Consider the following 57671-nt stretch of genomic DNA (forward strand, 5'->3'; position numbering starts at 1 on the left):
CGCGACTTGTGGGAGCGCGCTCGCGCGCGAAGGCGTTCGACCAAGGTCGTTCCCACAGGGCACGAACGACTCGCGACTTGTGGGAGCGCGCTCGCGCGCGAAGGCGTTCGACCAAGGTCGTTCCCACAGGGCACGAACGACTCGCGACTTGTGGGAGCGCGCTCGCGCGCGAAGGCATTCGCGACCAAGGTCGTTCCCACAGGGCGCGGACGACTCGCGACTTGTGGGAGCGCGCTCGCGCGAAGGCGTTCGCGACCAAGGTCGCTCCCACAGGGCGCGGACGACTTGCGACTTGTGGGAGCGCGCTCGCGCGCGAAAGCATTTGCGACCAAAGTCGTTCCCACAGGCGGAGCGTTGAAGCCCCCGATCCGCGAGCGCGCTCGCAACCAACGCCCGTCGATGGACGCGCGCATGGCGCCGTGATCTGCCTTCCAGACAGGCCCTGCGTCGGCTTGTGACCCGGCCGCCAGCCCACAGGTCGCGGCTTTGCTACTCTTCGGCCCTGCGCCCTCCATCGCCGCCCGTGCCCGCCGTCCAACCGCTCCCTCCCGATCCGCCCACCCCGTCCCTCCGCGCGATCCACGTCATGGCCGGGGTGATCACCGACGCACGCGGGCGCGTCCTCCTCGCGCGGCGCAGCGCGGGGAGGGAACTGGCCGGCCTGTGGGAGTTCCCCGGTGGCAAGGTCGAACCCGGCGAGGCGCCGGAAGCGGCCCTGGCGCGTGAGCTGGGCGAAGAGCTCGGCATCGAGGTCGACGTCGGCGACGCCCTGATGGTCGTGCCGCACCAGACGCCCAGCCGCCTGCTGCGGCTGGACGTACGCCGCATCCGCGCCTGGCGCGGCAAGCCGCGGGGCTGCGAGGGGCAGGGGCTGGCCTGGGTGCAGCCGGACAAGCTGCATCGCTACGACATGCCCGCCCCAGATCGCCCGGTGGTCGCGGCACTGCTGCAGCCCGACCACTGCCTGGTGACGCCCGTCCCCGAAGACGACGCGGCATGGCTGGCGGCGCTCGAGGCGGCGCTCGCGCGCAGGGTGCAGCGGGTGCAGTTCCGCATGCCGGGCGTTGCGCCCGAGCGCCAGCACCGGCTGCTGGCCCAGGCCGTCGCGCGGTGCCGGAGCTTCGGTGCGCAACTGCTCGTGAACGGCTCGCCCGAACTGGCGCAGGAACACGGAATCGGCCTGCACCTGCCATCGGCAATGCTGCGCGGACTCCAGGCCCGGCCGCTGCCGGCAGGACAACTGCTGTCCGCCTCCTGCCACGACGCCGCGGAGCTGGCCCAGGCCGAAGCGCTGGGCTGCGACTTCGCCATCGTCGGTCCGGTGCTGGCCACGCCCAGCCACCCCGGGCAGCCCGGCATCGGCTGGGCAAAGTTCGAAGCCTTGCGGCAGACCGTCTCGCTGCCGATCTACGCCATCGGTGGCCTGGCCGCGGACGATCTCGCCATCGCGCGCGGCCACGGCGCGCAGGGGATCGCGGCGATACGCGGACTGTGGTCGACGTCGCCGGCTGGCTGAGCAGGCAGGACTGCGTCGGGAGCAGCTTCGCGCGCAGGAATCGGCAGGGGAATGCCACCGTTGACGGTGGACTCGGGTCGTTTCGCGCTTCCTTGGTGCAGGGAGTTCCGCCACGCGCGACAGGCGCAGTCGCGACGGCAGGAGATGGCGATAACAGCCGAGCGCGACAGACCGCATGTCGGCCGCGGGCGACCGATTGTCCTGTCCAATGGCGCCGTGGAAGTGATGCCGCTCGATATCGCCGCCGCCGGCGCGGCGTGGGAATGTTTCTTTCGCGTTCGTTCGCGCTGGCGCTCGCGTTCGTTCGCGACCCTCGGCGCAGCCGAAGTGCGTGGATTCAGCCTGCGGCTTCGGCGGCCAGCAGCCGGTAGCGGGCGTCCAGTGCGGCGACGTGCGCGGGCAGGGCATCGATCGGGCCGTCGTTGACGATCACGTCATCGGCGATCGCGAGCCGCTGCTGCCGCGTGGCCTGGGCCGCGATCATGCGGTCGGCCAGGGCTTCGTCGATGCCGTCGCGCGCCAGCAGCCGCGTGCGCTGCACCGCGACGGGCACGTCCACCACCAGCACGCGCTGCAGCCAGGGGTAGACGGCGCGGCCACCGGCACCGCCGTCCGTGCCGGGCAGGGCCTCGGCCAGCAGCGGAATCGCTGCGATCGCATACGGGCCGGACGCCGCCTCGCACTGCGTCCGCAGCAGCGCACGCACCCGCGGATGCACGATCGCCTCCATTTGGAGGCGTGCGGCATCGTCGGCGAACACGCGCCGGCGCATTGCAGGGCGATCCAGCGATCCATCCGCCGCCAGTACCTCCGGCCCGAACGTCGTCACCACTTCGGCCAGGCCTTCGCTGCCCACGGCCACGGCATCGCGCGCGGCGAGGTCGGCGTCGGCCACGGTCACGCCGAGCGCCTCGAACAGACGGGTCACCTCGCTCTTGCCGGAAGCGACGCCGCCGGTGAGTCCTACGATGTAGTTGGCCATGCGCGGATTGTGCACGGGGCCTTGGGGAAAAGCGCGCGAAGCGCGCGTGCCGCTACAGCCCCGCGTAGTCCCGATAGGCGCCGATCAACTGGTCGCCCCACATGAACACGATCCAGCCGGCCACTGCCAGGTACGGTCCGAACGGGATGGGCGTTGCCCGGTCCCGTCCCTTCGCCGCGAGCCATACGGAGCCGACCACCGCGCCCACCACCGACGACAGCAGGATGATCGGCAGCACACCGGCCAGGCCGACCCACGCGCCGAGCGCGGCCAGCAGCTTGAAGTCGCCGTGGCCCATGCCCTCCTTGCCCGTGACCTGCTTGAACAGCCACCACACCGACCACAGGCTCACGTAGCCGGCAATCGCGCCCAGCAATGCGGGCTTGGCCGGCATGTAGAGGTTGTCGAGCGAGGCGACCAGGCCCAGCCACATCAGCGGCAGCGTCAGGGAATCGGGCAACAGCTGCGTGCGCAGGTCGATGCCCGACAGCGCCACCAGGAAGCAGGTCAGCAGGCAGGCGCCGAAGCCCTGCCAGCCGAACCCGAACTGCCACACGCAGGCCACGCACAGCAGCGCCGTGACCAGTTCCACCAGCGGATACTGCACCGAGATCGGCGCCTTGCAGCTGCGACACTTGCCGCGCAGCGCAAGCCAGCTGAACACCGGGATGTTCTCGTACCACGACAGCTGGTGGCCGCAGTGCGGGCAGTGCGAGCGCTCGACCACGATTCCCGGTGGGGGCGGGTCATACAGTTCGGGTTCGCCCAGCGCCTCGCGCGCGTCGCGTTTCCACTCCCACTCCATGCGCCGCGGCAGGCGCAGGATCACCACGTTGAGGAAGCTGCCCACGAGGAGCCCGAGCCCGGCCACGAGCGGGTAGCCGAGCTCCGGATTCTGGTCAAGGAACGCCATTCAATCTGCCTGCAGGGAAAATCAATCCGGATCCTGGATCCGGCGGTCGCCGTATCTTGCCAGACCTGCCGGCCGATGCCGCGCTGCGCCAGCGGAGATGGAGTCGATGCTTCAGCCCATCACGGTCATGGCGATCTTGAAGATTGGCAGGTACATCGCGATCACGATAGACCCCACCATGCCGCCGATGATGACCATGATGAAGGGCTCGATCAGGCTGCTGATCGCGTCGACGGCGTTGTTGACCTCTTCCTCGTAGAACTCGGCGACCTTGTACAGCATCGTATCGAGCGCGCCGGCTTCTTCGCCGATGGCGGTCATCTGCACCACCATGTGCGGGAAGACGCCTACCTGCTTCATCGCCACGTTGAGCGGGTAACCGACCGCCACGTCGTCGCGCATCTGGTACACGGCGTCGGTATAGACGCGGCTGCCGGTTGCCCCTGCCACGCTGTCCATCGCCTCGACCAGCGGGACACCTGCCTTGAAAGTCACTGCCAATGTGCGTGCGAAGCGCGCAATTGCCGAGTTGTGCAGTACCTGACCAATGATCGGTATCTTCAACATCAAACGGTCGACCGTGTGCTGAAGCTTTGGCGAGCGCTTGTACATGTACATGAAAGCGGCAAAGGCGGCCAACGCAACAATCAGGGCCAGCCACCACCATGTGACCAGAATGTCCGAGAAACCGAAGACGAGGGCGGTGAACGCAGGCAGGTCTGCGCCGAAACTCGCGAACTGCTCCTTGAAGATCGGCACCACGTAGACCATCAGGATGCCGCAGACCAGGATGGCAACGCCAATGATGGCGGCGGGGTAGAACAGGGCCTTCTTGATCTTCCCCTTGATGCTCTCGATGTTTTCCTTGTAGGTGGCGATCGTGTCCAGCACCGTTTCCAGCGCACCGGACGATTCGCCCGCCCGCACCAGATTGCGGTACAGCTCGTCGAACTGCACGGGATGCTTGCTCATCGCCTCGTAGATCGACGAACCGCTTTCCAACTCGAGACGCAGGTCGTCGACCAGCTTCTTCATCTTCGGGTTCTTCTGCCCGTTGGCGATGATTTCCAGCGCCATCACGATGGGCACGCCCGACTTCATCATGGTCGCGAGCTGCCGGCTGAAGACGGCGATATCCTTCGCCGTAATGGTCTTGCCGGCGCCGCCGAACAGCGGCTTGGGCTTGGGCTTGACCACGCCGGGCTGGATCCCCTGCTTGCGCAGCTCGGCGCGCAACTGGTTGGCGTTGCGCGCCTGCTGCTCGCCCTTCATCTTCTTGCCGCGCTTGTCCGTCCCTTCCCAGACGAACATCGGCATGGTCACCCCCTCGCGGACCGGCTTGGCGGTCTTCGAGCTGGGCTTGGCGGCGGAACGTGTCACGGCCATCGGCTTGTCCCCTGAAGCGGCAAACCCGGCCTCCCCAGCCGGGAAATCCCTTGCATGGTAACCCTTTACAAGGGGAAGTGAAATTTGTCTCTGTGACGGCGAGCAGGGTTTTGGACTGCGGTGGCAGGGCCGCTCGGGAGCGGCTTGCCCGGATGGTCGATGGCGCCGTCAGGGTGTGAACGACAAGCTGGAGGTTCCCGTCATGCCGTCCCACTTGCTGGCCCACAATGGACCCTTCGTGCCGGACAGACGGCCTCCGTGCGGGATGGGGCCTCGTGGCGGGCTAGTCTTTCGTCACCCGGTTGATCTCCGCGAGGCTGGTCATGCCCTTCTTCACCTTCAGCAGGGCCGACTGGCGCAGGTCGCGGACGCCCGAGCGCTGCGCGGCTTCCGCGATCTGGAGGGCGTTGCCGCCAGCCAGGATGATGGTCGAGATCTCGTCGGTCATCGGCATCACCTGGTACAGGCCGGTGCGCCCCTTGTAGCCGTTGGTGCATTCGTCGCAGCCCGCGGCCTCGTAGACGGTGAATCCCTCGTTGATCTCGTCCTCGGTGAAGCCTTCCGCCAGGAGCGCATTGTCGGGCAGCTGCACCGGCCGCTTGCACTTCTCGCACAGCCGGCGCGCGAGGCGCTGGGCGATCACCAGGGTTACCGAACTGGTGATGTTGTAGGGCGCGATGCCCATGTTCATCAGGCGCGAGATGGTCTGCGGCGCGTCGTTGGTATGCAGGGTGGACAGCACCATGTGGCCGGTCTGGGCGGCCTTGATGGCGATTTCGGCGGTTTCCAGGTCGCGGATCTCGCCGACCATGATGATGTCCGGATCCTGTCGCAGGAAGCTGCGCAGCGCGGCGGCGAAGGTCATGCCGCGACGCTCGTTCTGCTGCACCTGGTTCACGCCGGGCAGGCGGATTTCCACGGGATCCTCGACCGTGGAGATGTTGCGCTGCTCGTCATTGAGGATGCCCAGCGCGGTGTAGAGCGACACCGTCTTGCCCGAACCGGTCGGGCCGGTGACCAGCACCATTCCGTAGGGCTTCTCGATTGCGTCCTCGAACAGCTTCTGCTGGTCGGGCTCGTAGCCGAGCTTGTCGATACCCAGCCTGGCTGCGCTGGCATCCAGGATACGCAGCACCACCTTCTCGCCGAACAGGGTGGGCAGGGTGCTGACGCGGAAGTCGATCTGCTTGGTCTTGCTGAGGTTGAGCTTGATGCGACCATCCTGGGGGATGCGCTTCTCTGCGATATCCAGCTGCGCCATCACCTTCAGGCGCGCGGTGATGCGGGAGTTGAGCTTGACCGGCATCTTCGCGCTCTGCTTGAGGATGCCGTCCACGCGCAGGCGCACGCGGTAGTCGTTCTCGTAGGGTTCGAAATGGATATCCGAGGCGCCGCGCTTGATCGCGTCGATCAGCACCTTGTTCACGAACTTGACGATCGGCGCGTCGTCCTTGCCGTCGGTGCCGGTGTCCCGGGTATCCTCTTCGGTGCCTGCTTCGACGTCCAGGTTTTCCAGGCTGTCGGCATCGTCGAGCGCGTCGCCGAACCCGTCCGCGGCCTGCAGCCACAGTTCGAGGGTGCGCCGGATGCTGTCCTCGTCGACCAGGATCGGCTCCACCACCAGGTTGGTATGGAACTTGAGCTCGTCCAGGGCGTGGCTGTTGGTCGGATCAGAGGTGCCGACGAACAGCTTGGCGCCGCGCTTGTACAGCGGCAGCACCAGGTGCTTGTCCAGCAGCTCTTCGCTGACCAGCTTCACCGCGCTCATCGATCCGTCCATGGTGGCCGGGTCGAACACCGGCATGCCGAACTCGATGGAGTTGGCAGCCGCCATCTGGGCGGCGGTGACCAGCTTGTGCTCGCGCAACCAGGCGGCGACGGGCTTGCGCTCGGCCGTGGCCTTGTCCAGCGCCTCGCGGGCGAGCCCCTCCTCGAGGGCGCCATCCATGACCAGGCGTCGGGCGATGCCGGTGATGCCGACGAGGTTGGCTGTGGCGACTGCGTTCATCTGGATTCTTCCCTCGGACCCCTCGGACTTTACCGAAAGCATGGCACATGCCAAGTGCGGCCTGTCGCGGTTCCGGCTCTTTCCGTGCCGACTGGTGCAGGATCCGGCTATCCTTGCACGTCAAAGGGGAATCCGATGCGCCTTTCCGTCATCCTGCCTGCCAAGAACGAGGCCGAGGGCCTGCGCCTGACGCTGCCGCGGCTGCGGGCCGCGCAGTCGGATGCCGAGCTGATCGTTGTGGATGACGGGTCTACCGATGACACCGCCCGGGTAGCTGCCGAGTACGGGGCGAGGGTGCTGTCGAGTCCCTACTCCATGGGCAACGGCGCGGCCATCAAGCGTGGGGCACGGGCGGCGAGCGGGGACGTGATCGTGTTCATGGACGCCGACGGGCAGCACGACCCCGACTGCATCCGGCCACTGTTGGACAAGCTCGCGGAAGGCTACGACATGGTCGTGGGGGCACGGGACTGGACAGGGCAGGCGGGCGTCCATCGGGGCGCCGCCAACGCGTTTTATAACTGGCTGGCCAGTCGGATGACAGGGTTCGAAGTAAAGGACCTGACCTCGGGGTTCCGGGCCGTCCGTGCCGACAAGTTCCGTGAGTTCATCCATCTGCTGCCCAACGGGTTCAGCTACCCGACGACCAGCACCATGGCGTTCTTCCGCAGTGCCTACCCAGTGGCATACGTTCCGATCCCAGTAGCCAAGCGTCTCGGGCGCAGCCACCTCCGCCTATTGCGTGACGGGGTGAGATTCCTACTGATCATCTTCAAGATTGCTACGCTTTACGCTCCGCTCAAACTCTTTGCGCCAACGGCCCTCCTCTTCTTTCTTCTGGGGCTAGGCTGGTACGGCTGGACACTGTCTACCGAAAGTCGCTTCACCAATATGAGTGCCTTGCTGTTCAGTGCGGCGGTCATCGTTTTCCTGATCGGCCTGATCTCGGAGCAGATCACCAGCCTTACCTATAAAAGAGATGAGTAGGCCGGGCGCGTCTCTGCGCAATCGATTGCGCGAATTGCTCAACTGGACTGCGCGGACTCCTCTCCATCCCCAATGGCTGGTCACACTGCTGCATCGGGGTCGCGCGGAATGGATCGCGACGCGTGCGCGCGGGGACACCTTGGATGTTGGCTGCGCCGATGCTTCCATCCGTGCGGCGTGCCGGCTCGTCACCCGTTACGTCGGTCTGGATTACCCGGCGACTGCCACCGACTACTATCGCACCAAACCCTGCATTTATGGCGATGCGAGGCGGCTGCCTATTGCGGACGAGCGTTTCGATACGATGATGCTCCTCGACGTCGCCGAGCACGTCGATGGCATCACGTCCGCCCTTCTGGAGGCAGGGCGGATTCTGCGGCGCGGGGGTGTCCTGCTAATCACGATTCCTTTCGCTTATCCATTGCACGACCAGCCGCACGATTATCAGCGAATGACAGAATACGGCCTTCGGTCCAATCTGGCTTCGACAGGCTTTGATGACGTGCAGATCACCGAGGTAGGTGACGCGATATCCGCCGGTGCATCGACGCTGGCAATGGCGATGGCTCAAGGAATGATCGGCACCATCGAACGTCGTAGTCCCGCAATGGTGCTTGCGCCTTTGGTAATCGCAGCCATCACGATCGTCAATCTTGTCGGGTGGCTCGGTTACCGAATCATGCCGGCAACTGGCTTCATGCCGGCGGCCTACTACGTGCAGGCGAGACGCAGCGGATGATTCTACGTCGTCGTCCCCGGTTGCTGGTTGTCGCGTCCACATACCCCAGATGGAAATCGGACCCTGAACCAGGCTTTGTCCATGAGCTGGCAAAGAGGCTCACACCCTGGTTCGATGTGACGGTGCTCTGCCCCCACGCTCCGGGGGCACTTCGGCACGAAAGACTGGATGGCGTGGATGTATGGCGTTTCCGCTATGCGCCGACGCGATTGCAGGTGCTGGTCAACAACGGCGGGATTGTCACCAACCTCAGGCGATCGATCTGGAAGTTCATGCTTGTCCCAGGGTTTCTAGTTGGCCTCGTCTTGGCGACGCGTCGCCTAGTGAACGCACTCCAGCCCCATGTCGCGCATGCGCATTGGCTCGTTCCCCAAGGCCTGGTTCTAGCGGTACTCCGACTTTTAGACGAGAGAACCCCACCTTTCGTGGTCACTTCACATGGCGCCGACCTGTACGCACTACGGGCCGCGCCTTGGGCCGTGCTCAAAGGTTTTGTCGCGCGGCGGGCTGAGGCGTTGACCGTCGTGAGCGAAGCAATGGCAGTTGAGGTGGCAAGGATGACGTCAGGTGCGGTCCGCGCATCGGTCCAGCCTATGGGGGCGGACCTGCTGCATCGATTCACTCCCGACCTGGCAGTGAAGCGTTCCCACGACGAGATCCTGTTTGTCGGCAGACTGGTCGAGAAGAAGGGGCTGGGCCGACTGATCGACGCAATGCCTGCCATTCTGAAGACCAAACCATCCGCTTTCCTGAGTGTCGTCGGCTTCGGGCCTGAGGAGGCGGAAAGAAGGGAGCAGGTCCGATGCCTTGGTTTGCAGGACAAGGTGAGGTTCTTGGGGCCGCTGCCGCAAGAACACTTGCCAGCGATTTACCGCAGAGCAGCGCTCCTAGTTGCCCCTTTCGTGAAGGCCCAATCGGGCGATCAGGAGGGGTTGGGTCTGGTGGTGGTTGAAGCACTTGGCTGTGGTTGTCCCTTGATCGTAGGGAACGTTCCCGCGGTGGCCGATCTGTTGCCAGAGCAGTCGCCAAATGTGGTAGATGCAAGCCACCCCGAATCGATCGCAAGCGCGGTCGCTCGAGTGCTGTCCGATCCAGAATCTGCCAGGGAGCAGGCGGCTCGCCTTCGTGCCGCGACAGTGGAGCGCTTCGACTGGATGAATGTGGCGAAGCGATACGCGGAGCTCCTAGAAAGCGTTGCCGGTCTGCGCACCGTATGAGACCGTGGATAAGGCGATCGATACTCTGGCTTGGGCTGGCGCTATGCCTGTACGCAGTTTGGCAAGCGCATGCGCACATTGGAGACGAGGTCAGGCGAATCGATGCTCAAACCTGGATTCTGCTCAGTGTGCTGCTTGGATTGAGTTGGTTTCTGGCAGTGGCGGCGTGGCGGCAGTATTTGGCGGCCTATACCGGTGACCGCGCAGCTTGGCGCCTCGCGGTGCGGCAGATTGGCATCCTCTTGGTTGGCAAGTACGTACCAACCGGTGTGTTTGGTTTCGTGGCTCGCCTTTATGACGAGCCCGGCGCACGGCGAGGGCCGCTGCTGTGGGCGGGTATCGCGGAACAGAGCATCGGTGTCGCAATGCCAGTGTGCTTTGGGGGGCTCCTCCTTCTCCTGGCACATACCGGCCATCCGGCCTGGATCGCTCTGGTCCCTGTCCTGCCTGCGTTCGCTTTGGGAGGCTTGCTGATCCTGCATCGCGTTGCGGGTCGGATCCCTTTGTTGCGGCGGTATCCGAATGGCCCTGAGCCCGGTCGGTTGAGAGCGCTTCAGGCCGCAGCCTTGCAGCTTGGTGTCCAAGTTGCGTGGGCCGGGGCGATCCTCGTTCTGGTCAGTGCGTTGTTTGGGGTGGATCCCTACGCCGCTTGTGGGGTTGCGGGTGCGTTCGGCCTGGCGATCGCCGCTGGAATGCTAGTCGTATTCGTTCCCGGCGGGATCGGTGTGCGTGAAGCAGTGCTAATCGGCCTAGCCGCTCCGTGGCTCGGTACGTCACAGGCATTGTTCGTTGCTGGTTTGTTGCGCATATTCAGCACGGTGGTCGATCTGGTTGGCGGGGCGGCGGCAGCACTGCTGGGAAGCGGCGAGGACAGCGCGCCGAGAACTTCTGGGGATCGCGGATGACTTGGATCGGAAAGTGGTTGCCGCTTTTTCGGTTTGCGGGGTCGGCAGACTACTGGCGTAAACGGTATCGCTGGGGCGGTAACTCGGGCGCCGGATCCACCGGCCCTGCGGCTGCTTACAAAGCGCAAGTCCTGAACGGGTTCGTTCGCCGCTACGGTGTTCGGAATGTGGTCGAGTTCGGATGTGGCGATGGCCGCCAACTGCAGTTGGCGGAGTATCCGCAGTATCTCGGTCTGGATATCAGCCCGGAAGCCATTGCGCTGTGTCGCAGCCGTTTCAGTGATGATTCCAGCAAGCGCTTTGAACTGGTGGGTGACTATCGCGGCGATGTCTTCGATCTGGCGCTGTCCCTGGACGTGCTGTTCCATCTGGTCGAGGACAACGTCTACGACGACTATCTGCGTCGGCTGTTTAGCGTGGCCCAGCGGTATGTCGTCGTGTACGCAACCTCAAGCGCCGTGGTCAAGGGCACGCTGAGCCACGTGCGCCATCGCCCGGTCGAGCACGACATTCGCGAGCGGTTTCCCGGGTTCATGCGAATGCTGGAAGCCGAAGCGAACCTGCCTGGTCCCGTCGAGCATGGGGAAGGCGGCTTTACCCGATTCTTCCTCTATCGGCGCGAGGGGGGGATGAACGAATCAGATTCGCATTAATCTGGTCCGGGTGTTAGACGCAGGTATGGGTGCCAGCTGGAGAAACTGAGCCGTCCTTGGCGTGCCTACTGTGGTCGGGCGGTGGCTGTTTCCAGGTCGCCGGCCAGATCTGTGTAGCCCAATGCACGCAGGTCGGCGAGCAATCGAGCGACCACCGCGGGATCGACAGTTGCGTTCACTGCATGGGCAAAGTAAGGATAAGCCCTGTCGGGCTGCTGTGTGTGCCCCAGAATGAAGTAGCCGATAGCCGACGACTCGGTTGTCTTGAACGGAATGCGGCGATGGAATCGGTCGATGGCTTCCAGCAACTGGGCCTCGTCCATCTGCACACCCTGACGCACCATGCTGATGAGGACCCAGATGCGGCTGGAGTTTTCGGGGGTCATAGTGGTCCGATCGATCCGCTGGAGGTAGCGGTCCCAGTCGGACTGGGTGAGCGATCCCTGGATCGCCTTGAATGCCATGACGTTGGTCAGGTTGGCAACCGAGTCCTCCGCAACCGCTGCTCCGCGGTTACAGGCGTCGATCGCCTGTTCCAGGTAAGGATTGTCCGCGCTGGTTCCGCCACCTCCCAGCTTGTAGTAAGCCACGCACAGCGTCTGCCACGCACGAGCGGATGCTGGCGCAAGTCGAGTGGCAGTCTCGCCAACGGCGAGCTCACTGTTCCAGGACCGGGCACGAAGCGCAGTCGCAGACGACAACGCGATCAGGACCACGCAGGCCACGACCATGGAGGCCCCGGGTCGGCGAAACCGTGCCGCCCCCAGCGCCAATAGGTCACCGACTGCCAGCAGCAGGCCAATGAGCGGGAAGTGGTTCCGATGCTCGAACACGAGTTCCAGGTTGACGACGTTGCTACTGACGAAATGCCCTGCGAAGAACAGAAGGATTCCGAGGGCCAGCAGTGGTCGCCGGTGGCGCAATCGCCACGCCGCAGCTAGCAGACCCACGATGGCCAGCCATGCGATGAGCGTGGTCCACGGCGCGAGCAGTCCGCGGGACGGAGCTAGCCAGTCATAGAAGAATGGCATGCTCGAGGGGAGGGGCAGCAGGATTTGCCCGATGTAGAGCCATAGCACCCGGCCTTGGGTCAACAACCGCTCGTAGCTCGAGAAATCCCGGTAGGGGTAGTGCTCCCATGACCAGAAGTATGGAACGACTACCAGCAGGTAGAGTCCCACACCTAGCAATGCGGCAGCCTGATAACCACGGCGCAGCTTTCGCGCCAAGTCGGGATCGGCAGCTTGGAAACGAAGGACCGTGAGTTCGAGGGCTAGCAGATAGAGAGGCAGCAGTACGGCGTCTTCTTTGCAGCCAAGCGCGACCGCCCACAGCATTGCAGCCAGCATCCAGCCAGTCCGTCCGGATTTCCCTGCAATCTGGGCGCGTCGCGCACGGATGTAGGTCCACATCGAAAGCACGACGAAGAGTGTCGCCAGTGTCTGCATGCGCTGTACTACGTACAGCACGGATGACACCTGCAATGGGTGGACGGCCCAAATCAGCGCAACCACCAGGGCCATCCATTGGGCCCGAGCGGCAGGAGCCCCCGTAACGAGCATGAGATCGCGGAGAAACCACGCCAGGACGAAGGTGGTCAGCGCATGAATAACGATATTGGTGGTCTTGAATGTCGCCGGATCAAGGCCGCCGCGATAGTGGTCTAGTGCGAAGGTCAGCGTCGGGAGCGTGCGCGTGATGCCGCCGGTCTGCATGCTGAAGGCCGCATCGAGTACCGCAGCGGGATGAAGCGATTGCAGGCGGATCCCCGGGTTGTCAACGATGTTGCTCCCGTCGTCGACGATGAAGTCCCCCGGCAGGCCCGGCAGCAAGACCAGAGAGGCCACCAAGGCACAGAACAACGACAGGAAAACAAACCAGCGGCGGGACAACGTCATCGGTCAAGTGTTCGCTTGAGCTGGGATGGAGTATGCGGCATCACGGCGAGGTCGTATGCCTGCTCATAGGATGCGCGCTATGGCATGGAGCAGTTGCCTGTCTCCATGTCGCACGTCGTGATGCGTGTTCCCGGCGCCCGGGGCGTTCCGGTGATATCGGTACCGATCGCCACCGCGGTCTCGGCAAGACGGCATGCCTGCATCGGAGGCGTCGAGGGCGCCTCATTCATCTGAAGCGTGGCTAGAGCGAAGTTCGCGTAGCTTTTCATTTCGGCCTGGCAGGCTCCTTCGGCCGTACGGACTCGGTATGCGTTGTACGCCGGCAGCGCGATTGCCGCGAGAATGGCGATAATCGCAACGACGATCATCAGTTCGATTAACGTGAATCCCCGGTGGTTGCGTAGCATCGGTCGTCCCCCGCGACGTGCGGCAGTTAATAGAAAGCAAAACTTGGACCAACTTTCCCCACCGGAAGTCCGATATAACTTCCTGCGATCAACAAAGTCCTAAACAGTGGTGATGCGACTACCTGCAAAGATTGATCTGAGAAAACAACGAAGGCCCCCTTTCGGGGGCCTCCGAGCACTTCATGGTTCTGCACCAGTTAGATCGACGGGGCCAGCGCGCAAGTGGCGGAATCGTTCTGGCAGGTCGTTGCGCCACTGCCGCCGCCGCCGGTGCCGCCCGGCGCCCGCGGGGTGAAGGCGGTCGAGCCGGTCAGGGCGCCAAGCACGATTGTCTCGTTGCAGGCGACGCCCGGCGAGGTGTTTACCGTCATCTGCGACTGCAGCGCAGCGACGGCCGAGTTCATGTAGGCCTTCGCTTCGGCCTGGCAGGCGCCTTCGGCCGAACGAATGCGGTAGTTGTTGTACGCCGGCAGCGCGATGGCGGCCAGGATGGCGATGATCGCCACGACGATCATCAGTTCGATGAGCGTGAAGCCCTTCTGCATCTTCTTCATGTGTATCCCCTAGGGTTTTGGTAAGTCGACTTTCACATGTCCCGCTGTTGCGGTCGCGCCGGGTCCAGTGGTTTGCCGTGCAGCGGTGCACGTGCCGGAACAATATCGCAGGATGCGTGCCAGCGTAGATCTTTAGAGTTGGCTTGCTCGAAGGGTGGAGGCGGTCACAGTACGCGACGCGAATGCCAAGCGGGTCACACGACCCAAACTGGGCGCAAAGTGACGCATTGGGTCAATCGCTGGATGCGGGAGCGGATGGGGGACTTTGACTGGTGATGCACGTCGCGTTTTCTGGTCGGTCGACCGCCGTGCGATGGCGCCGAGTCCATCTGCAAAAGAACTGGCCGCGCCTTGTCTGCTGGGCGTGCGCCAATGCGGTGGCGGAGACGGAATGCCGGATGCCGGCGCAGGGGAGCGAAGAGTCGGCTGATGGATTGGCCGCGATGCGCGCTGTGCCTGAGCCAGCGTCGTGCTTGTGGATCCGGGTGTGGCTGTATCGATGACGGCTGCGCCATCCGCATGAGGCCCGCATGCGGGTCCACTGCAACGGAGCGCACGTCAGTGCCCGTTCCGGCGTCCTGCGAATTGCGTGGTACGCAATGGCCGCGACACGGTCGCAGTGTGCCCCGTCGCCCTCAATCGATCCCGAGCTTCTTCAGCTTGTACCGCAGCGCCCGGAAGGTGATGCCCAGTGCGGCCGCGGTCTTGGTCTTGTTGTAGCGGTTTTCCTGCAGGGCCTGCTGGATGGCGGTGCGCTCGATCTCCTCGATGTAGGAGGGCAGGGCGCTGCTGGAGGTGTCGAAGGGGTTGAGGCTGCGCGGGTCGGGCGCCGCGGCGCCCGCGGCTGAGGCGCCGGTGGGCGGGTTCGACTGCGGTGCGGGGTGTGATGCGAATGGTGCGCCGGCCTGCGTGCCGGGGAAGCTGTTGCCGGTGGGCAGCTGCAGGTCGTCGGCATGGATGGTGTCGCCGTCGGCCATGGCCAGGGCGCGTTCGAGGACGTTCTCCAGTTCGCGCACGTTGCCGGGGAAGGGGTAGCTCTCGAGGGCGGCGATGGCATCGGCGGCGAGGGTGGGCGGCTGGCGCTTCATCGCGCGCGAGAGGCGGTCGAGCACGGCGGCCGAGAGCAGGGTGAGGTCGCCTTCGCGCTCGCGCAGCGGCGGTACCAGCAGGCCGATGACGTTGATGCGGTAGTACAGGTCGTGGCGGAAGCGGCCTTCGGTGACCAGGTGCGACAGGTCCTTGTGGGTGGCCGAGAGGATGCGCACGTCCACCGCCACTTCGCCCTGGGCACCGACCGGGCGCACGCTCTTTTCCTGGATGGCGCGCAGCAGCTTGACCTGCATCGGCAGGGGCAGCTCGGCGACCTCGTCGAGGAACAGGGTGCCGCCGTCGGCAGCCTGGAACAGGCCGGGCTTGTCGCTGGTGGCGCCGGTGAAGCTGCCCTTCTTGTGGCCGAAGAACTCGCTCTCCATCAGCTCCGAGGGGATCGCACCGCAGTTGACCGGGACGAACGGACCGCCGGCGCGCGAACCCTGGGCGTGGATGGTGCGGGCGACCAGCTCCTTGCCGGTGCCGGACTCGCCCAGGATGTGCACCGGCGCCTGGCTGCGCGCGACCTTGGCGATGGTCTGGCGCAACGACACCATCGGCGGCGAGGTGCCGAGCAGGCGGCCGGTGTCTTCCGGCTGGGCCAGGCGCTTGGCGTTGAGTTCGAGTGCCTGGCGGACCAGGCCGCGCAGCACGTTGATGTCGACCGGCTTGCTGACGAAGTCGAAGGCGCCGGCCTTGAGCGCCTCGACCGCGGCCTCGACGTTGCCGTAGGCGGTGATGACCGCGACCGGGGTGGAGGGGAAGCGGGTGGAGATCTCGCTGACCAGCTCCAGGCCAGAACCGTCGGGCAGGCGCATGTCGGTCAGGCACAGGTCGTAGGAGACGGTGGCCAGCATCTGCCGGGCCGCGTGCAGGTTGGGCGCGGTGTCCGTGCGCAGGCCCATCCTCCCCAGGGTCAGCACCAGCAGTTCGCGGATGTCTTGTTCGTCATCGACGATCAGGGCGCTGCGGGCTTCATTCATGGGAACTGCGGCGGAAGTCTCAAGGTGACCAATATTGACAGTTTTTGACGTGGGTGACGAGGGTGCGTGCGGTGGGGTACGGGGCGGGCGGGGGAGGGAGCTATGGCGCAGTGACGCCGCTCAGCCGCTCCGCAGGGCGTGCTGCGCCGGCAGGGTGATGCGGAAGCAGGCGCCGCCGCCCGGGACGGCGATGTATTCGAGCGTCGCCTCGTTGGCCCGGCACAGTTCGTGGGCGATGTAGAGGCCCAGGCCGGTGCCGTTCTCGGAGGTGGTGAAGAACGGACGGAACAGCTGGCTGGCCACGCTCTCGGGGATGCCGGGGCCGCGGTCGAGCACGCTGATCACCGGCGCGCGCTGGTCGCCCTCGACATGGATGGCGATGCGCGGCATCTCGCCGGGCATGTGGCCGTAGCGCACGGCGTTGTTCACCAGCGAGGTCATGATCTGCTGCAGGTGGCGCGGGTCGAACATCACCGGCAGGCGCGGTGGCCCGTCGGTGATGCGCAGCTGCGCGTTCTCCTCCGGCACGATCATGCGGTAGTCGTCGATGAAGTTGCGCATGAACCCGACCAGCTCGATGTGCTCGGGCTTGGCGCGTTCGCGGCGGGCCAGGCCCAGCACGCTTTCGACGATGCCGTTGGTGCGCATGCACTGCTGGTGGATGATCTGCAGCAGGCGGCGGTCGCTGCTGGTGAGGTCGTGCGATTCCTCCAGCAGCTGGGTGGCGTAGCTGATCGCCGCCAGCGGGTTGCGGATCTCGTGGGCGAGGCTGGCCGAGAACCGGCCCATCGCGGCCAGGGTGATGGACTCGGCCCGGCGCGAGACCAGCGAGGTGTCGTCCAGGAAGATCAGGGTGGAGTCGCTGGTGGCCAGCAGGCGGGCGAAGCGCGGCAGCACGTCGGTCCTGTCCGGCCCGCAGGCCATCGGCGTGTCGTCCTGGCGCCCGTCTTGCAGCCAGGCAGCCAGGCGCATCGCCAGCTCGGGCACGACCTCGGCCAGCACCCGGCCGTGCATGCCGGGGCGGTCGCCGTCGCCGTCGTCGCGCAGCAGCAGCTGCGCGGCCTCGTTGGTCATGCGGACCCGGCCGGTGCCGTCCACCAGGATCACGCCGATGCGCATGCGGCGGATCACCAGTTCGTTGATCTCGGCCAGGTTGGCCGCCTCGGCGCCGCGCTGGTCGGCCAGGCGGCGGGCGTCCTGCATCTGCCGGCCCAGGTGGCGCATCAGGGCGGCCACGGCGAAGTAGGCGACCGAGAACATCAGCACTTCGGCCAGCGGCCGGTAGGCGTGGACCTGCTCGATCCGGTCCCAGGTGTACTCGGCCACGAGCGCGGCGGTCGCGGCGGCGGCGAAGACCATGGCCCAGCGCACCGACAGGAACAGCGAGCCGGCGGCCAGGTTGAACACCAGCATCAGGGCGATGCCGGGGCCGGCGCCGGGCATGGCGTGGGTCGCCAGCAACATCACCACGAGGTCGATGACCAGGCCGGCGGCCGCGTGCGGGGCCAGGGCATCGCCGTCCCCGGTCCGGCGCGCGAGCACCACCAGCAGGATCGACAGCGCCGTGTAGGCGACCGAGACCGTCCGCGCCAGCTGCGGCAGGTGCATGTCGCCGATCAGGGCGCCGGCCGGGCTGAACACCACCAGGGCCAGCAGGGCCGCCACCAGGACCCGGTAGAACGCGAACAGGTACAGCTCGCGGCCGGGCGACGGACTCAGGGCTGGGATGGCTGCGTAGGAGGCAGGCAAGGGCGTCTGCGGGCGTGGGCAGCCCCGGAGTATAGGGGCGCGGCCGCCCCCGGCGTGGCCGCGCCCAAAGGCCGGGTTTTGCCCGAGGGCGGCGCATGGGCGAGAATAGGCGGCCGCGTACAGCCTGCTGGCCTCCGGGTCCCGGGACGCGCGACGCGATCCTCCCCAGCACGGACCCCACATGAACTTCCACGAATACCAGGCCAAGCAGTTGTTCGCCGACTACGGCATCGCGGTGCCGGCCGGGCGCGTTGCGCGCTCCCCCGAAGAGGCGGTCGATGCCGCCAAGGCCATCCCCGGCGACCTGTGGGTGGTCAAGGCCCAGATCCACGCCGGCGGCCGCGGCAAGGCCGGCGGCGTCAAGCTCGCCCGCACCCTCGACGAGGTGCGCGAGTACGCCAAGGCCATGCTCGGCACGAAGATGGAGACCTACCAGTCGGCCGGCGTGGCGCTGCCGATCGATTCGGTGCTGATCTCCGAGGGCACTGACATCGACAAGGAGCTGTACCTGTCGGTGCTGGTCGACCGCTCGACCCAGTCGATCACCTTCATCGCCTCCAGCGAGGGCGGCGTCGACATCGAGCAGGTGGCCGCCGAGACCCCCGAGAAGATCCAGACCCTCAACGTCAACTACGTGCAGGGCCTGCAGCCCTACCAGTGCCGCGACATGGGCTTTGCCCTGGGCCTGACCGCCAAGCAGGTGGGCCAGCTGTCGAAGATCATGCTGGGCCTGTACAGGCTGTTCAACGAGAAGGACCTGGCGCTGGTCGAACTCAACCCGCTGGCGATCCTCACCGACGGCAACCTCGCGGTGCTCGACGGCAAGGTCAACTCCGACGACAACGCCTCGTTCCGCCACGCCGACCTGGTCGCGATGCGCGACATCCGCCAGGAGGACGAGACCGAGGTGGCCGCCAGCCAGCACGACCTCAACTACGTGACCATGGACGGCGACATCGGCTGCATGGTCAACGGCGCCGGCCTTGCGATGGCGACGATGGACGTGATCAAGCTCGAGGGCGGCGAACCGGCCAACTTCCTCGACGTGGGCGGCGGCGCCAACAAGGAGCGCGTGACCGAGGCGTTCAAGCTGATCCTGTCGGACGAGGACGTGAAGGCGATCTTCGTCAACATCTTCGGCGGCATCGTGCGCTGCGACATGATCGCCGAGGGCATCATCGCCGCGGTCAAGGAAGTGGACGTCAAGGTGCCGGTGATCGTGCGCCTGGAAGGCACCAACGTCGAGGAAGGCAAGAAGCTGCTGCGCGAGAGCGGACTGGCGATCACGCCGGCCGACGACATCAACGACGGCGCGAAGAAGGCCGTCGCCGCGGTGAAGCAGGCGGCCTGACGCACGGGCTTTTCCAGCCCCCTTGAGTCAAGGGGGCGACCCCGGCGCGCAGCGGCGGGGTGGGGGTTGTGGAGGAACGCGCGGACGAACAAGGAAGCTGCAAGCCTTGTCCGATGCGTCCGAAGCAATCGACATCGAATTCGCAAGGAACTCAAAGAAATGTCCGTTTTGGTCAACAAGAACACCAAGGTGATCGTGCAGGGCTTCACCGGCCAGCAGGGCACCTTCCACGCGCAGCAGATGCTCGACTACGGCACCCAGGTGGTCGGCGGCGTGACCCCGGGCAAGGGCGGCACCGAGCACATCGGCCTGCCGGTCTTCAACACCGTGCGCGAGGCGGTCGAGCGCACCGGCGCCGATGCCTCGGTGATCTACGTGCCGCCGCCGTTCGCGGCCGACGCGATCCTCGAGGCGGCCGATGCCGGCATCAAGGTGATCGTGTGCATCACCGAGGGCATCCCGGTGCTGGACATGCTGCGGGTCAAGAACACGCTCAAGGGCTACCCGGACGTCGTGCTGATCGGCCCGAACTGCCCCGGCGTGATCACCCCCGGCGAGTGCAAGATCGGCATCATGCCCGGCCACATCCACAAGCCGGGCAAGGTGGGCATCGTCTCGCGCTCGGGCACGCTGACCTATGAAGCGGTCAAGCAGACCACCGACGCCGGCCTCGGCCAGTCGACCTGCATCGGCATCGGCGGCGACCCGATCAACGGCACCAACTTCATCGACGCGCTGAAGCTGTTCCAGGGCGATCCGCAGACCGAGGGCATCATCCTGGTCGGCGAGATCGGCGGCTCTGCCGAGGAAGAGGCGGCGGAGTACATCGCCAGGCACGTGACCAAGCCCGTGGTCGGCTTCATCGCCGGCGCGTCGGCCCCGAAGGGCAAGCGCATGGGCCATGCCGGTGCCATCGCCTCCGGCGGTTCGGGCACGGCCGAGGGCAAGTTCGCCGCGTTGGAGAAGGCGGGCGTGACCACGGTGAAGTCCCCGGGCGACCTGGGAGCGGCGATCGCGAAGCTGCTCAACGGCTGAGTCGCTGCCTCCGTGATGCGTAAAAGGCCGCCTTCGGGCGGCCTTTTACGTTCCGACGTTGGTCGTGCTGGCGATGTGCCCAAGACCGCGGATCCGGTTTACAGGCGCGTGCGCAATGCGCATAATCGATGCGCATGAATCGGAGGTAGGCCATGCGCACTCGTGAGGACTACGCCGGCTACGGCAAGCGGGCTACCAACGTCAGCGTCAACCAGGGGCTGCTCGAGGAGGCCCGGGCGTTGGACATCAATCTGTCGGCCACGCTCGAAAAGGCGCTCGAAACGGAAGTGCGTGCGCGCCGGCGGGAACGTTGGCTGGAGGAGAACCGGGAGGCGATGGGCGCGTACAACAGGCGCATCGAGCGCGACGGCATGTTGGTCGATCACGTCCGCGCATTTCGGGACGCTCCCGGCGAATGAGCCAGTTCGCCGTCTATCGCAACGCCGACCCGGCATCGCGCAAGCTCATCCCCTGTTTCCTCGATGTCCAGAGCGACCTGATCGAGACGCTCGGATCGCGTGTCGTGGTGCCGTTGATCCCGCCGGAGCGGGCTGGCGCCCTCATCGACAGGCTGATGCCGCGACTCGCATTGGACGACCGGGAACTGGTCATGGATACCGCGCAGATCATGGGCGTGCCGGCGCGCATGCTCGGTACTAGGGTTGCGGATCTCTCACGCGAGCGACCGGTCATACTTGCCGCCATCGACATGCTGACGCACGGGATCTGAAATGACCGACACCCTCCGCATCGCGATGGCCCAGTTCGACTTCCCGGTCGGCGACGTGACGGGCAACGCCACCCGCATCGCGGCGATGATCGCCGAGGCACGCGACGAGTACGGCGCCGACATCGTGCTGTTCCCGGAACTGGCGATCAGCGGCTATCCGCCGGAGGACCTGCTGATGCGGCCCTCGTTCCTGTCCGACTGCGACCGGGCGATGCGCGAGGTGGCGAAGGCGGCCACCGGAATCGTCGCCGTGGTCGGCTGGCCGGAGAGCCACGGCAGCATCCTCTACAACGCTGCCAGCGTGCTGCGCGGGGGGCGGATCGAGGCGACTTACCGCAAGCGCGAGCTGCCCAACAGCGACGTGTTCGACGAGCGCCGCTATTTCCACGTCGATCCGGACGGCGGCAGCTGCGTGGTGGAGGTCAAGGGCGTGCCGGTGGGCGTGCTGGTGTGCGAGGACGCCTGGTTTCCCGAGCCGCTGGCCGACACCACCCGCGCCGGCGCGCAGCTGGTGCTGATCGCCAATGCCTCGCCGTTCGAGCGCGGCAAGCACGCGCGGCGCGACGCGATGCTGGCCGACCGCACGCGCGAGGGCGGCGCGGCGCTGGCTTATCTCAATGTGGTCGGGGGGCAGGATTCGCTGGTGTTCGACGGCGCCTCGCTGGTGGCCGATGCCGACGGCACGGTCCATCCGGCCGCGGCCGCGTTCACCGACCAGTGGCTGGTGGTCGACTACGACCCTGCCATGCGCAGGTTCGCGCCGGTGCTGTGGATGGACGACGGCGACGAGAGCATGGATGCGCTGGCCTGGCGCGCGGTCGTGCGCGGGATCCGCGACTACTGCGGCAAGAACGGGTTCTCGAAGGTGTGGCTGGGGCTGTCGGGCGGCATCGACTCGTCGATCGTGCTGGCGCTGGCGGTCGACGCGCTGGGCGCGGGCAACGTCACCGCGGTGCGGATGCCTTCGCGCTACACCGCCGGGCTGTCCAACGACCTGGCGCAGGAGCAGTGCGATGCGCTGGGCGTGGAGCTGCTCACCATCCCGATCGAGCAGCCCTTCCAGGGCTTCCTCGATGCGCTGGCGGAACGGTTCGAGGGCCTGGCGCCGGACGCCACCGAGGAGAACCTGCAGTCGCGCGCGCGCGGCGCGCTGCTGATGGCGCTGTCGAACAAGCTCGGCGGCCTGCTGCTGACCACCGGCAACAAGAGCGAGTACGCGGTCGGCTACGCCACGATCTATGGCGACATGTGCGGCGGCTACGCGCCGATCAAGGACCTGTACAAGACCGAGATCTACGGCCTGGCGCGGTGGCGCAACACGGTGGGCGGGGCGCCGGTGATCCCGCCGGACGTGATCGCGCGCGCGCCCTCGGCCGAACTGCGCGCCAACCAGCTCGACCAGGATTCGCTGCCGCCCTACGACGTGCTCGACGCGATCCTGCGCCGCTACGTCGATCTGGAGCAGTCGCGCGACGAGATCGTGGGCGCGGGCTTCGACACCGCCACGGTCGACCGCGTGCTGCGCCTGGTGCGGGTGAGCGAGTGGAAGCGCCATCAGGCGGCGCCGGGTCCGAAGGTCTCGCGCCGCGCGTTCGGCCGCGAGCGGCGCTACCCGATCAGCAACCGCTATCCCGCGTAGCGCTGGGCGGCGGCCTGCGCTGATTTCCCAAGGAGACGGATCAGAAGGGGATCCCTCCTTGCGTTGGAAGGTCGGCCAGCGCGGCCCGAAACGTTGACGACCTGCCTCACCGGCGCGCACGCGGCTGCCGTCCGCCCCCAGTTCGAATCGAATCCGACGGGTCCATCGCAGTGCCCGGCGGATCGTGTCGCACGCGGCCGCGCCCGGCAGCAACGGCATAATGCGCGATGATCAACGACACGGGGCGGCGCGACGCATGAGCAGGAAATCGGCCGGAAAACGCCGCAAACCCGAGACGCGCCGGCAGGACGCGGCAACACCCGCGGGAACTGCCGCACCGCGCGCTGCCGTCCCCATGCCGCGCGGCGAACCGGTATTGCGTCTGCTGATCGTCGCCGGCCTGCTGCTGACCGCCTGGCTGGCGTGGACCGCCTGGCACGGCGGCAGTCCCGCCTTCTGCGCGGAGGGCGCGGGCTGCGAGCTGGTGCAGGGCAGCCGCTGGTCGCGCTTCCTCGGGCTGCCGATCGCGGCCTGGGGCTTCGCCCTGTACGCGGCGCTGGCGTGGACGGCGTGGCGTCCGGCATCGCGCCTGGCGCGATGGCGCCGGCTGTGGCGACTGGCCTTCCTCGGGCTGGCGATCAGCGTCTATCTCACCGTGGCCGGGCTGGTCGCCGTGCAGGCGCTGTGCGCGTGGTGCCTGGCGTCGCTGGCGATCATGCTGGCGATCTTCGTGCTGGTGCACCGTGCCCGGCCCGATGCGGCCCCCGGGACCGCCTGGCCGACCTGGTGGCTGGGCAACGGGCTGCTGGCGTTGGGCCTGTTGGGAATGCTGCAGCTCTCGGCGATGGGCCTGCTGGAGCGGCGCGAGGAACCGCGCCTGCGCGCGCTGGCCGAGCACCTGGCGCAGTCCGGCGCGAAGTTCTACGGCGCGTCGTGGTGCCCGGTCTGCAACGAGCAGAAGGATGCGTTCGGCGCGGCCGCCAGGCACCTGCCGTACGTGGAGTGCTCGCCCCAGGGCCGCAACGGCGGCGTCGCGTTCGAATGTCTGGGCGCGGGGGTCGGTGGCTACCCGACCTGGGTGATCGAACGGCAGCACTACGTCGAAGTCCTGCCGCCGGAACGGCTGGCGCGGCTGAGCGGGTTCGACTGGGAGGGGGCTGCGCAGGACTGAGCGGCACCGGCGCCATGTCGAAAGCCACGCGGCTCGCGGCGGCTTCGGGACGCGCAGCGGCGTCTTGTCGTTCGCCTGCCGGGCCGGCATCGTCACGAGAGGGTGCTGCCTGGCACGCTGCCCGATCCACGCAGCCCTCTTCAGACCTCCGGAGGACTGCACGATTCCGTGGCCGCCACGCCACGCGCCGTGCCGCAGGCCAAACGACAAGGTCCGCAAACGAAAACGCCGCCCCCGGGGCGGCGTTTTTGTCGTGCCTGCGATCCGCTCAGTCGCGGACGCGGTCGTCGTTGTCGACAGCCGACCTCTCGCCCGCGAACGGGTTGAGCTTGCGGATGGTCCAGGGATAGTCGGGCCAGTCGCCGCTCAGGTACGGGTGATCGGGCTCGTTCTGCGCCAGCACGCGGCGCGCGTCGGCCGCCAGGGTCTCGTTGCCCAGCTCAGTGTAGGCGGCGACCAGCACCGCGACCGCGTCGTTCTGGAACTCGCTCTGCGGATAGGTTTCCAGCAGGTAGGTGGCGCGGTCTGCCGCGGCAACCCAGGCGTCGCGGCGCAGGTAGTACAGCGCCGTCTCGATCTCGTGGCGGGCGAACATGTTGCGCAGCTGCACCATCCGCTGGCGGGCGTCGGCGGCGTAGCGGCTGCCCGGGTAGCGCTCGATCAGGGTGTTGAAGTCCGAGTAGGCCTGGTTGGGCGTGGCCAGGTCGCGGCGGCTGGCGTCGAGCTTCCACACCCGCTGCAGGAACACCGTGTCGCGGTTGGCGTTCACCAGGCCGCGCAGGTAGTACATGTACGGGGTGTTCTTGTGCGTGGGATAGGTGCGCAGGAAGCGGTCGATGGTGGAGATCGCCTCCTCGTTGTTGCCCATCTTGAAGTGGGCGTAGGCGGTTTCCATCAGCGCCTGTTCGGTGTACGGCCCGTAGGGGTACTGGGCGAGCAGGCGGCGGTAGGTGACGGCGGCGCCGGCCCAGTTGCCGTTGTGCATCTGCGACTGGCCCTTGTCGTAGAGCTCTTCGACCGGGACGCCCTCGTTCTCGTCCTTGTCCTTGAAGGCGCCCTTCAGGCGTGCGCAGCCGGAGGTCGCCATGACGATCACGAGCAGCAGCAGCACGGTGCGGTAAAACGGGGACAGGCGGACGGTCATGGGCACCGGGGCAGGCAAGGCACGAAGGGCGGATAATACCAGCCCGTCCCGGTCCGCCGGGTCCATCGCCTGAATCGCAGCCGTCCATGTCCGATCCCGGTCACGCCGACAACCCGCCACGCGAGGCCCGCGTCCCCGAAACCGCCGCCGGGCGCCGCTTCGACGCGGTCCTGGCCGAGCTGTTCCCCGAATTCTCGCGTTCGCGCCTGGCGGCCTGGATCCGCTCCGGCGATGTCCGCCTGGACGACCGCGAGGTGCGGCCGCGCGATCCCGTGCGTGGCGGCGAGCGGGTCAGCCTGCATGCGCGCCTGGAGGAGGAAACCACGGCCGAACCCCAGGACATCCCGCTGCAGGTGGTGTACGAGGACGACGAGGTGCTGGTCATCGACAAGCCCGCGGGACTGGTGGTGCATCCGGGCGCGGGCAATCCCGACGGCACCCTGGTCAACGCCCTGCTGCACCGGCATCCCGCGCTGGCCGCGGTGCCGCGCGCGGGCGTGGTGCACCGGCTGGACAAGGACACCTCCGGCGTCATGGTGGTGGCGCGCACCCTGCAGGCGCAGACCGCGCTGGTCGCGCAGCTGTCGGCGCGCGGTGTGCACCGGCAGTACCTGGCCGTGGTCACCGGCGCGCTGGTGGCCGGCGGCACCGTCGATGCGCCGATCGACCGCCATCCGCGCGACCGGGTGCGCATGGCGGTGCGCGAGGATGGCCGCGAGGCGGTCACCCACTACCGGCTGCGCGAGCGCTTCCGCGCCCACACCGCGGTGGAGTGCCGGCTGGAAACGGGACGGACCCACCAGATCCGCGTGCACATGGCCCATGTGCGCCATCCGATCGTCGGCGATCCGCTGTATGGCGGTCCGCTGAAGCTGCCGAAGGGCTCGGGCGATGCGCTGGTGGCGGCACTGCGCGGCTTCCGCCGCCAGGCGCTGCACGCCGAGACGCTGGAATTCGCGCATCCGGCCAGCGGCGAGCCGGTGCGGTGCAGCGCGCCGGTGCCCGCCGACCTGCTGGCGCTGATGGCGGCCCTGCGCGAGGACACCGCCGCCCACGCCGAAGCCGAGCGCGCGCGGCGGTGGTGAGCGGCGGCCTCGCGGCCACGGCTCCGTTCCCGCCGAAGGTGCGGGCATTCACCACGCTGCGCCATGGCGCCGGGGTGTCCGCGGCGCCGTTCGACAGCTTCAACCTGGGCAATTTCCGCGGCGCGGACGGGGACGATCCCGTCGCGGTGGCGCGCAACCGCGCCGAACTGGTCGCACGCTTCGGCCTGCCGTCCGCGCCGCACTGGCTGCGGCAGGTGCACGGGACGCGGGTGTTGAGGTTCGACGCGCCGGCTTTGCCCCCACCCCAACCCTCCCCCGCAAGCGGGGGAGGGAGCCTGGACGCCGCGCGCTGGGAAGGGAGCTTGGCTGCCGCGAGTGGGGAACGGAGCCTGGCCGCCGCGTACAGGGGAGGGAGCCTCGTCGTCGCGAGTGGGGGAGGGAGCCTGGACGCCGCGCCAACGGGAGAAGGCCTGGATCCCGCCGCGGCGTTTCCCCCTCCTCCGCTTGCGGGAGAGGATGGGGGCCGGATCGAAGCTGCGCGGATCACGCAGCCGCATCACCGGCAGGTGGCGTTCGGCGACGACGAGCCTGAGGCCGATGCCGCAGTCACCGGCGTTGCCGGCGTCGTCCTGGCCATCCTCACCGCCGACTGCCTGCCGGTGGTATTCGCCGCCAAGGACGGCAGCGAGATCGCCGCGGCCCACGCGGGATGGCCGGGACTGTCGCAGGGCATGCTCGAGGCGACGCTCGCCGCCATGCGCACGCCGCCGGCCGACGTGCTGACATGGATCGGCCCCTGCGCCGGCCCGGCAAGCTACGAGGTCGGGCGCAACGTCTTCGACGCCTTCGTCTCGCACGATGCGGCCGCCGTTTCCGCGTTCGTGGCCACGCGGGAAGGCCACTGGCTGGCCGACCTGCCTGCGCTTGCGCGCCGCCGCCTCATCGCCGCGGGCATGTCCATGGCCGATATCCACGGCGGCACGTGGTGCACGATGTCGGAACCGGACCGGTTCTTTTCGCACCGCCGCGACGGCCGCAGTGGCCGCATCGCGACCTTGGCCTGGATCGGCCTGGACTGATCCAGGAGGTCCGGCATGCCCGCGGACCACGCCGTGGCGGCGCCGGTCCTGCCCGAAACGGGTTACCGCACTGGTGCGCCGCACCTCGCAACCCTCGCTGTGCCACCCGGCAGCCCACGCACTGCGCCTGTTCGGCATCAGCCACCACACCGCAGCTGTCGCTGTAGCTGCGGCCGCAGTCGCTGTCGTAGGCGTTACCGTGGCGCATCCGCGCCGGCATCAGCACCCGTCGCCGCAGCCATGCCACCCGGCCGCTCCATCTGCTTATGACCAACGGTTATTTCGGCCTGCCGCCGCCCCTGTCCGACAGTAGTCGCCTACTGATGGACCTGCTCGACGCTGTCCTCCGGGGGCCGCGTCGCGATACCGTGCGCCGCTGACGTCGCGCTCCCCCTTCTACGTTGCCAGGACCCGCCATGACCGCTTTCCGTCTGCGCCGCCCGTTCCTTCCCCTGCGCCGTTCGCTGCTCGCCCTGGCGCTCGCCGCGCCGCTGCTGGCGTCCGCCCAGGACAGCGCCACCGCCGGCCGTGAAGCCGTGACCCTGGACGCGCTGGAAGTGACCGCGCAGCGCAAGGTCGAGAACATCCAGGACGTGCCGGTCTCGATCAGCACCCTGTCGGGCGAGAAGCTGGGCGTGCTGGCCTCGGGCGCGGGCGACGTGCGCTTCCTGTCCGGGCGCGTGCCCAGCCTCAACATCGAGTCCTCGTTCGGCCGCGCCTTCCCGCGCTTCTACATCCGCGGCCTGGGCAACACCGACTTCGACCTCAACGCCTCGCAGCCGGTGTCGCTGGTGTACGACGACGTGGTCCAGGAGAACCCGATCCTCAAGGGATTCCCGGTGTTCGACCTGGAGCGCATCGAGGTGCTGCGTGGCCCGCAGGGCACGCTGTTCGGGCGCAACAGCCCGGCCGGCGTGGTCAAGTTCGAATCGGCCAAGCCGTCGCAGGAAGCCGGCGGGTATGCGCGGCTTGCCGCCGGCACCGACGGTCTGTGGAACGTGGAGGGCGCCTGGGGCGGCCCGCTGACCGATCGCTGGTCGGTGCGCGTGTCGGCGCTGTACCAGCGTCGTGAGGATTCGGTGGACAACACCCATCCGGGCGCGGCCAACGACGGTCTCGAAGGCTTCGACGAATCTGCTGCGCGCGTGCAGTTCCTGTACGAGGGCGAGGACTTCGAGGCCCTGTTCAACCTGCACGGCCGCCATCTCAACGGCACCGCGCGCGTGTTCCGCGCCAACATCATCCAGCCGGGCACGAACGATCTCGTCCCCGGCTTCGACCGAGACCGGGTCGCGCTGGACGGCCAGAACTTCTCCGAGCTCGACAGCCAGGGCGGCAGCGCCCGCCTGCGCTGGGACCTGGGCGACCACAACCTGTATTCGATCACCGGCTACGAGACGGTCGAGACCATCAACCGTGGCGACATCGATGGTGGGTATGGCGCGGTGTTCCTGCCGCCCGAGCTGACCGGCCCGGGGATCATTCCGTTCGCCTCGGAATCGGCGGATGGCCTGCCCGACCATCGCCAGATCACCCAGGAATTCCGCATTGAATCGGACTATGGCCAGCGCTTCGAGTGGCAGGCCGGCCTGTTCTGGTTCGACGAGGACCTGACCGTCGACAGCTTCAACTACGACTCGCTCGCCCCCGGCAACCCGCGCGCCGGATACGCGGTGCAGACCCAGCGCAACAAGGCCTGGGCGGTGTTCGCCTCGGGCGAGTTCGCCGCGACCGAGCAGTTCAAGCTGCGTGGCGGCCTGCGCTACACGCAGGACGAAAAAGAGTTCAGCGCCACCGTATTCGAAGGCGCGCCCTTCGGCGCGCCGGTGGGCGGTCCCTACGACGTCTCGGTGGACGACAGCAACGTCAGCTGGGACCTCAGCGGCGTCTACGAGGCCAGCGATGCTGTCAACGTGTATGCCCGCGTGGCCACCGGCTTCCGCGCGCCCTCGATCCAGGGGCGCCTGCTGTTCGCCGATCCCACCGCGCCCAACGGCGGCGTCACCACCGCCAGTTCCGAAGACGCGATCTCCTATGAGGTCGGCATCAAGGCCGACCTGTGGGATCGCCGCGCACGCCTGGGCTTCAACGTGTTCCGCTACGAGGTGGACGACCAGCAGATCATCGCGGTCGGCGGCGATGCCAACATCGCCACCCTGCTCAACGCCGAGCGCACCAGCGGTCAGGGCGTCGAGCTCGACCTCGAGGCCTGGCTGACCGACACGCTGCTGGTCACGCTGGGCAGCAGCTACAACGACACCGAGATCCAGGACGCCGACCTGTCCGTGGCCGGTTGCGCGCAATGCACGGTCACCGATCCGCCGGTGCTCGACGCGGGCGGGCTGCCGACCGGTCGCTACTACATCGACGGCAACGCGCTGCCGCAGTCGCCCAAGTGGGTGCACAACGTCACCGCGCGCTGGGGCGTGCCGGTGGGGCAGGGCGAGTTCTTCGTGTTCACCGACTGGGCCTACCGCAGCGAGGTCAACTTCTTCCTGTACGAGTCGCCGGAGTTCACCGGCAAATCGACCCTGGAAGGCGGCCTGCGACTGGGCTACAGCTGGTCCGAAGGCGATCGCGAGGTCGCGCTGTTCGGGCGCAACATCACCGACCAGACCCGCATCGTCGGCGGCATCGACTTCAACAACCTGACGGGCTTCCTCAACGAGCCGCGCACGCTGGGCGTGGAGTTCACGGCGCGGTTCTAGGGCGCGGCGACCTGCGGCCACCCTGCCAGCCTCCCACCCGTGAAGGGTGCAATGCCCCGCAAGCGGGGGGAGGAGCAGAAAGCCAGTAGCCGTAGCCAGCAACCAGCACCCAGCACCCAGCACCCAGCAGCCAGTAGCCAGCAGCCAGTAGCCAGCAGCCAGCAGCCAGCAGCCAGTAGCGTTTGGTCTCCCGGGAAGCTGGCTCGCGAGCGACACCGTGTAGCGCGCTGCTCCCTCCCCCGCAAAGCGAGGGAGGGTTGGGATGGGGGCGCTCTTGCTCTTGCTTGCCGCGCACATCCGACCGGCCCGGCCCTCAACTACCCCGCGCCCAGCCAGGCGCACCCAACGCCCTCCCGGGCCGGAACCGCTGAGAACCGACCCGCATGACCGCACCTACCGCTCGCCGCGCACCGCGCTGGTTCGTCCCCGGCGACATCAACGGCTTCTTCGGACTCGTCGTCGACAACCTGTCGATCCTCGGCTTCATCGCGATGGCGCTGGTGGGGATCTTCGGCTTCCCGGCCGATGTGGTGTTCACCCGGATGTTCCCGGGCACCGCGCTGGGCGTGCTGCTGGGCAACCTGGCCTACACCTGGATGGCGGGGCGGCTGGCGCGGCGCACGGGGCGCGACGACGTCACCGCGATGCCGTTGGGCCTGGATGCGCCGACCAGCATCGGCATGGCCTTGCTGGTGCTGGGCCCGGCCTTCGTCGCGTTCAAGGCCGACGGCCTCGACGACCAGGCCGCGGCGATCGCCACCTGGCAGCTGGGCATGGCCTCGCTGGTGGTGATGGGTGTGCTCAAGACAGTGCTCTCGTTCGCCGGCGACTGGATCACGCGGGTCCTGCCGCGTGCGGCGCTGCTGGGTTCGATCGGCGGTGCGGCGCTGGCGCTGCTCGGCTTCCTGCCGCTGGTCGAACTGCTGCGCAATCCGGTGGTCGGGCTGGTGACCTTCGGCCTGCTGCTGTACGTGCTGGTCGCCCGCGGCGCGCTGCCGCTGCGGATGCCGGGCGTGCTGCTCGCTTTCCTGGTGGGCACGCTGCTGTACTACGCGCTGGGCCTGGCCGGGCTCGGCGTGCCCGGCTTCGCGCTGCCGGAACCCGCGCGCCTGTCGCCGCAGTTCCCCTGGCCCGGCACCGGCTTCATCGACGGCCTGCCGCAGACCGTGCCCTACCTGCCGCTGCTGCTGCCGTTCGGCCTGCTGATGGTGGTGGGCGGGATCAACGTCAGCGAAAGCGCGCGCGCCGCCGGCGACGACTACCGGACCCGCGACGTGCTGCTGGTCGAGGCGCTGTCCACCCTGGTGGCCGGCGTCTGCGGCGGCGTCGCCCAGACCACCCCCTACATCGGCCAGCCGGCCTACAAGCAGATGGGCGCGCGCAGCGGCTACACCCTGCTGACCGGCCTGTTCGTCGGCATCGGCGGGATGCTGGGGCTGGTGGCCGGATTGGTGCAGTGGCTGCCGCTGGCGGTGCTCGCGCCGATCATCGTCTACGTGGGCATCGGCATCACCGTGCAGGCCTTCCAGGCCACGCCCGCACGGCACGCGCCGGCGGTGGCGCTGGCGTTCCTGCCGTCGCTGGCCTATCTGCTGGCGATCAAGCTGGGCAATCCGGCCTGGATCGACCCGGAGCGGTTCGCCGCGCTGTACGCCGGGACCGGCGCGCATGGCCTGCCCGAACTCGCGACACTGGTCACCCTGGGCAACGGCTTCATCATCACCGCCATGTTGTGGGCGGCGATGCTCGTGGCGATGATCGAAGGGCGCACGCGCACGGCCGCCGCGGTGCTGTCGCTGTGCGCGGCGCTCACCCTGGTCGGCGTGATCCATTCGGTCGATCCGCGCGGCGGCGTGTACCTGCCCTGGGCGCTGGACGGTCTGCGCGCGGTGATCGCCTGGCAGTTCGCCGGCGCCTATGCCGCACTGGCGCTGCTGCTGGCGGCCCTCTCGCTGCAGCGTCCGGATGGCCCCGGCCCGGGTGGTCCGACGCCCTTGTAGCGCGGCTCCGGCGGCCGCCGCCTTTGTTCACCGCGCGCGGCCCTGCGGAAAGCACCGGACGGCGGCGCGCGCACCGCAGCCGGTATCCTTCGCATCCCGTTTCGCCGATCCCGTGCATGCAGCCCACCTTGTTCCAGCAGGCGCTTGGCGCCGCATTCTTCCGGATGCCGGAGAGCCTGCGCCGGCTCCACACGGGCCGTGGCCGCTTCCGCTACGCCGGGCGCGCGACGATCGAGCGCGGCAGCGGCCCGCTGGCGCGGCTGTGCGCATGGATCGCCGGGCTGCCGGCCGCCGGGCATGACGTGGCGACCCTGGTCGAGTTCGACTGCGGACCGCGGCGCGAGACCTGGCGGCGCGACTTCGGCGGGGCGCGAATGACGTCGACGCTGTCCTTCCGCGACGGCCTGCTGCGCGAACGCCTGGGGCCGGTGCAGTTCCGGTTCGCCCTGCACGCGAACGAGGGCGCGATCTGGTGGACCGTGGCGGGCGCGCGCCTGTTCGGCATCCTGCCGCTGCCGGCGTCGATGTTCGATGGCGTGCGCTGCCGCGAGTACGAGCAGGACGATCGCTACCGCTTCGAGGTCGATGCGGCGCTGCCGCTGGCCGGGCGCGTCATCCGCTACGCCGGCTGGCTGGAACCGGCATGAGCGACAGCGACGGGGTGCGCGACGCCGATGCGGCGCACGCCTTCCCGGCGACATGCGAGACGGCCCCGGGCGGCGACGGCGGGAGCGCGATCATCGTCTTCGACGGCGTCTGCGCGCTCTGCAACGGCTGGGTCGATTTCCTGCTGGCGCGCGACCGGCAACAGCGCTACCGCTTCGCCGCGATGCAGAGTCCTGCCGGCCGGCGCCTGCTGGCCGCGCACGGGCTGGATCCCGACGATCCGGCCTCGTTCCTGCTGCTGGACGGGCAGGGCGCGCAGACCGATACCGACGCGATCGCGCGGGTGCTGTCGGGCCTGGGAGGAGGATGGCGCGTTGCTGCGCTGGGACGGCTGCTGCCGCGCGCGATCCGCGATCGGCTGTACCGCATCGTCGCCCGCAACCGCTACCGGCTATTCGGCAGGCGCGATGCCTGCCGGATGCCGGATCCGTCACAGCGGCACCGCTTCATCGTCGACTGAGCGGTCGTACGGCCGCTGCTTGTTCAGGACTCTTCGAACAGCGCGGTCCGCACCTGGTATCCCTCCAGCGCGGCGAGGTAGTCGCCGAGGGTGAACAGGTCGACGCAGGCGCCCGCGCCGCCGCCCGCCAGTTCGCCGCGCATGAGCTTGCGGGCCAGCACGATCGCGGCGGTGCACGGCACCTGCGGTCCGTCGCCGCCCGGCAGCAGCAGTTCCCAGCGCAGCGTCAGCGGTGCGCCGTCCAGGCCGATGCCGCGCATGCGCACCAGCATCGCGCCGGTGTCCGATCCCGCCTCCAGCCAGCGCTCGCTCAGGCGCAGCAGCGGTCCGGCCCAGGGCGCCATGCCCCGCAGCAGCCCGCCGCGCACCGCCCAGCTCGCCAGCCACAGGCCGAAGTGCATGCGCCGCAGTTCCAGTCCGGCGCGGAAATCGCAGGTCCGCAGCGACGGATGGCGCCGTGGCAGCACGTCCAGGTCCGGCACCTCGCAGCGCGCCAGCCAGCGGGCGCTGCCGTCCGAGAAGCGCTCGCGCCGCAGCGACTGCCAGCCGTGCACGCTGCGCCACCGGCCGTCGAGCAGCACGCGATAGCGCTGGCCCACATAGCCCAGGATCGCGCGCGTCGTCGCCAGCCCGCGCGGGGTTCGGTTGCCGGGGCTGATCGCCGCTTCCACCGCGTCGAGTCGCGATAACCGGGGCAGGTGGGCGGCGACCACCGCCGCGCTGAGTCCGGGCACGCTGCTGGCGCCGGTGATCGCACGCCGCTGCGCCTGGCGCGCCTGCGCATCGAGCGCATCGAAGCCGGCGACGAAGGCGCGGCCGTCGGCCAGGCCGATGTAGTGCATGCCGCAGGCCAGCGCAGCGCGGGCGACCGCATGGTCGCGGCCCTGGAACGGCCCGGCCGTATGGATCAGCAGGTCGGCGCCGGTGGCGGCCAGGGCCGACACGAAACCGGGCGCGTCGATGTCCAGGCGCTGCGGGTGCATGGCGGCCGCGCCGGCGGGACTGGCCGCGACGAACGCGCGGGCGCGGTCCAGGTCGCGGCCGGCCACCAGGATCGCGGCCTCGCCGTCGGCGGCCAGCGTGCGGGCGATGCGGCCGCCGAAATGCCCGTAGCCGCCCAGGATTAAGATGCGCATCGGGCCAGTCTATCGGCGCCCGCGGGGGCGCCGCGGCTGCGAACTCTTGTATCCGCGCCCCGTCACCCGCATCTGGGAGTCATCGCCGGCCCGGCCGGCCACGTCCCTCGAGGAAATCCCCATGCGGATGGACAAGCTGACCTCCCGCTTCACCACGGCCCTGCAGGACGCCCAGTCGCTGGCGGTGGGCCGCGACCACAACTTCATCGAGCCGGTGCACCTGCTCGTGGCGCTGATCGACCAGCAGGGCGGCGGCACGCGGCCGCTGCTGTCGCAGGCGGGGGTCAACGTGCCGGTGCTGCGCGAACGGCTGGGCGAGGCGCTCGAACGCCTGCCCAAGGTGACTGGCCAGGCCGGCCAGCTGTCGGTCGGCAATGATCTGATGCGCCTGCTCAACGTCACCGACAAGCTCGCCCAGCAGCGCGGCGACGCCTTCATCGCCAGCGAGCTGTTCCTGCTGGCGGCGCTGGAGGACGGCGGCGAGGTGGGCAAGGCGCTCAAGGCCGCCGGCGCGTCGAAGCCGCAGCTCGAGGCGGCGATCGAAAAGGTGCGCGGCGGCGAGACCGTGCAGGACGAGAACGCCGAGGAGTCGCGCCAGGCGTTGGAGAAGTACACCATCGACCTGACCGCGCGCGCCGAGAGCGGCAAGCTCGATCCGGTGGTAGGCCGCGACGAGGAGATCCGCCGCACCATCCAGGTGCTGCAGCGGCGCACCAAGAACAACCCGGTGCTGATCGGCGAGCCCGGCGTGGGCAAGACCGCGATCGTCGAGGGCCTGGCCCAGCGCATCGTCAACAACGAGGTGCCCGAGGGGCTGCGCGGCAAGCGCGTGCTGTCGCTGGACATGGGCGCGCTGATCGCCGGCGCCAAGTTCCGCGGCGAGTTCGAGGAGCGCCTCAAGGGCGTGCTCAACGACCTGGCCAAGAACGAGGGCCAGATCATCCTGTTCATCGACGAGCTGCACACCATGGTCGGTGCCGGCAAGGCCGACGGCGCCATGGATGCGGGCAACATGCTCAAGCCGGCGCTGGCGCGCGGCGAACTGCACTGCATCGGCGCGACCACGCTCGACGAATACCGCAAGTACGTGGAGAAGGACGCCGCGCTGGAGCGGCGCTTCCAGAAGGTGTTCGTGGGCGAGCCCAGCGTGGAGGACACGATCGCCATCCTGCGCGGGCTCAAGGAGCGCTACGCGGTGCACCACGGCGTGGAGATCACCGATCCGGCGATCGTCGCCGCGGCCACGTTGTCCAACCGCTACATCGCCGACCGCCAGCTGCCGGACAAGGCCATCGACCTGATGGACGAGGCCGCGTCGCGCATCCGCATGGAGATCGACTCCAAGCCGGAGGAACTGGACCGCAAGGAGCGCCGGCTGATCCAGCTCAAGATCCAGCGCGAGGCGCTGAAGAAGGAGAAGGACGCCGAGTCGAAGCAGCGCCTGGCCGACCTGGAAACCGAGATCGAAGGCCTGGAGCGCGACTACAACGACCTCGAGGAAATCTGGAAGGCCGAGAAGGCCACCGTGCAGGGCGCCACGAAGATCAAGGAACAGATCGAGCAGGCGCGGCTGCAGCTCGAGGCCGCGCAGCGCCAGCAGGACTACGCCAGGATGAGCGAAATCCAGTACGGCACGCTGCCGGAGCTGGAGAAGCAGCTCAAGGCGGCGCAGGAGGCCGAGACCACCGGCTTCCAGCTGCTGCAGGACCGGGTGACCGCCGAGGAGATCGCGGAAGTCGTCGCGCGCTGGACCGGCATCCCGGTGTCCAAGATGCTCGAGGGCGAGCGCGAGAAGCTGCTGAAGATGGAAGACGCGCTGCACGGGCGCGTGGTCGGGCAGGACGAGGCGATCAAGGTCGTGTCCGATGCGGTGCGCCGCTCGCGCGCGGGGCTGTCGGATCCCAATCGTCCCAGTGGCTCGTTCCTGTTCCTGGGCCCGACCGGCGTGGGCAAGACCGAGCTGTGCAAGGCGCTGGCGGAATTCCTGTTCGACTCGAGCGATGCGATGGTACGCATCGACATGAGCGAGTTCATGGAGAAACACGCGGTCTCGCGCCTGGTCGGTGCGCCTCCGGGCTATGTCGGCTACGAGGAGGGCGGCTACCTCACCGAGGCGGTGCGGCGCCGGCCCTACAGCGTGATCCTGCTCGACGAGGTCGAGAAGGCGCATCCGGACGTGTTCAACATCCTGCTGCAGGTGCTCGACGACGGCCGCCTGACCGATGGACAGGGGCGCACGGTGGACTTCCGCAACACGGTCATCGTGATGACCTCCAACCTGGGCAGCCAGATGATCCAGGAGCTGTCGGGCGACACGCCGGAAAGCTACACGCAGATGAAGGCCGCGGTGATGGGCGTGGTGCAGGCGCACTTCCGGCCCGAGTTCATCAACCGGCTCGACGACATCGTGGTGTTCCATCCGCTGGACAAGGCGCAGATCAAGTCGATCGCGCGCATCCAGCTGCGCGGACTGGAAAAGCGCCTGGCCGAGCGCGGCATCCGCATCGAGGTCTCCGACAAGGCTTTCGATCTGCTCGGTAACGTCGGCTTCGACCCGGTCTACGGCGCGCGACCGCTTAAGCGCGCGATCCAGCAGCAGCTGGAGAACCCGCTGGCGCAGCAGATCCTGTCGGGCGCCTTCGGCCATGGCGATACCGTGCGGGTGGACGCCGAAGGTGGCAGGCTGGTGTTCGGCAAGACCTGATCGCAGCTGGACAGGGAACGCGGCCTGCCCATCGTGGGAGGCCCTGCTCAACGCGCCGACCTTGCTGGTAGACTGGCGCCGCCTGAGGTGATCGCCGGCCTGGCCGGTGGTTGAAACGGGAATCCGGTGCGACACGTCGTCCAGCGACGACGCGGCAATTCCGGAGCTGCCCCCGCAACGGTAGGCGAGCAAAGGTCCGCATACAGCCACTGTGCTTGACGCATGGGAAGGCGCGGACCGGGAGCGACGGTCGCAACGACACGACGCCCCACTCGCGAGCCCGGAGACCGGCCACGGGTTTCGATTGGCACGCGGTGGGCGCTGTCATGGGGCCCGTGCGCCTGCACGTCGCGCCATGACCACTCCTTGCCGTTTGCCTGGCCCAACGACTCCGCGCGGGCAGGCGCGGTCAAGGAGTTCCCTGTGCAGTTCCCCCGGCATTGCCTTGCCGTGGCCGCGCTTGCGGCCGCGTGCTCCCCACTGTTTCCCGCGCACGCCTCCGGTCCGGTCGCCGCGACCGACCTCGACGAGGTCGTGGTCACCGCCACCCGCACCGCGCGCACCCAGGACCAGTCGCTCGCGGCGGTCAGCGTGATCGACCGCGAGCGCATCGAGCGCCTGCAACCGCCCTCGCTGCCGGCGCTGCTGCGCGGCCTGCCGGGCGTCTCGCTGGCCAACAACGGCGGGCCGGGCAAGTCGACCTCGCTGTACCTGCGCGGCACCGAGTCCGACCACGTGCTGGTGCTGGTCGACGGCGTCAAGATCGGCTCGGCGACCAGCGGCGGCGCCGCGCTGCAGGACATTCCGGTCGAACTGGTCGAGCGGATCGAGATCGTGCGCGGGCCGTTCTCCAGCCTGTACGGCTCGGAGGCGCTCGGCGGCGTGGTGCAGATCTTCACCCGGCGCCCGAAGGGCGCGTTCGCGCCGTACCTGGGCGTCGGCATCGGCAGCGAGCGGACCCGCAACCTGTCGGCCGGCGTCGCCGGTCGCGCCGGCGAAGGCTGGTATTCGCTGGGTGCGGCCCATACCGAAACCGACGGCATCGACGCCTACCGCGGCGACCCGTCGCGCGCCACGCCCGAGCCCTACCTGGACCCCGACCGCGACGGCTACCGCAACAGCTCGGTGACGCTGCAGGGCGGCTACCGCTTCGGCGAGCACTGGGACGCCGAGGCCCGCGTGTTCCGCGCGCAGGCCCACAACGAATACGACGGCAGCCAGAACAACGAGGCCGACAACGTCCAGCAGGTCGTCGCCGCGCGCCTGCGCTACACCGCCGACGGCCCGCTGACGCTGGTGCTCAACGCCGGGCGCAGCGCCGACCTCAGCGATGCCTACATGGACGGCGTCTATTCGAGCACCTTCGACACCCGCCGCGCGGTCGCCTCGCTGCAGGCCGACATCGGCATCGGCGAAGGGCTGCTCAGCGCCGGCCTGGACTGGCAGGGCGACGAGGTCGACAGCACCACCGTCTACACCGTCGACCGCCGCCACAACCGCGCGCTGTTCGCGCAGTGGCAACAGGAGATCGGCAAGCACGCGCTGCAAGCCAGCCTGCGCCGGGACGACAACAGCCAGTTCGGCGGCCGCACCACCGGCAGCGCGCTGTGGGGCTGGGACTTCGCCGATGCGCTGCGGCTGACCGCCAGCTACGGCACCGCGTTCAAGGCGCCGACCTTCAACGAGCTGTACTTCACCGGCTACGGCAACCCCGACCTGCGGCCGGAGACGTCGGACAGCATCGAGCTGGGACTGCGCGGCGAGCACGGCCATGGCGGCTGGGCCATCAATGCCTTCCAGTCGGAGATCGACGACCTGATCGCCTACGACTCGCGCCTGGTCGACGACACGCATCCCTACGGGCAGCCCAACAACATCGACCGCGCCCGCATCCGCGGGCTGGAGCTGGTCGGCCACGCCACGCTGGCCGGGTGGCTGCTGCAGGCCAACGCCTCGTGGCTGAACCCGCGCAACGACAGCAACGGCGCCAGCGCGGGCAACGTCCTGCCGCGCCGCGCACGCCGCACCGCACGGCTGGAGGCGGACCGCGAACTGGGCCGGTTCAGCATCGGCGCCACGGTCAACGCCGCCGGCGAGCGGTTCGACGACCTCGCCAACCGCAAGCGGATGGCCGGCTACGCCACCGTCGACCTGCGCGTGGGCTACGCGCTGGCGCCGCAATGGCAGCTGCGCCTGGGCACCGACAACGTGTTCGACCGCGACTACGAGACCGCGAAGTTCTACCGCCAGCCCGGTCGCAGCTGGCTGCTGAGCCTGCGTTACAGCGGCGGAGGCTGAGCCCGTCGGCGTCGTTGCCGCAGCCCGATCCCGGACTCGACCCCGAGTCGCCGAACCGATCCCGCATCCACTTCCGGAGCCCTCCATGATCAATCCCAGTTCGAACCTTCCGTTCTCTTCCCGCCATGCGCAGACCTGCGTCGCCATCGTGCTGGCGGTCCTGCTGGTGGCCACACGCGGCAACCACGTCGCCAGCATCCACGCCCTGCCCAGCGGCTCGTGGGCGGTGTTCTTCCTGGCCGGTGCGCTGCTGCGCCCGCGCTGGGCGTTCCTGGCGCTGTTCGCGCTGGCGGTGTCGGTCGACTTCGCCAGTCTGACGCTGGAACGCATCGCCGAGACCTGCATGACGCCCGGCTACTGGATGCTGCTGCCGGCCTATGCGCTGCTGTGGGGCGGCGGGCGGCTCTACGCGCGGCTCCACGTCGAGCGGCCGGACACCGTGATGCGGCTGATGGCGGTACTGGCGGCGACCTCGGTGCTGGCCTACCAGTTCTCCGGCGGCGGCCACTACCTGCTGTCGGGAACGCAGCCAGACCCGAGCGTGGCGGAGTACGTGGCACGGATGCTGAAGTACCTGCCGCAGCGGTTGTTCAGCCTGTCGGTCTACGTGGCGGCCGCCGCCGCGATGTACGCGGCATGGCGGGTGGCCGGGCGCGTGGCGGGGGGTTCTGCCCACGCCCGCGGGGCCTGAGCCGGTGGGCGGCGTGCGCGTGGATAGCCCCGACACCGCCGACACTGCGGGCGCGGCCGGCACCCCGGAGCGCCATCGCGAGCGCGCGCAGCGCAAGAAGGAGCTGGTCGACCGGCGGATCGCGCGGGCGACCATCGACCGCGGCGTGGTGGTGGTCAACACCGGCAACGGCAAGGGCAAGAGTTCGTCGGGCTTCGGCATGCTCGCCCGCTCGCTGGGGCACGGCTTCCATTGCGGGGTGGTGCAGTTCATCAAGGGCCGCAGCACCACCGGGGAGGACCTGTTCTTCCGGACCCTGGGAGTCGCATTCGCCGATCGCCTCCGGTACCACGTGATGGGCGAGGGCTTCACCTGGGAAACCCAGGACCGCGATCGCGACATCGCCAGCGCGCAGGCGGCCTGGGCGGTGGCGGCCGGCATGCTGGCCGACGAGACCTGCGACTTCGTGCTGCTGGACGAGCTGAACATCGCGCTGGTCAAGGGCTACGTTGCGGTCGAGCAGGTGCTGGAGGCACTGGCGGCGCGACCACCACGCCAGCACGTGGTGATCACCGGCCGCGGCGCGCCCGCGGCGCTGGTCGAGGCTGCCGACACGGTCACCGAGATGCGCGTGGTCAAGCATGCGTTCAAGGCCGGCATCAAGGCGCAGAAGGGCATTGAGCTGTGACCGGGCAGACCGACGCCACGGGCACCCGCCACTGCCCGGCGCTGCTGGTGTCGGCGCTCGCGTCGGGGCAGGGCAAGACCAGCGTGACCGCCGCCCTGGCCCGCTGGCACCGCCGCCAGGGCCGGCGGGTGCGCGTGTTCAAGACCGGTCCGGACTTCCTTGATCCGATGATCCACGAGCGCGCCAGCGGGGCGCCGGTGCAGCAACTGGACCTGTGGATGTGCGGCGAGGCTGACGTGCGTGCGCGCCTGCATGCCGCCGCCGGCGAGGCCGACCTGATCCTGGTCGAAGGCGTGATGGGGCTGTTCGATGGCGAGCCGTCCAGCGCCGACCTCGCGCAGCGGCTGGGCCTGCCGGTGCTGGCGGTGATCGACGGTTCGGCGATGGCGCAGACCTTCGGCGCGCTGGCGACCGGGCTGGCGCGTTACCGCGACGGGCTGGCGCTGTACGGCGTCGCCGCCAACCGGGTCGGCAGCGACTATCACGCCGGCCTGCTCGAGAAGAGTCTGCCGGACGACCTGCAGTGGCTCGGCGCGCTGCCGCGCGGGGACGCGATGAAGCTGCCGGAGCGCCACCTCGGGCTGGTCGCCGCCGGTGAGCTGGAGGACCTCGACGCACGGCTGGAGGCGCTGGCCGATGCCTGGGGCCGGCACGCCGCCACCGGGCTGCCGCCGCCGGTCGCGTTCGCCCCGGCCGAGCCGCGGCCGGTGCCGCAACTGCTCGCCGGCAAGCGCGTTGCGATCGCGCGCGACGCCGCGTTCTGCTTCATTTATCCGGCCAACATCGCGCTGCTGCGCGCGGCGGGCGCGGAGCTGGCGTGGTTCTCGCCACTGGCCGGCGACGCGCTGCCGGCCTGCGACGCGGTATGGCTGCCCGGCGGCTACCCGGAGCTGCACCTGCAGACGCTGTCGCAACAGTCGTCGCTGCATGCCGCCCTGCGCGCGCACCGCGACGCCGGCAAGCCGCTGCTGGCCGAGTGCGGCGGGCTGCTGTACCTGCTGGATTCGCTGGCCGGGCGCGACGGCGCCGCCTCGCCGATGGCCGGCCTGCTGCGCGGGCACGCCACGCTGCAGGCGCGGCTGGCCGGGCTTGGCATGCAGCAGGTCGAACTGCCCGAGGGCGTGCTGCGCGGGCACACCTTCCACCACGTCCGTGCCGAAATCGAAGCCGAGCCCATCGCGCTGGCGTCCAACCCCAACCGCGGCCCGAGCAACGAAGGGATCTATCGCGACCGCCGGCTGACCGCCAGCTTCGTGCACTTCTACTTCCCGTCCAACCCGGAAGCGGCGCTACGGCTGCTGCTGCCATGAGGACGCGACGGTGAGCCTGGCTTTGGTCGCCGAACTGGCGCTGCTGCGAGCCGGTGCAGCGACGGTCGCGGTGGCGCTGGACGCGATGTTCGGTGAGCCGCGCCGTGGCCATCCGCTGGTCGGCTTCGGCCGGCTGACCGGCTGGATCGAACGCCGGCTGTACCGCGACCACCGGTTGGCCGGGGTGCTGGCCTGGTCGTGCGCGGTGCTGCCGCTGGTGGCGTTGGCCGCGGCGGTGGAGTGGTTTGCGCAGGCCGGGTCGCCGTGGGTCGCGGCGGCGCTGGGCGCGCTGGTGCTGGCGCTGGCGATCGGCCATCGCAGCCTGGGCGAGCACGCCGCGCCGGTCGCCGCCGCGCTGGAGGCCGGAGACCTGGATGCGGCGCGCGGCGCGGTCGCACGCATGGTCAGTCGCGACACCGTGGCGCTGGACGCCACCCAGACCGCCGCGGCGACGACCGAGTCGGTGCTGGAAAACGGCTGCGACGCGGTGTTCGGCGCGCTGTTCTGGTTCGCCCTGCTGGGCCTGCCGGGGGTGGTGCTGTACCGGTTGGCCAACACCCTCGATGCGATGTGGGGTTACCGCAACTCGCGCTACCACCGCTTCGGCTGGGCCGCGGCGCGGATCGACGACGGGCTCAACCTGCTGCCGGCGCGGCTGACCGCGCTGGCGTATGCGCTGTGCGGACACACCGCGCGCGCGCTGCGCTGCTGGTCGGCGCAGGCGCGGCACTGGAAGAGCCCCAACGCCGGCCCGGTGATGGCCGCCGGCGCCGGGGCGATCGGCGTGCGGCTGGGGGGAGCGGCGCCGTATCACGGCCGCTGGCAGCTCCGGCCGGAACTGGGCGAGGGCGGGCCTGCCGGAGCGGAGTCGATCCGGCGCGCGCTGCGGCTGGTGCGCGACGCGTTGCTGGTCTGGCTGTTGGCGCTCTGGGCACTCGCCATCGCCTTGAACTGGGCCGGGCCCGAGGGGCCGCATGCTTGAGCACGGAGGGCGCCTGCTCCGCGCCGCACGCCAGTACCGGATCGACCCATCGCAGTGGCTGGACCTGTCGACCGGCATCAACCCGGACGGCTGGCCGGTGCCGCCGGTCCCGGCGCAGGTCTGGCAACGCCTGCCGGAGGACGACGACGGCCTGGTCGAGATCGCGTGCGACTACTACGGCGCGCCGTCGCTGCTGCCGGTGGCCGGATCGCAGGCGGCGATCCAGATGCTGCCGCGACTGCGCGCGCCGTCGCGGGTGGCGGTGCTGGCGCCGGGCTACGCCGAGCACGCACACGCCTGGCAGCGCGCCGGCCACGCGGTGGAGCGGCTGCCGGCCGCGGACATCCACGCGCGAGCGGCGGAGTTCGACGTCGTCGTGCTGATCCATCCCAACAATCCCGGCGGCGAGCGGTTCGATGTCGGCGCGCTGCTGCAGCTGCACGCCGCGCTCGCCGCGCGCGGTGGCTGGCTGGTGGTCGACGAGGCGTTCATGGACGCCGATCCCACCCACAGCCTGTGCCCGCACAGCGACCGCGAGGGGCTGGTGGTGCTGCGCTCGGTCGGCAAGTTCTTCGGCCTCGCCGGCGCGCGGGTCGGCTTCGCCTGCGCCGCACCGGCGCTGCTGGACGCCCTGCGCGAGCGGCTCGGGCCGTGGACGCTGACCGGGCCCAGCCGCTTCGTCGTGGCCCGGGCACTGGCCGACCGCGACTGGCATGCCCGCGTGCGCACCGCGCTGGCCGGTCGCAGCGCCCGCCTGGCGACCCTGCTGGTGACCCACGGCCTGGCGCCCGATGGTGGCTGCGCATTCTTCCACTGGCGCCGCGACGTCCGCGCCGCGCAACTGCACGACGCGCTGGCCCGGCGCGGCATCCTGGTGCGGCACTTCGACGCGCCGGCCAGCCTGCGTTTCGGCCTGCCGCGCGACGCCGCCGACTTCGACCGGCTCGACGCGGCGCTGGCGGCGGTGATGGCATGAGCGCGCGCGTGCTGATGGTGCAGGGCTGCACCTCCGACGCCGGCAAGAGCGCGCTGGTCACCGCGCTGTGCCGCTGGGCCCGCCGTCGCGGCCTGTCGGTGGCGCCGTTCAAGCCGCAGAACATGGCCCTGAATGCAGCGGTGACCGTCGACGGCGGCGAGATCGGCCGTGCCCAGGCGGTGCAGGCACAGGCCTGCGGGCTCGACCCGCACACCGACTTCAACCCGGTGCTGCTCAAGCCGTGCAGCGACACCGGCGCGCAGGTGATCGTGCACGGCCAGCCGGTCGGCAACATTGATGCGGTGCGCTACCACCGCTACAAGCCGCGGGCCTTCGAAGCGGTGCTGGCCTCGCACGCGCGGCTGGTCGCACGCCACGACGCGGTGATCGTGGAAGGCGCCGGCAGCCCGGCCGAGATCAACCTGCGCGAGCACGACATCGCCAACATGGGCTACGCCGAGGCGGTCGACTGCCCGGTACTGCTGGTGGCCGACATCGACCGCGGCGGGGTGTTCGCGCATCTGGTCGGGACCCTGGCGCTGCTGTCGGACAGCGAGCGCGCGCGGGTGGGCGGCTTCGTCATCAACCGCTTCCGCGGCGATATCGCGCTGCTGCAGCCGGGGCTGGACTGGCTGGCCCGGCACACCGGCAAGCCGGTGCTCGGGGTGCTGCCGTTCCTGCAGGGGCTGCACCTGGAGGCCGAGGACGGCCTGTCGACCGTGCGTGCCGATGCTGCCGCGGGCGCACCGTCGCGGCTGCAGGTGGTGGTGCCGGCGCTGCCGCGGATCAGCAACCACACCGACCTCGACGCCCTGCGCGCGCATCCGCAGGTCGAGCTGCACGTGGTCGGACCCGGCCGCGCGCCGCCGCCGGCCGACCTGATCGTGCTGCCCGGCTCCAAGGCGGTGCGCGCCGACCTGGCGTGGCTGCGCGCGCAGGGCTGGGAGCCGCTGATCGCCCGCCACCTGCGCCATGGCGGCAAGCTGCTGGGCATCTGCGGCGGGCTGCAGATGCTCGGCCGCGCTGTGCACGATCCGCTCGGCATCGAGGGCGCCGCCGGATCCAGCGCCGGCCTGGGCTGGCTTGCGCTGGAAACCACGCTCGAAGCCGACAAGCAGCTGCGCAACGTCCGCGGGCTGTTGCAACTTGCGGGTGCCGACGCCGCGGTGCCGGTGCATGGCTACGAGATCCACTGCGGCCGCAGCGAGGGCGCGGCGCTGGACCGCCCGCTGCTGCGGTTCGACGACGGCCGCGAGGACGGCGCCCGGTCCGACGACGGCCAGGTGCTGGGCTGCTACCTGCACGGGTTGTTCGACGCCCCGCAGGCGCTGGATGCGCTGCTGCGCTGGGCCGGCCTGCGCGACGTGCGGCCGCTCGACATCCACGCCCTGCGCGAGGCCTCGATCGAACGCCTGGCCGACGTGGTCGAGGCGCACCTGGACGTGGCCTTGCTGTCGCGGCTGCTCGGCCTGGAGGCGCCATGCGAAGCCTGATCCTCGGCGGCGCGCGATCCGGCAAGAGCCCGCTGGCCGAGCGCCTGGCCGGTGGGTTCGACGACGTGGTCTACATCGCCACCGCCCGCCGCGAGCCCGCCGACGCCGAGATGACCGCGCGCATCGCCCACCACCGCGAGCGCCGCCCCGCGCACTGGGGCTGCATCGAGGAGCCGCTGGCGCTGGCCGCGACCCTGCGCGCGCAGGCCCGCCCGGGCCGCTGCCTGCTGGTCGACTGCCTCAACCTGTGGCTGAGCAACCTGCTGCTCGATGCCGACACCGACCGGTTCGCGCGCGAGCGTGCGGCGTTGTTGCAGGCGCTGCCGGACCTGTCCGGCGCGACCGTGCTGGTCGGCAACGAGGTCGGCATGGGGTTGGTCCCGATGGGAGAACTGCCGCGTCGCTTCGTCGATGAAGCCGGCCGCCTGCACCAGGATCTTGCCGCCCGCTGCGAGCGGGTGGTGTTCGTCGCGGCGGGACTGCCGCTGGCACTGAAGGGAGCCCTGCCATGAACCACCAAGCGCTGCGCGCCGCCTGCATGCAGCCCGACGCCGCGATCGAAGCCGCCGCGCGCGCGCACCAGTCGCGCCTGACCAAGCCGCCGGGCTCGCTGGGCCGTCTGGAAGACGCCGCGATCCAGCTGGCCGCGCTGCAGCGCAGTCCGCAGCCGCGCGCCGGGCGGGTGTGGATCAGCGTGTTCGCCGCCGACCACGGCGTGGCCGACGAGGGCGTGTCGGCGTTCCCGCAGGCGGTGACCGGTGAGATGGTGCGCAACTTCGTCCACGGCGGCGCCGCGATCAGCGTGCTGGCGCGCGAACTGGGCGCGCGGCTGGAGGTGGTGAACCTCGGCCTGGTCAACGATCCCGGCGCGCTCGATGGCGTGCGCCGCGCGGTGATCGCCGCGGCCAGCGGCAACTTCTGCAACGGCCCGGCGATGACCCCGGCGCAGTTGCAGGCGGCGCTGGCCGCCGGTGCCGACAGCGTGGCCGCCGCGCTGGCCGGCGGCAGCGACCTGTTCATCGGCGGCGAGATGGGCATCGCCAACACCACCACCGCCACCGCGCTGGGCTGCGCCCTGCTGGGTCTGCCGCCGGAACGGCTGACCGGCGCCGGCACCGGGCTGGACGCCGCCGGCATCCGCCACAAGGCGGCGGTGGTCGCACGCGCGCTGCAGCGCCACGCCGATGCCGCCGACCCGCTGGAACAGCTGCGCTGCCTTGGCGGCTTCGAGATCGCCGCGCTCGCCGGCGCCTTCGTCGCCGCCGCGCAGGCCGGCCTGCCGGTGCTGGTCGACGGCTTCATCACCACGGTCGCCGCGCTGGCCGCGGTGCGGATCAATCCGGGCGTGCGGCCGTGGCTGCTGTTCGGCCACCGCTCGCGCGAGCGCGGCCACGACGCGGTGCTGGCCGCGCTGCAGGCCGAACCGCTGCTCGACCTCGGCATGCGCCTGGGCGAGGCCAGCGGCGCGGCGGGCGCGGTGCCGCTGCTGCGCCTGGCCTGCGCGCTGCACGGGACGATGGCGACGTTCGAGCAGGCCGGCGTGTCCGACGCCACGGGAGCACGCGGATGATCGAACTGATGCGCCACGGCGACACCGGCCAGCGCAGCTACCGCGGCCAGATCGACGATCCGCTGACCGATCTCGGCTGGGCGCAGCTGCGCGCCGCCGCCACCGGCCGCGACTGGGACCTGGTGGTGTCGTCGAGCCTGCAGCGCTGCGCTGGCTTCGCGCGCGAGCTCGCCGGCGCCCGCGGCGTGCCGCTGCATTTGGACCCTCGGCTGGTCGAGTACCACTTCGGCGACTGGCAGGGCGTGCCGATCGACCGGATCGACGCCACCGACGGCGCGGCGCTGGGGCGCTTCTGGGCCGACCCGGTGGCGCATCCGCCGCCGAGGGCCGAGACCTTCGCGCAGTTCCGCGCGCGACTGTCGGCCGCGCTGGACGACGTGGCGGCGCAGGCCCAAGGACGGCGCGTGCTGGTGCTAACCCACGGCGGCGCGATCCGGTTGCTACGCTGCGTCGCCGAGGGCCGTGATTTCGGCGACATGGCCGGCATCGACGTCGCCCACGCCTCGCTGCATCCGCTGGTGTGGCCGACGGGGCAGGGCATGGCCGACGCGGGCGTCGCGCCGCGGCGTCCGGCGCTGGCGTGATCGGCTCCGGACTGCGCGGCCTGCTGGTCGCGGTGGGGTTCATGACCCGGATCCCGGTGCCGTCGCGGGCGTTCGGCGACGCCCGCGCGCAGGCGCTGTCGCTGGCCTGGTACCCGGTGGTCGGCCTGCTGCTGGGCGGGTTGCTGCTGGCGCTGGCGTGGGCGCTGTCGGGGTTGCCGCCGCTGCTGCAGGGCGCGCTGCTGCTGCTGGCCTGGACCGGGCTGACCGGCGCGATGCACCTGGACGGGCTGGCCGACAGCGCCGATGCCTGGGTTGGCGGGATGGCCGGCAACGCCGACGCGCGCCGCGAGCGCACGCTGGCGATCATGAAGGACCCGCAGTGCGGGCCGGTCGGCGTGGTCGCGCTGGGCCTGCTGCTGCTGCTCAAGTTCGCCGCGCTGGCGAGCCTGCCGGCAACGGCGTGGCCGGCACTGCTGCTGGCGCCACTGCTGGCCCGGGCCATGCTGGTGCCGGCGTTCACCCGCCTGCCCTACGTGCGCCGCGGCGGGCTTGGCGCGGCCCTGCCCGGCGCGCCGCGGCCTGCGTGCGTGCTGGCGCTGCTGGCGAGCGCGGCGGCGTGCGCGGCGCCCGGCTGGCACGGCGCGCTGGCCGTGGCGGTGGCTATGCTGGTGTTCGCCGTGTGGCGCCGGGCCTGCCTGCGCCGGCTCGGCGGGATCACCGGCGACACCGCCGGCGCCCTGATCGAACTGGTCGAGGCCGCCGTGCTGGTCGCGCTGGTGGCGGCCGCTTCGTTCTAGGTTCCGCAGCCGGAAGGTGCTGGTTGCGTCGGTCGCGTGGTCGCGACCGCCACCGCGGCGGCGCGGTGGACCAACCTGCGGCTTGGGCGGCAGGTGTCGCGCGTCCAGTCGCGCGGCAGCAGGGCAGGCGATTGGCGGCAGGCGTCGCAGCCGGACACGTGCGCGTCGCGCGTCGGCGACAGGCCCGTCGTGCCATCGGCATCTCCCGGATTCGTTCGCACGCGACGGCAGCTCGCGCCCGGGGTTCCCCGCCCAGGACGCTCAAGGCCCTCGGCCCGCGCGAGCGCGCTTGGCCGCCAAGCGGCCGCAATCGCACAGGGACTCGAGGGCCCGGAATCCGTCGTCGTTACGCCTGCAACCGCGCGTCCCGGCGCGACACCGCTGGTGTATGGTCCAGAGGTTTCCGCCCGAGCATTTCCATGGATCCGAACTGGAAGCCAGAAACCATCGCCGTCCACGCCGGCTATTCGCCGGACCCGACCACGCGCGCGGTGGCGGTGCCGATCTACCAGACGGTGGCCTACGCCTTCGACAGCGCCCAGCACGGCGCGGACCTGTTCGACCTCAAGGTGCCGGGCAACATCTACACCCGGATCATGAATCCGACCACCGACGTGCTCGAGCAGCGCGTCGCGGCGCTCGAAGGCGGGATCGGCGCGCTGGCGCTGGCCTCGGGGCAGGCCGCGATCACCTACGCCATCCAGACGATCTGCGAGGCCGGCGACAACATCGTGTCCTCGGCCGCACTGTACGGCGGCACCTACAACCTGTTCGCGCACACCCTGCCGCAGTTCGGCATCGAGACGCGTTTCGCCGACCATCGCGATCCGGAGTCGTTCGGCAAGCTGATCGACGATCGCACCAAGGCGGTGTTCGTCGAGTCGATCGGAAACCCGCTCGGCAACATCACCGACATCGAGGCCGTGGCGAAGGTCGCGCATGCGCACGGCGTGCCGCTGATCGTCGACAACACCGTGCCCAGCCCGTACCTGCTGCGGCCGATCGATTTCGGCGCCGATATCGTGGTGCATTCGCTGACCAAGTACCTCGGCGGCCACGGCAACAGCATCGGCGGCGCGATCGTGGATTCGGGCAGGTTCCCCTGGGCCGAGCACAAGGCGCGCTTCCGCCGCCTCAACGAGCCGGACGTGAGCTACCACGGCGTGGTCTACACCGAGGCGCTGGGCCCGGCCGCCTACATCGGCCGCGCGCGCGTGGTGCCGTTGCGCAACACCGGCGCGGCACTGTCGCCGTTCAACGCCTTCCTGATCCTGCAGGGCATCGAGACGCTGCCGCTGCGCATGGACCGGATCAATGCCAACACCCTGGCCGTCGCGCGACACCTGCAGGCCCATCCCAAGGTCGAGTGGGTCAACTACGCCAGCCTCGAGGGCCACGCCGACCATGCGCTGGCGCAGAAATACCTGCGCGGCGGCGGTGCCTCGGGCCTGTTCACCTTCGGCCTGGCCGGTGGGCGCGAGGCGGGCGCGCGCTTCCTCGATGCGCTGCAGCTGTTCACGCGTCTGGTGAACATCGGCGACACGCGCTCGCTGGCCACGCATCCGGCCTCGACCACGCATCGCCAGCTTTCCCCGGCGGAACTGGCGCAGGCGGGCGTCAGCGAGGATACGGTGCGCCTGTGCATCGGCATCGAGCACGTCGACGACCTGATCGCGGACCTGGAGCAGGCGCTGGCACAGGCCTGAGCAGAGAGAGCTTCGGATTCGAAGGCTGGCCGGCGGTGGCGCCGGCCGCCTGCCGCCAATGACGCGGGAGGGGCTTTCCCGCGCGATGCGCCAGGCATCGCGCCACGCCATCGCTGCACGCGATCGGCTGTCAGCCGAAGCGTTCCAGCAGCACCTGTACGCCTGCGCTCGCCGGCATCCGCAGCCGCTCGCTGGCGTACGCGGTGACCGCGCTGTCGACCGGATTGACCTCGATGACCTGCGCACCGCGCTGTCGCGCACGCTGCGGCAGCGACGCGGCCGGGTGCACCAGGCCCGACGTACCGACCACCACCAGCACGTCGCAGGCGTCGATCGCGACGCAGGCGCGCGCCCAGGCGTCCTCGGGCAGCGCCTCGCCGAACCAGACCACGCCGGGCCGGAACGGGCCGCCGCACAGGGGGCACGCGGGAGGCGGCTCGCGGACCCCTTCGTCGATCGCGTCGAGCGACTCGAGGATCGGATCGGGCGTGATCGCGTGCCCGCAGTCCAGGCAGCGCGACGCGAACAGGCTCCCGTGCAGGTGCACCACGTCGCCGGAGCCGGCGCGCTCATGCAGGTCGTCGACGTTCTGCGTCACCACCGACACCGAGTGCGCGCCCCGCGCAAGCGCGGCGATGCCGGCATGGCCGGCGTTCGGCCGCGCGCGCCGCACCAGCGCCGCACGCCAGCGATACCAGCCCCAGCACAGCGCGGGGTCATGTCGGAAGGCTTCGGCCGTGGCCAGTCGCTCGGCATCGTGCCGCGCCCACAGGCCGGTCAGCGCATCGCGGAAGGTCGGCACGCCGCTCTCGGCGGACATGCCCGCGCCGGTCAGGAAGACGATCCGCATGCAAGCTCCCGTGCCGGTGGCACTGTGTCGGCGAAGCCAGTCGGCATCTTGCGTCGCGAGTTCAGGCGGCGGCCGGGGCAGGATCGCTCGGCGGCGCCGTGTCGTCGTCGGCCACCTTGCGCACGGGCCGGTAGGGTGGGGTGGACATCACCATTTCCGCGAGCGAGAACGCGAGTTCGCGCTCGGCCAGCACCGCGCCGTCGGCGCCATGCTGCAGCAGGTGGCGCACCTCGCCCTCGCTGTGGGCGCGGGCCAGTACGGTCAGCGCGGGATTGAGCGTCTTCATGCGCTCGATGGTCTCGCCGGCCTCGAGCGCGCGCGGGATCGCGAATACCGCCAGCTTGGCGCGGCCCGGAAGCGCTTCGAGCATCACCGGCTCGGACGCGACGTTGCCGCGCACCGTCAGCAGGCCTTCGTCGCGCGCCCGATGCGCCAGGTCGGCATCCTCCTCGACCACGACCACCGGCACGCCGCGGTCGCGCAGCAGCAGCGCCAGCTGCCGGCCGACGCGGCCGTAGCCGACCACGATGGTGTGGTCGTCGACGTCGAGGGCGGGATGCTCCAGCGGATCCTCTTCCTCCTCGCCCTGCAGCGCGTCGGCGGCCGCGGCCTCGGCCGCCGCGCGCCTGGCCAGGCGCCGGTCGAGCAGGCGGAAGATCATCGGGTTGAGCATGATCGAGATCAGCGCGCCGGCCAGCACCAGCGACTGCTCGTCCACCGACAGCATGCGCAGGGCCACGCCGAGCCCGGCGATGATGAAGGCGAACTCGCCGATCTGCGCCAGGCTGGCCGAGATGGTGAGCGCCGTGGAACTGGGATGGCCGAAGGCACGCACGATGAAGAAGGCGGCGGCCGACTTGCCGAAGATGATGATGAAGGCGGTGGCGAGCACTTCCAGCGGCCGGTTCACCAAGATCATCGGGTCGAACAGCATGCCGACCGAGACGAAGAACAGCACCGCGAACGCGTCGCGCAGCGGCAGGGAATCGTTCGCCGCCTTGTGGCTGAGCTCGGACTCGTTGAGCAGCATGCCGGCGAAGAACGCGCCCAGCGCGAACGAGACGCCAAACAGCAGCGCCGACCCGAACGCGATGCCGATCGCGATCGCCAGCACCGAGAGCGTGAACAGCTCGCGCGAGCCGGTGCCGGCGATGCGCTCGAGCACCAGCGGGATCACGCGCCGCCCGACCACCAGCATCACCGCGACGAAGGCGGCGACCTTGAGCATGGTCCACATGACGGTGATGGCCACGCCGCGCAGCGTCGGCGGCGGCGCGCCGTCGGTGCCGACGAAGATGTCGGCCATCACCGGCATCATCACCAGTGCGATCACGCAGGCCAGGTCCTCGACGATCAGCCAGCCCACCGCGATCCGGCCGCGGCTGGTGTCGAGCAGGCGCCGCTCTTCCATCGCCCGCAGCAGCACGACCGTGCTCGCCGTGGCGAGCGCGAAGCCGAACACCACGCCGTGCAGCGTCGGCCATCCCAGGATCGCCGACAGCCCCCAGCCCAGCACGGTGGCGACGGTGATCTGCGCGACCGCGCCGGGAATGGCGATCGCCTTGACCTCCATGAGGTCCTTGAGCGAGAAGTGCAGGCCGACCCCGAACATCAGCAGCATCACGCCGATCTCGGCGAGCTGGTTGGCCAGCTCCTGGTCGGCGATGAATCCGGGGGTGAACGGTCCGACGATGATGCCCGCGGCGAGGTACCCCACCAGCGGGGACATGCGCAACCGGTTGGCGAGCGCACCGAGCACGAAGGCGACGGCCAGGCCAACCGCGACGATTTCGATCAGGTCGGTGTCATGGTGCATCGAGGCCCGTGGTCTTGCCTGGCGTCATGGGGTTGCAGTTTGGCGGATGCGGCAGGATCGGGCAATCCGCAGGGAATTCGGCTGCATTGCCAATCCCGGAATGTCGCGACGTCAGCGCCAGGCACGCGCGCCGTGGCACCCGTGTGGTCGTCTCCGTCTTCGGGCGACGTGTGCAGGCAGGAACGCCCCGGTTGTCCCGGGGCGTCCTGTGCCGCCTCACCCGGGATCGGTCACCAACGGTAGCCGACCTTCCCGTACACGTACGCGCCGTTGAAGCCGAACGGCGATTGCGTGCTGTAGGGCAGCCAGGCGCGGCCGCCCGCGCCGGCCACGCTCAGGTCAGGATAGGCGTCGAGCACGTTGTCGCCACCGAGCGTGAACGTCCAGCGGTCGAGGCGGTAGTTGAAGGCCAGGTCCAGCGTCCATTCGGCCCCATAGGTCTGGTCGCCGCTGCCGTCCGCAGCGCTGCCGTAGGTGGTGAACTCGCCCCAGCGGGTGGTGGTGGCATCGACCGAAAAACTGCCCAGCGTCCAGATGCCGTTGAGGAAGAACTTGTCGCTCGGCGTGCCCTTGGTGATGCGGCCCTGTTCGACGCGGCCGATGCGGTTGAGGACCACGCCGTACTGCTCCGCAACGGCTTCCAGCGACGCCGGGTTGGGCGCGATGCGCTCGATCGTCGTGCGGTTGCGGTTGTAGCCGGCGGTGAGGCCCAGGTTGCTGGTATCCAGCGCCCAGTTGTAGCTGCCGATGATGTCGATGCCGCGGGTCTGCGTATCGAGCGCATTGGTGAAGTAGCGCCCGCCCTGCACGCCGAAGATGCCGTGCTCGGCGGCCAGATAGTCGCCGACCGGGCCGGTCAGGTTCTCGGACAGGTAGATGCGGTCGTCGATGTCGATCTGGTAGGCGTCGACGGTGACGTAGAGTCCGTCCGCCGGCTGCAGCACCAGGCCGAGCCCGAAGTTGGTGGATTCCTCGGCCCTCAGCGGCTCGGCCCCGAGCGCGATCGCGGCCGGGTTGGTGACGCGGAAGGTCACGATGTCGTAGGGCACGCCGTCGATGAAGTTGGTGGCGGTGGACTGGAAGTACTGCTGCTGCAGCGACGGCGCGCGGAAGCCGGTCGAAGCGGTGGCGCGCAAGGCCACGGCGTCGCTGAAGGCATAACGCGCCGACAGCTTGCCGGTGGACGTGCTGCCGAAATCGCTGTAGTCCTCCGCGCGGGCGGCCAGGCCCAGCGAGAACCGGTCGGTGACATCGGTCTCCAGGTCGAGGTAGACCGAATAGCTTTCGCGGTTGAAGTGGCCCGCGTCGACCGGCTTGAAGCCGGCGAACACCTGGGCCCCGCCCGCCGCCCGGATCATGCGGCCGGTGAGGTTCCCGGCAGCGTCGCGCTCCGGGATCATCAGGCCGGTGTCGGCGTAGGAACCGGGTTCGCCCGGCGAGAGGTTGAACTTCTCGCCGCGCCATTCCGCGCCGAAGGCCACGGTGAGCGGATAGGCCAGCCAGCCGACGTCGAACTCCCGGTTGACGTCCAGGTTGAGCACGTTCTGCGTGGCCTCCAGCGCGCCGGCGTAGAACTGCGTGGGCGAACTGTCGCCGAGGCTGCGGTTGTGGGTGTTCTCGATGTCGAAGGTGAGGTGGTTCAGGCCGTGGTTGTAGCTCAGGTCGATGTTCCACTCGTTGGCGGTGTAGCCGCGGGCTCCGACCACGAAGGCGCGGTCCTCGCTGACGTTGTGGATCTGCGGCAGGAAGCCTTCCGGGTAGATCGCGGTGTTGTTGCGGTTGTCGCCGCGCCAGCGGAAATAGCCGTTGGACAGCACGTCGCGCTCGCTGTAGCTGCCGAAGGAGTAGAAGGTGATGCCCTCGGCCGGGCTGTACTGCGTGTTGTACGAGAACGCGCCCGAATCGATCTCGGGGTCGCCGTAGCGCTGCTCGACCACGCCGTTGTAGGGCTTGGCCCGGTTGGTGTTGTCCTGGTGCCCGCCTTGCGCGGCCAGGTGCAGGAAGCCGCTGTCCCCCAGCGCGATGCCGGTGTCGGCGCCCAGGTTCCACTGCTCGCCGTCGCCCGCGCTCATCTTGCCGGCGCTGCCGGTCAGGCTGCCGCCTTCGCGGCTGCCCTTGAGCACGACGTTGATGACGCCGGCGATCGCGTCGGAGCCGTATTGCGCGGCGGCGCCGTCACGCAGCACCTCCACCCGCTCGATGGCGGAGATCGGGATCGCGTTGAGGTCCACCGGCGAGGAGCCGCGGCCCTGGCTGCCGTTGAGGTTGATCAGCGCGGTGGTGTGTCGGCGCTTGCCGTTGACCAGGACCAGGACCTGGTCCGGCGCGAGTCCGCGCAGCTGGGCGGGGCGCACGGCGTCGGTGCCGTCGGTGATCGCCGGGCGCGGGAAGTTGAGCGAGGGCACCGCGCGCGACAGTGCGGTGGCCAGTTCCGGCGTGCCGGTGGCTTGCAGGGTCTCGGGGGTAATGATGTCGATGGGCGACTGCGATTCCGCGACGGTGCGGTCCGCCGCGCGCGTGCCGGTGACGATCAGCGTGTCGAGGGTGCGCGCGGTGGGGGCGGCGGGGGGCGTCTGCGCCAGGGCGGGCAGGGCGGCGGTGGCGGCGATCAAGGCCAGGAACAGGGGGTGGCGGGACATGCGCTCTCCTTGGCGGCACGGGGGAAGTGGTTCGTGTTCGGGTTTAACACGGACGTAACAACCGGTCAAAGGCCCGTCCGGCATGTCTTCATGCCGGCGTTGGGCGGGCAGTCGGGCCGCTCCGGTAGAATCCGCGCCCCATGATCGCCTTCCGAAACTTCGCCCTGCGCCGGGGTGAGCGCCTGCTGCTGTCCAATGTCGACCTGGCCCTGCACGCCGGCTGGCGGGTGGGCGTGGTCGGCCGCAACGGGACCGGCAAGTCCAGCCTGTTCGCCGCGGTGCGCGGCGAGGTCGAGGCCGACCTCGGCGACATCGACGTGCCCAACCGGGTCCGCATCGCCAGCGTCGCCCAGGAAACCCCGTCGCTGCCGGACCCGGCCATCGACTTCGTGCTTGGCGGCGACGACGTCGTGGCCGCGGTGATCCGGGCCGAAGCCGAGGCCAACGTCCGCGAGGACTGGGAGGCAGTGGCCGAGGCCCACCAGAAGCTGGCCGAGCTGGGCGGCTACGACGCCGAGGCCCGCGCCGGCCGCCTGCTGCACGGCCTGGGCTTCCCGGCCGAGACCCACCACCGCGCGGTCAGCGAGTTCTCCGGCGGCTGGCGGGTGCGCCTGAACCTGGCGCGCGCGCTGATGATGCCCAGCGACCTGCTGCTGCTCGACGAGCCGACCAACCACCTCGATCTCGACGCGGTGCTGTGGCTGGAGCAGTGGCTGCTCAAGTATCCGGGCACCCTGCTGCTGATCTCGCACGACCGCGAGTTCCTCGACGGGGTGAGCACCCATACCCTGCACCTCAACGACGGCAAGGCGAGGCTCTACGTCGGCGACTACACCGCCTTCGAGCGCCAGCGCGCCGAGCACCTGCGCCAGCAGCAGATCGCGCACGAGAAGGAGCAGGCCGAGCGCGCCCACCTGCAGAAGTTCATCGACCGGTTCAAGGCCCAGGCCAGCAAGGCGCGCCAGGCCCAGAGCCGCATGAAGCGCCTGGCCAAGCTGGCCGGCACCGAGGCGGTGCGCGCCGAGCGCGAGTTCCGCATCGAGTTCCCCGCGCCGTCGCGGCTGCCGCATGCGCTGCTGCGCATCAACGATGGCGAATGCGGCTACGGGCCGCAGGCGCGGATCCTCTCCAACGTCGGTTTCGGCCTGGAGGCGGGCGACCGCATCGGCCTGCTCGGACCCAACGGCGCCGGCAAGTCGACCCTGGTCAAGACGCTGGTGGGCGAGCTGCCGCTGGTGGCCGGCGAGCGCTACGCCCATCCCGACCTGCGCATCGGCTACTTCGCCCAGCACACGGTGGAGTCGCTGAAGGAGGGCACCTCGCCGATCGACCACCTGCGCGAGCTGTCGCCCGATTCGCCGACGCAGGCGTTCCGCGATTTCCTCGGCAAGTGGTATTTCCCGGGCGACCGCGCCTTCGAGAACATCGACGGCTTCTCCGGCGGCGAGCGCGCGCGCCTGGCGCTGGCGCTGATCGCCTGGCGCCAGCCCAACGTGCTGCTGCTCGACGAACCCACCAACCACCTCGACCTCGACATGCGCGAGGCGCTGGCCGAAGCGCTGAGCGATTTCGAAGGCGCGATCGTGCTGGTCTCGCACGACCGCCACCTGATCGGCCTGGTCAGCGACAGCTTCTGGCGCGTGTCCGACGGCGTGGTCAAGCCGTTCGACGGCGACCTGGACGAATACGCGGCGTGGCTGCGTTCGCGACCGTCCAGCGAACAGGCGCGCGCGCCGGCGATGCCCAAGGTCGCCGAGCCGGCACCCGAACCCAAGGCGGCGCAGAAGATCAATCCGCACCGGCTGGGCAAGGCGGAGGCGCGGGTGGCCGAGCTCGAGCGCGCGCTTGCCGACCTCGAGGCCGAGCTGGCCGAGCCGGCGGTCTACGCCGATGGCGCCAGGGTCATCGACCTCGGCCAGAAGCAGGCCGCACTGCGCGCGCAGCTGGACGAGGCCGAAGGCGAACTGCTGGCACTGTATGGCTGAGCGTGCTCGTCGGCTTGCCGGCGCAGCGCGGCGCGGTTACGGTGCAGCGATGAACGCATCGAACCGCCCTGGCGGACGCAGGTTCCAGCCCCTCGTCGCGATCGCATTGTCGGCGGCCGTTGGCTTGTCCGCGTGCAAGGTCGAGGTGGAATTGCCGGCCCCCGATCCGGCCGCACAGGCCGACAGGGCCACGGTCACGATGGAGAACGCGCCTCCGGATACCGGCCGGCAGGCGCCTGCCGACGCTTTCCTGGCGGCGCTGGCCATGCACTGCGGCCAGGCCTTCGAAGGACGCATCGCCGCCAACCGTCCGGCCTCGTCCGAGCCCGATGCGTTCGCCGGCAAGCGCATGGTGATGCACGTGCGCGGTTGCGAAGACCCCGCGCGCGAACTGCGCGTGCCGTTCCATGTCGGCGACGACCACTCGCGTACCTGGGTGCTGACCCGCACTGCGGACGGCCTGCGGCTCAAACACGACCATCGCCACGAAG

General features: G+C 69.4%; 45 protein-coding genes, 2 pseudogenes and 1 riboswitch (1 of these 48 running past the window's edge). Of the genes and pseudogenes, 33 read left to right on the plus strand and 14 right to left on the minus strand.

Going from position 1 to position 57671, the window contains the following annotated elements:
• Window positions 1-523: 523 nt before the first annotated feature.
• On the plus strand, window positions 524-1516 hold the full coding sequence (locus Q0863_RS15130) for a Nudix family hydrolase (RefSeq protein ID WP_298580284.1): 993 nt from the start codon (window positions 524-526) through the stop codon (window positions 1514-1516).
• 337 nt (window positions 1517-1853) lie between these two features.
• Here Q0863_RS15130 and coaE read toward each other — a convergent pair whose 3' ends face one another.
• The 4 genes from coaE to pilB all read right to left on the minus strand — a co-directional run bounded on the left by coaE (window position 1854) and on the right by pilB (window position 6805).
• Entirely contained in the window at window positions 1854-2498 is a 645-nt protein-coding gene (gene coaE, locus Q0863_RS15135) for a dephospho-CoA kinase (RefSeq protein ID WP_298580286.1), read from the minus strand.
• A gap of 52 nt (window positions 2499-2550) precedes the next feature.
• On the minus strand, window positions 2551-3411 hold the full coding sequence (locus Q0863_RS15140; RefSeq protein WP_298580289.1) for an A24 family peptidase: 861 nt from the start codon (window positions 3409-3411) through the stop codon (window positions 2551-2553).
• A gap of 111 nt (window positions 3412-3522) precedes the next feature.
• Complete coding sequence (locus Q0863_RS15145; protein WP_298580292.1) at window positions 3523-4797, minus strand: type II secretion system F family protein; 1275 nt, start codon at window positions 4795-4797, stop codon at window positions 3523-3525.
• A 283-nt stretch (window positions 4798-5080) separates the two neighbouring features.
• The gene (gene pilB, locus Q0863_RS15150; protein ID WP_298580295.1) at window positions 5081-6805 is read right to left on the minus strand and encodes a type IV-A pilus assembly ATPase PilB; all 1725 of its coding nucleotides are present in this window, start codon (window positions 6803-6805) and stop codon (window positions 5081-5083) included.
• A 135-nt stretch (window positions 6806-6940) separates the two neighbouring features.
• Between pilB and Q0863_RS15155 the strand changes: the two genes are divergently transcribed.
• Genes Q0863_RS15155 through Q0863_RS15175 form a run of 5 tightly spaced genes read left to right on the plus strand, consistent with a single transcriptional unit; the run spans window position 6941 to window position 11306 of the window.
• Window positions 6941-7792: a glycosyltransferase family 2 protein gene (locus Q0863_RS15155; protein ID WP_298580298.1), complete on the plus strand. Its 852-nt coding sequence runs from the start codon at window positions 6941-6943 to the stop codon at window positions 7790-7792.
• A 25-nt stretch (window positions 7793-7817) separates the two neighbouring features.
• Window positions 7818-8531 (plus strand): class I SAM-dependent methyltransferase, encoded by a 714-nt coding sequence (locus Q0863_RS15160; protein WP_298580301.1) that lies wholly within the window; start codon window positions 7818-7820, stop codon window positions 8529-8531.
• Entirely contained in the window at window positions 8528-9748 is a 1221-nt protein-coding gene (locus Q0863_RS15165) for a glycosyltransferase family 4 protein (RefSeq protein ID WP_298580304.1), read from the plus strand. The genes Q0863_RS15160 and Q0863_RS15165 overlap by 4 nt, the downstream gene beginning before the upstream one ends.
• The gene (locus Q0863_RS15170; RefSeq protein ID WP_298580307.1) at window positions 9745-10653 is read left to right on the plus strand and encodes a lysylphosphatidylglycerol synthase domain-containing protein; all 909 of its coding nucleotides are present in this window, start codon (window positions 9745-9747) and stop codon (window positions 10651-10653) included. The genes Q0863_RS15165 and Q0863_RS15170 overlap by 4 nt, the downstream gene beginning before the upstream one ends.
• Window positions 10650-11306, plus strand: coding sequence for a class I SAM-dependent methyltransferase (locus Q0863_RS15175; protein ID WP_298580310.1), 657 nt, complete (start codon window positions 10650-10652; stop codon window positions 11304-11306). The genes Q0863_RS15170 and Q0863_RS15175 overlap by 4 nt, the downstream gene beginning before the upstream one ends.
• Window positions 11307-11371: 65 nt before the next feature.
• On the opposite strand, the gene Q0863_RS15180 is transcribed toward Q0863_RS15175, so the two are convergent.
• From Q0863_RS15180 to Q0863_RS15200, 5 genes and pseudogenes are all read right to left on the minus strand, one after another.
• Entirely contained in the window at window positions 11372-13204 is a 1833-nt protein-coding gene (locus Q0863_RS15180; RefSeq protein ID WP_298580312.1) for a hypothetical protein, read from the minus strand.
• Window positions 13205-13518: 314 nt separating this feature from the next.
• Window positions 13519-13611: pseudogene (locus tag Q0863_RS15185) on the minus strand (prepilin-type N-terminal cleavage/methylation domain-containing protein); the annotation flags it as partial.
• 461 nt (window positions 13612-14072) lie between these two features.
• Window positions 14073-14165 (minus strand): annotated as a pseudogene (locus Q0863_RS15190) (prepilin-type N-terminal cleavage/methylation domain-containing protein); the annotation flags it as partial.
• A gap of 635 nt (window positions 14166-14800) precedes the next feature.
• Window positions 14801-16237 (minus strand): sigma-54 dependent transcriptional regulator, encoded by a 1437-nt coding sequence (locus Q0863_RS15195; protein ID WP_298580315.1) that lies wholly within the window; start codon window positions 16235-16237, stop codon window positions 14801-14803.
• A gap of 120 nt (window positions 16238-16357) precedes the next feature.
• Complete coding sequence (locus Q0863_RS15200; protein WP_298580318.1) at window positions 16358-17986, minus strand: HAMP domain-containing sensor histidine kinase; 1629 nt, start codon at window positions 17984-17986, stop codon at window positions 16358-16360.
• Window positions 17987-18167: 181 nt separating this feature from the next.
• Between Q0863_RS15200 and sucC the strand changes: the two genes are divergently transcribed.
• The 6 genes from sucC (at window position 18168) to Q0863_RS15230 (ending at window position 23912) form a co-directional block, all read left to right on the plus strand.
• A complete protein-coding gene (gene sucC / locus Q0863_RS15205) occupies window positions 18168-19337 on the plus strand; it encodes an ADP-forming succinate--CoA ligase subunit beta (RefSeq protein WP_298580321.1) in 1170 nt (389 codons plus the stop codon).
• Window positions 19338-19496: 159 nt separating this feature from the next.
• Entirely contained in the window at window positions 19497-20372 is an 876-nt protein-coding gene (gene sucD / locus Q0863_RS15210) for a succinate--CoA ligase subunit alpha (protein WP_298580323.1), read from the plus strand.
• Between the two features lie 152 nt (window positions 20373-20524).
• Entirely contained in the window at window positions 20525-20791 is a 267-nt protein-coding gene (locus Q0863_RS15215) for a type II toxin-antitoxin system CcdA family antitoxin (RefSeq protein ID WP_298580326.1), read from the plus strand.
• A complete protein-coding gene (locus Q0863_RS15220) occupies window positions 20788-21102 on the plus strand; it encodes a CcdB family protein (protein WP_298580329.1) in 315 nt (104 codons plus the stop codon). Before Q0863_RS15215 ends, Q0863_RS15220 begins: the two co-directional genes overlap by 4 nt.
• Window position 21103: 1 nt before the next feature.
• A complete protein-coding gene (locus Q0863_RS15225; protein WP_298580332.1) occupies window positions 21104-22741 on the plus strand; it encodes an NAD+ synthase in 1638 nt (545 codons plus the stop codon).
• 376 nt (window positions 22742-23117) lie between these two features.
• Window positions 23118-23912, plus strand: a complete 795-nt coding sequence (locus tag Q0863_RS15230) for a vitamin K epoxide reductase family protein (RefSeq protein ID WP_298580336.1) — start codon at window positions 23118-23120, stop codon at window positions 23910-23912.
• Between the two features lie 268 nt (window positions 23913-24180).
• Here Q0863_RS15230 and Q0863_RS15235 read toward each other — a convergent pair whose 3' ends face one another.
• A complete protein-coding gene (locus Q0863_RS15235) occupies window positions 24181-25056 on the minus strand; it encodes an outer membrane protein assembly factor BamD (protein ID WP_298580339.1) in 876 nt (291 codons plus the stop codon).
• An 86-nt stretch (window positions 25057-25142) separates the two neighbouring features.
• Here Q0863_RS15235 and rluD point away from each other — a divergent pair, with 86 nt between their 5' ends.
• From rluD to Q0863_RS15270, 6 genes are all read left to right on the plus strand, one after another.
• Entirely contained in the window at window positions 25143-26141 is a 999-nt protein-coding gene (rluD, locus tag Q0863_RS15240) for a 23S rRNA pseudouridine(1911/1915/1917) synthase RluD (RefSeq protein WP_298580341.1), read from the plus strand.
• Window positions 26135-27181, plus strand: a complete 1047-nt coding sequence (locus Q0863_RS18455; protein ID WP_345780529.1) for a polyphenol oxidase family protein — start codon at window positions 26135-26137, stop codon at window positions 27179-27181. Before rluD ends, Q0863_RS18455 begins: the two co-directional genes overlap by 7 nt.
• Window positions 27182-27597: 416 nt before the next feature.
• Window positions 27598-29889 carry a TonB-dependent receptor gene (locus tag Q0863_RS15255; RefSeq protein WP_298580343.1) on the plus strand — a complete coding sequence of 764 codons (2292 nt, stop codon included), beginning with the start codon at window positions 27598-27600 and terminating at the stop codon, window positions 29887-29889.
• A 383-nt stretch (window positions 29890-30272) separates the two neighbouring features.
• A complete protein-coding gene (locus tag Q0863_RS15260; protein ID WP_298580346.1) occupies window positions 30273-31889 on the plus strand; it encodes a hypothetical protein in 1617 nt (538 codons plus the stop codon).
• Window positions 31890-32005: 116 nt separating this feature from the next.
• A complete protein-coding gene (locus Q0863_RS15265) occupies window positions 32006-32536 on the plus strand; it encodes a DUF4166 domain-containing protein (protein WP_298580350.1) in 531 nt (176 codons plus the stop codon).
• Window positions 32533-33015, plus strand: coding sequence for a thiol-disulfide oxidoreductase DCC family protein (locus tag Q0863_RS15270; RefSeq protein WP_298580353.1), 483 nt, complete (start codon window positions 32533-32535; stop codon window positions 33013-33015). Before Q0863_RS15265 ends, Q0863_RS15270 begins: the two co-directional genes overlap by 4 nt.
• 23 nt (window positions 33016-33038) lie before the next feature.
• Here the strand turns inward: Q0863_RS15270 and Q0863_RS15275 are convergent, their stop codons facing one another.
• Window positions 33039-34151: a saccharopine dehydrogenase NADP-binding domain-containing protein gene (locus Q0863_RS15275; protein ID WP_298580358.1), complete on the minus strand. Its 1113-nt coding sequence runs from the start codon at window positions 34149-34151 to the stop codon at window positions 33039-33041.
• Window positions 34152-34272: 121 nt separating this feature from the next.
• Here Q0863_RS15275 and clpB point away from each other — a divergent pair, with 121 nt between their 5' ends.
• The 13 genes from clpB (at window position 34273) to Q0863_RS15340 (ending at window position 49890) form a co-directional block, all read left to right on the plus strand.
• Window positions 34273-36855, plus strand: coding sequence for an ATP-dependent chaperone ClpB (gene clpB / locus Q0863_RS15280; RefSeq protein WP_298580361.1), 2583 nt, complete (start codon window positions 34273-34275; stop codon window positions 36853-36855).
• A 68-nt stretch (window positions 36856-36923) separates the two neighbouring features.
• Window positions 36924-37166: riboswitch (cobalamin riboswitch) on the plus strand.
• A 139-nt stretch (window positions 37167-37305) separates the two neighbouring features.
• On the plus strand, window positions 37306-39153 hold the full coding sequence (gene btuB, locus Q0863_RS15285) for a TonB-dependent vitamin B12 receptor (RefSeq protein WP_298580704.1): 1848 nt from the start codon (window positions 37306-37308) through the stop codon (window positions 39151-39153).
• An 85-nt stretch (window positions 39154-39238) separates the two neighbouring features.
• On the plus strand, window positions 39239-39844 hold the full coding sequence (locus tag Q0863_RS15290) for a hypothetical protein (protein ID WP_298580363.1): 606 nt from the start codon (window positions 39239-39241) through the stop codon (window positions 39842-39844).
• A gap of 19 nt (window positions 39845-39863) precedes the next feature.
• Entirely contained in the window at window positions 39864-40511 is a 648-nt protein-coding gene (gene cobO, locus Q0863_RS15295) for a cob(I)yrinic acid a,c-diamide adenosyltransferase (protein WP_298580364.1), read from the plus strand.
• Entirely contained in the window at window positions 40508-41821 is a 1314-nt protein-coding gene (locus Q0863_RS15300) for a cobyrinate a,c-diamide synthase (RefSeq protein WP_298580367.1), read from the plus strand. The genes cobO and Q0863_RS15300 overlap by 4 nt, the downstream gene beginning before the upstream one ends.
• An 85-nt stretch (window positions 41822-41906) precedes the next feature.
• Window positions 41907-42803 carry an adenosylcobinamide-phosphate synthase CbiB gene (cbiB, locus tag Q0863_RS15305; RefSeq protein ID WP_296282234.1) on the plus strand — a complete coding sequence of 299 codons (897 nt, stop codon included), beginning with the start codon at window positions 41907-41909 and terminating at the stop codon, window positions 42801-42803.
• On the plus strand, window positions 42796-43779 hold the full coding sequence (gene cobD, locus Q0863_RS15310) for a threonine-phosphate decarboxylase CobD (protein WP_298580370.1): 984 nt from the start codon (window positions 42796-42798) through the stop codon (window positions 43777-43779). The genes cbiB and cobD overlap by 8 nt, the downstream gene beginning before the upstream one ends.
• Entirely contained in the window at window positions 43776-45272 is a 1497-nt protein-coding gene (locus Q0863_RS15315; RefSeq protein WP_298580373.1) for a cobyric acid synthase, read from the plus strand. The genes cobD and Q0863_RS15315 overlap by 4 nt, the downstream gene beginning before the upstream one ends.
• Complete coding sequence (gene cobU, locus Q0863_RS15320; RefSeq protein ID WP_298580376.1) at window positions 45260-45784, plus strand: bifunctional adenosylcobinamide kinase/adenosylcobinamide-phosphate guanylyltransferase; 525 nt, start codon at window positions 45260-45262, stop codon at window positions 45782-45784. Before Q0863_RS15315 ends, cobU begins: the two co-directional genes overlap by 13 nt.
• Window positions 45781-46842, plus strand: a complete 1062-nt coding sequence (cobT, locus tag Q0863_RS15325) for a nicotinate-nucleotide--dimethylbenzimidazole phosphoribosyltransferase (RefSeq protein ID WP_298580377.1) — start codon at window positions 45781-45783, stop codon at window positions 46840-46842. The genes cobU and cobT overlap by 4 nt, the downstream gene beginning before the upstream one ends.
• Window positions 46839-47426, plus strand: a complete 588-nt coding sequence (locus Q0863_RS15330; protein ID WP_298580381.1) for a histidine phosphatase family protein — start codon at window positions 46839-46841, stop codon at window positions 47424-47426. Before cobT ends, Q0863_RS15330 begins: the two co-directional genes overlap by 4 nt.
• A complete protein-coding gene (locus tag Q0863_RS15335; protein WP_298580709.1) occupies window positions 47426-48184 on the plus strand; it encodes an adenosylcobinamide-GDP ribazoletransferase in 759 nt (252 codons plus the stop codon). The genes Q0863_RS15330 and Q0863_RS15335 overlap by 1 nt, the downstream gene beginning before the upstream one ends.
• Window positions 48185-48603: 419 nt before the next feature.
• The gene (locus Q0863_RS15340; RefSeq protein ID WP_298580384.1) at window positions 48604-49890 is read left to right on the plus strand and encodes an O-acetylhomoserine aminocarboxypropyltransferase/cysteine synthase family protein; all 1287 of its coding nucleotides are present in this window, start codon (window positions 48604-48606) and stop codon (window positions 49888-49890) included.
• A 130-nt stretch (window positions 49891-50020) separates the two neighbouring features.
• Here Q0863_RS15340 and Q0863_RS15345 read toward each other — a convergent pair whose 3' ends face one another.
• The 3 genes from Q0863_RS15345 to Q0863_RS15355 all read right to left on the minus strand — a co-directional run bounded on the left by Q0863_RS15345 (window position 50021) and on the right by Q0863_RS15355 (window position 55195).
• On the minus strand, window positions 50021-50740 hold the full coding sequence (locus Q0863_RS15345) for an NAD-dependent deacylase (protein WP_298580388.1): 720 nt from the start codon (window positions 50738-50740) through the stop codon (window positions 50021-50023).
• A 61-nt stretch (window positions 50741-50801) separates the two neighbouring features.
• Window positions 50802-52556, minus strand: coding sequence for a YbaL family putative K(+) efflux transporter (gene ybaL / locus Q0863_RS15350; protein WP_298580392.1), 1755 nt, complete (start codon window positions 52554-52556; stop codon window positions 50802-50804).
• A gap of 230 nt (window positions 52557-52786) precedes the next feature.
• Window positions 52787-55195, minus strand: a complete 2409-nt coding sequence (locus Q0863_RS15355) for a TonB-dependent receptor (RefSeq protein WP_298580395.1) — start codon at window positions 55193-55195, stop codon at window positions 52787-52789.
• A gap of 140 nt (window positions 55196-55335) precedes the next feature.
• On the opposite strand from Q0863_RS15355, the gene Q0863_RS15360 reads away from it, so the two are divergent.
• Window positions 55336-57180, plus strand: coding sequence for an ATP-binding cassette domain-containing protein (locus tag Q0863_RS15360; protein WP_298580398.1), 1845 nt, complete (start codon window positions 55336-55338; stop codon window positions 57178-57180).
• 199 nt (window positions 57181-57379) lie between these two features.
• Window positions 57380-57671: the 5' portion of a hypothetical protein gene (locus Q0863_RS15365; RefSeq protein ID WP_298580712.1), read on the plus strand. The gene runs 281 nt beyond the window's last position; the window shows 292 of its 573 coding nt (coding positions 1-292); its start codon is at window positions 57380-57382; the stop codon falls past the right edge of the window.

Source organism: uncultured Luteimonas sp. (genome assembly GCF_947492465.1).
Taxonomy (GTDB): Bacteria; Pseudomonadota; Gammaproteobacteria; order Xanthomonadales; family Xanthomonadaceae; genus Luteimonas.

Coding starts and splice junctions, on each gene's coding strand:
- Q0863_RS15195 (WP_298580315.1), bottom strand. CDS start 16,237: ATGAATGAAGCCCGCAGCGCCCTGATCGTCGATGACGAACAAGACATC.
- Q0863_RS15180 (WP_298580312.1), bottom strand. CDS start 13,204: ATGACGTTGTCCCGCCGCTGGTTTGTTTTCCTGTCGTTGTTCTGTGCC.
- Q0863_RS15315 (WP_298580373.1), top strand. CDS start 43,776: ATGAGCGCGCGCGTGCTGATGGTGCAGGGCTGCACCTCCGACGCCGGC.
- Q0863_RS15265 (WP_298580350.1), top strand. CDS start 32,006: ATGCAGCCCACCTTGTTCCAGCAGGCGCTTGGCGCCGCATTCTTCCGG.
- Q0863_RS15170 (WP_298580307.1), top strand. CDS start 9,745: ATGAGACCGTGGATAAGGCGATCGATACTCTGGCTTGGGCTGGCGCTA.
- Q0863_RS15220 (WP_298580329.1), top strand. CDS start 20,788: ATGAGCCAGTTCGCCGTCTATCGCAACGCCGACCCGGCATCGCGCAAG.
- Q0863_RS15260 (WP_298580346.1), top strand. CDS start 30,273: ATGACCGCACCTACCGCTCGCCGCGCACCGCGCTGGTTCGTCCCCGGC.
- Q0863_RS15345 (WP_298580388.1), bottom strand. CDS start 50,740: ATGCGGATCGTCTTCCTGACCGGCGCGGGCATGTCCGCCGAGAGCGGC.
- clpB (WP_298580361.1), top strand. CDS start 34,273: ATGCGGATGGACAAGCTGACCTCCCGCTTCACCACGGCCCTGCAGGAC.
- Q0863_RS15145 (WP_298580292.1), bottom strand. CDS start 4,797: ATGGCCGTGACACGTTCCGCCGCCAAGCCCAGCTCGAAGACCGCCAAG.
- cbiB (WP_296282234.1), top strand. CDS start 41,907: ATGTTCGGTGAGCCGCGCCGTGGCCATCCGCTGGTCGGCTTCGGCCGG.
- sucC (WP_298580321.1), top strand. CDS start 18,168: ATGAACTTCCACGAATACCAGGCCAAGCAGTTGTTCGCCGACTACGGC.
- rluD (WP_298580341.1), top strand. CDS start 25,143: ATGTCCGATCCCGGTCACGCCGACAACCCGCCACGCGAGGCCCGCGTC.
- Q0863_RS15225 (WP_298580332.1), top strand. CDS start 21,104: ATGACCGACACCCTCCGCATCGCGATGGCCCAGTTCGACTTCCCGGTC.
- cobD (WP_298580370.1), top strand. CDS start 42,796: ATGCTTGAGCACGGAGGGCGCCTGCTCCGCGCCGCACGCCAGTACCGG.
- coaE (WP_298580286.1), bottom strand. CDS start 2,498: ATGGCCAACTACATCGTAGGACTCACCGGCGGCGTCGCTTCCGGCAAG.
- Q0863_RS15330 (WP_298580381.1), top strand. CDS start 46,839: ATGATCGAACTGATGCGCCACGGCGACACCGGCCAGCGCAGCTACCGC.
- Q0863_RS15290 (WP_298580363.1), top strand. CDS start 39,239: ATGATCAATCCCAGTTCGAACCTTCCGTTCTCTTCCCGCCATGCGCAG.
- Q0863_RS15235 (WP_298580339.1), bottom strand. CDS start 25,056: ATGACCGTCCGCCTGTCCCCGTTTTACCGCACCGTGCTGCTGCTGCTC.
- sucD (WP_298580323.1), top strand. CDS start 19,497: ATGTCCGTTTTGGTCAACAAGAACACCAAGGTGATCGTGCAGGGCTTC.
- Q0863_RS15140 (WP_298580289.1), bottom strand. CDS start 3,411: ATGGCGTTCCTTGACCAGAATCCGGAGCTCGGCTACCCGCTCGTGGCC.
- Q0863_RS15165 (WP_298580304.1), top strand. CDS start 8,528: ATGATTCTACGTCGTCGTCCCCGGTTGCTGGTTGTCGCGTCCACATAC.
- Q0863_RS15255 (WP_298580343.1), top strand. CDS start 27,598: ATGACCGCTTTCCGTCTGCGCCGCCCGTTCCTTCCCCTGCGCCGTTCG.
- Q0863_RS15275 (WP_298580358.1), bottom strand. CDS start 34,151: ATGCGCATCTTAATCCTGGGCGGCTACGGGCATTTCGGCGGCCGCATC.
- Q0863_RS15175 (WP_298580310.1), top strand. CDS start 10,650: ATGACTTGGATCGGAAAGTGGTTGCCGCTTTTTCGGTTTGCGGGGTCG.
- Q0863_RS15355 (WP_298580395.1), bottom strand. CDS start 55,195: ATGTCCCGCCACCCCCTGTTCCTGGCCTTGATCGCCGCCACCGCCGCC.
- pilB (WP_298580295.1), bottom strand. CDS start 6,805: ATGAACGCAGTCGCCACAGCCAACCTCGTCGGCATCACCGGCATCGCC.
- Q0863_RS15155 (WP_298580298.1), top strand. CDS start 6,941: ATGCGCCTTTCCGTCATCCTGCCTGCCAAGAACGAGGCCGAGGGCCTG.
- cobU (WP_298580376.1), top strand. CDS start 45,260: ATGCGAAGCCTGATCCTCGGCGGCGCGCGATCCGGCAAGAGCCCGCTG.
- Q0863_RS15340 (WP_298580384.1), top strand. CDS start 48,604: ATGGATCCGAACTGGAAGCCAGAAACCATCGCCGTCCACGCCGGCTAT.
- ybaL (WP_298580392.1), bottom strand. CDS start 52,556: ATGCACCATGACACCGACCTGATCGAAATCGTCGCGGTTGGCCTGGCC.
- Q0863_RS15215 (WP_298580326.1), top strand. CDS start 20,525: ATGCGCACTCGTGAGGACTACGCCGGCTACGGCAAGCGGGCTACCAAC.
- Q0863_RS15270 (WP_298580353.1), top strand. CDS start 32,533: ATGAGCGACAGCGACGGGGTGCGCGACGCCGATGCGGCGCACGCCTTC.
- cobT (WP_298580377.1), top strand. CDS start 45,781: ATGAACCACCAAGCGCTGCGCGCCGCCTGCATGCAGCCCGACGCCGCG.
- Q0863_RS15360 (WP_298580398.1), top strand. CDS start 55,336: ATGATCGCCTTCCGAAACTTCGCCCTGCGCCGGGGTGAGCGCCTGCTG.